This is a genomic window from Bradyrhizobium iriomotense (genome assembly GCF_018130765.1).
Classification (GTDB): Bacteria; Pseudomonadota; Alphaproteobacteria; order Rhizobiales; family Xanthobacteraceae; genus Bradyrhizobium; species Bradyrhizobium iriomotense_A.
In genome coordinates this window covers 56,696-113,602 of the sequence record NZ_JAFCJZ010000028.1, presented here as the reverse complement: position 1 = coordinate 113,602, position 56,907 = coordinate 56,696, and the positions used below count along the sequence as shown (strand labels likewise).

Sequence of the window (56,907 nt, the reverse complement as noted above, 5' to 3'; positions counted from 1 at the left end):
CGTGCGGGTCGAGATCGAGGTCGAGGGCAGGGGAAGCGCGGTCGGAGCCAGCGCCGAGCTGCTGGTGCCAAAGTGGTTCGACAAGCGGCCGGAGCTGTCGCCGGCGCAGACGGTCGACGGACTGCGACGATCGCTGGAGATCGCGCGCGGGCTTTATCTGGCGCGGACCGGATTCCAGACGGCATTCGATCTGCATGCTTCATGCATCGGTGCGCAGGTCGCGACCTGTGCGAAGAAGAATATTCCTGCGCTTGCGGCGGCTTACGGCCCCGCAGAGATCGACAAGGCGATCCTCGATGCGCTGCTGCGCGGCGTGGAGACCAACTTCTTTGACGGCATGGCCGGCAACGTCGCGGGCATCGATGCGCGGTTGTCTCCAGACTTGAGTGACGGCGATATCACGCGATTTCTCGTGCTCGCCAATCAGTATCGATCGGAACGCATTGCGATCCGCCACACTGTCGGCCTCGACGACAAGATCGAGGGAGATGGCGGCGTGGCAGATCCTAAGGAAAATACCGGCGCCCGCTATTTCAAGCTGAAGCTCGGCGGTGATCCCGATGCCGACGCCGCCCGGCTGATCCGTATAGGCAGTGAGCTGGCGACGCTGCCTTATGACTACAAGGTTACGCTTGATGGCAATGAGCAGTATGCGGACCTGGCGGCCCTTGGTGCACTGGTCGACCGGCTGGAGCGCGACGACGCGCTCAAGTCGATCTTTCGCAAGCTAATCTATATCGAGCAGCCGATGCCGCGCGACGTCACGCGTCAAACACCACTCGGTGACACCCTGCGTCGTCGTCATTTCATCATCGACGAGGCGGATGATTCCTATGACGCCTGGCCGACCGCCCATAAGCTCGGTTACGGCGGCATCTCCTCGAAATCCTGCAAGGGCATCTACAAGTCGATCGTGAACTTCACCCGCATCGCGAAACTGGATGAAGATGGAGCCGAGTGTTTCGTCACAGGCGAAGACCTGACCTGCCAGCCCGGTCTCGCCCTGCAACAGGATCTGGCGCTCGGCGCGCTGCTCTGCCTCGAACATGCCGAGCGCAACGGCCATCACTATGTCGACGGCTTTGGCGACACGCCGGCCACGGAGGCTGCGGCCTTCGCCGCCGCACACCCCGATCTCTATGCCGATGCCGGGCAGGGCATTCGCCTCAAGATTCACAACGGCGATCTCCTGACGGGATCGCTTCATGCAACGGGCTTTGCGACGTCGGTCCATCCGGACTGGTCGGCGCTCCGTCCGCTCGAACAGCCAAATTCACTTCAGGAGCAATTGGCATGACTACCCAACGCCTCGGCCTCATCATGAACGGCGTCACCGGCCGCATGGGGCTCAACCAGCATCTGATCCGCTCGATCGTCGCGATCCGCGAGCAGGGCGGCGTCCGCCTGAAGAACGGCGACCGCGTGATGCCCGATCCGATCCTGGTCGGCCGCAGCGCCGAGAAGGTCGAGGCGCTCGCCAAGCGCTACAACATCACGCGCTGGACCACCGATCTCGATGCGGCACTGGCCGACAAGAACGACACCATGTTCTTCGACGCCGCGACCACGCAGGCGCGCCCCGGTCTGCTGACCCAGGCCATCAATGCCGGTAAGCACGTCTATTGCGAGAAGCCGATCGCGACGAATTTCGAGGAAGCCGTCGAGGTCGTGAGGCTCGCCAATGCCAAGGGCGTCAAGCACGGCACGGTGCAGGACAAGCTGTTCCTGCCGGGCCTGAAGAAGATCGCCTTCCTGCGCGACTCCGGCTTCTTCGGCCGCATCCTCTCGGTGCGCGGCGAGTTCGGCTATTGGGTGTTCGAGGGCGGCTGGCAGGAAGCGCAGCGGCCGTCGTGGAATTATCGCGACGAGGACGGCGGCGGCATCATCCTCGACATGGTCTGCCACTGGCGCTACGTGCTCGACAACCTTTTCGGCAATGTCCAGAGCGTGGTCTGCATCGGCAACACCGACATCCCCGAGCGGTTCGACGAGCAGGGCAAGAAGTACAAGGCGACGGCGGACGATTCCGCCTACGCGACCTTCCAGCTCGAGGGCGGCATCATCGCGCACATCAACATGTCCTGGGTCACGCGCGTCTATCGCGACGACCTCGTCACCTTCCAGGTCGACGGCACGCTCGGCTCGGCGGTCGCGGGCCTCACCGACTGCATGATCCAGGCGCGGCAGGCGACACCCCGTCCGGTGTGGAATCCCGACGAGAAGCGGCTGCATGATTTCTACGGCGACTGGCAGAAGCTGCCGGACAATGTCAGCTACGACAACGGCTTTAAGGAGCAATGGGAGATGTTCATCCGCCACGTCTACGAGGATGCTCCTTACAAGTTCACGCTGCTCGAAGGTGCCAAGGGCGTGCAGCTCGCCGAATGCGCGCTGAAGAGCTGGAAGGAGCGGCGCTGGATCGACGTCGCCCCGATCAAGGTCTGAGGAGGGGGCGATGAACAAGCCCGTCCAACCCATGTCGTCATTGTCGCTCAAGCTGCCCAAAGCCGATCGCTCGATCGAGACCTATCGGCTCGCGGCCTCGCGCACGTTCCCCGCAAAGCTCGAGGGACCGCTGAACCGCATCGCCTTCTCGGCCGTGCACACGGTTGCCGATCCCTTGGCGGACAACGACCCCTGGCTTTCGGTCGCCGTCGACTGGGACAAGACCATTGCCTTCCGCGAGCATGTCTGGGACCTCGGCCTCGGCGTTGCCGAAGCCATGGACACCGCGCAGCGCGGCATGGGGCTGGACTGGCCGACTTCGCTGGAGCTGATCACGCGCTCGGTCGGCGCCGCCAAGCGGCGCAACGCGCTGGTGTTCTCTGGGGCGGGTACCGATCACCTTGCGGTCGAGGATGCCAAGAGCCTCGATGACGTGATCCGCGCCTATGAGGAGCAGATCTCGGCGGTCGAGAAAGTCGGCGGCCGCATCATCCTGATGGCGTCGCGCGCGCTGGCAAAGCTCGGCCGCAACGCCGACGACTACGCCAAGGTCTATGACCGCGTGCTGTCGCAGGTCCGTGAGCCCGTGATCATCCACTGGCTCGGCGACATGTTCGATCCGGCGCTGACGGGCTATTGGGGCACCAAGGACCTCGACAAGGCGATGGATACGGCGGTGGCCATCATCAACGGCAACGCCGCCAAGGTCGACGGCGTCAAGGTGTCGCTGCTCGACAAGCAGCGCGAGATCGACATGCGCCGCCGCCTCGACAAGCGCATCAAGATGTACACCGGCGACGACTTCAACTATGCCGAACTGATTGCCGGCGACGAGCAGGGTTTCTCGCACGCGCTGCTCGGCATCTTCGATGCCATTGCGCCGGCGGCGTCCTACGCGCTGTCGCGGTTAGCTGCCGGCGACGAGGCTGGCTTCCACGACGTGCTGGGCCCGACCGTGCCGTTGTCGCGTCACATCTTCAAGGCGCCAACGCGCTTCTACAAGACCGGCGTGGTGTTCATGGCCTATCTCAACGGGCACCAGGATCATTTCACCATGGTCGGCGGTCAGGAGAGCACGCGCTCCACATTGCATCTGGCCGAGTTGTTCCGTCTGGCTGACAAGGCCGGCCTGCTGGCCAACCCCGAACTCGCGACGCGGCGGATGAAGACCGTGCTCGCCACCCACGGTATCGAATCCTGATGCGTGATTTCTCGTCCGACCACCGCTGGCTGTCGCTGAACACGGCGACCGTCCGCAAGCAGGGTGATCTCGTCGAGATCATCGAGGCCTGTGCCAGGCACGGCATCCGCGCCATCGATCCCTGGCGCGACCAGGTCGCGGCCGTCGGCCTCGATCGCGCCGCGCGCGCGGTGCGCGAGGCCGGGCTCGATCTCTCAGGCTATTGCCGCGGCGGGATGTTCACCTCGGATGCCTCGCGTCGCGGCGAGGTGCGTGACGACAACCGGCGCTGCGTGGATGAAGCCAAGGCGCTGGGCGCGCCGTGCATCGTGCTCGTCGTCGGCGGCCTGCCGCAATATTCGCGGCCCGGCAGCGAGGCATCGAAGGACATTCTGGCCGCGCGCGGGCAGGTCGAGGAAGCGCTCGCCGACATGCTCGACTACGCGAGGCAGGCAAACCTGCCGCTGGCCATCGAGCCCTTGCATCCGGCCTATGCCGCCGACCGCGCCTGCGTGAACACGACAAAGCAGGCGCTGGATATCTGCGACCGGCTCGATCCTGATCGTACCGGCATGCTCGGCGTCGCCCTCGACGTCTATCACATCTGGTGGGATCCGGAGCTGATGGGCCAGATCGCACGCGCCGGCAAGGATCGCCTGCTCGCCTTCCACGTCTGCGACTGGCTGGTGCCGACAAAAGACATCCTCAATGACCGCGGCATGATGGGCGACGGGGTCATCGACATCAAATCGGTGCGTCAGGCGGTCGAAGCGCAGGGCTTCGCCGGCTATTCGGAGATCGAAATCTTCTCGAACGAGTGGTGGGGCAAGCCCATGGACGAGGTGCTTCGCACCTGCATCGAACGGCATAGAACGGTGGTTTAGTTAACACGAGCGCGGCACCTCATGGTCTTGCGACCTGTTGCAGCGTGTTGAAGGGCAGCCTTCTGCTCGCTCTCAGCGTCAGAACGGACGTTGGTCGAATTTCCTGCCAGCTCGACCCGGCCGCGAATGACCGGAGGCCGACATGCGCGAAGCGCCACGATTGACAGGGATAGCGAGCGCGTTCCCTCGTTCCCCGAATCGAGAGAACGCTCCGACAAGCACTTTGGACGCGACCGAACCGTGCAGCAGATGTGATCCTCTACGAGTGCAGCGGTCTGATGTTCTGGTTCATGTGGAAGAAGTTCGTCGGATCGTACTTGGCCTTCAAGGCGACGAGGCGGTCGTAATTGTCGCCGTAGGTGGCCCTAAGTCTGCTGTCGTCTCCATCCTCCATCATGAAATTCACATAGCCGCCGTCGGCCGAGTAAGGATGCACGGCCTCCCAATAGCCCTTGGTCCAGCGCGTGATTTCGCCTGCTTTTTGCGGATTGGGATCGATGCCGGCGATGACCATCGACCAGGTCGCGTCGCGCGTGTTCCAGGCGGTGTCGCTCTTGCCGACGCGATGGACGGCGCCATCGATCGGATAGAGATGCATGAGCGACAGCGCGCTCGGTGCTTTCCGGGCTTGCTCGATATGGGCGTCAATTGCTTCGTCGGTCAGTTCTTTCACGAAATCGCCGCGCCAGTACCACTGCAAGCCTTTCGGGAAGAATGGATCGAACATGGACTGGAGCGCCGGATAGGGCATTTCGCCCATCCAGTTGAAGAGCGGCGGGGGCAGCTCACCGAGCAACCCCGCTATGACCGCCTTGCCGTCTTCTGTCGGACCATTGTAGCAGGCAATGATGGCGCAGGCACGTTTGCCCTGATGATCCGGCGGGAAGGGGTCCATCGGCGGAACGGTCTTCAAGCCGACAAAGGCCCCGAGCTCCTCGGGAGCGCTGCGGAGGAAATCCCTGTACTTCTGCATCACGGTCCGGGCATCTTCGAGATCCCAGAAGATCGGACCGGCATAGACCATCTTCACAGGATGAGCCTGGAACAGGAAGCTCGTGACGATGCCGAAATTGCCGCCGCCCCCGCGCAGGCCCCAGTAAAGGTCTGCGTTCTCCGACTTGTTGGCGGTGACGATGCGTCCATCGGCGAGCACGACATCTGCCTCAAGGAGATTGTCGATGGTGAGGCCGTGCTTGCGGGTGAGGTATCCGGTGCCGCCGCCGAGCGTAAGGCCGGCGATCCCTGTGGTCGAGACAATGCCGGCCGGCACGGCAAGCCCGTAGATATGCGTGGCGTGGTCAACATCGCCTTGCGTGCAGCCGGGACCGGCGCGGACGGTACGAGCGCCGGGATCGACCCGCACGCCTTTCATCATCGACATGTCGATCATCAGTCCGTCTTCGACACTACTAAGGCCCGGCCCATTGTGGCCGCCTCCGCGGATCGCGACCTGGACATCATTGTCCCTTGCAAAATTGACCGCGGCGACGACGTCAGCGACGTCGGTGCATCGCGCAATCATCATCGGACTCTTATCGATCATTCCGTTGTAGAGGCTCCGTACGGCGTCATAGTCGGCATCCATTCGCCTGATAACCGGGCCGCGCATATTGCCGATGAAGGTTTCGGTGGCCATGCTCTGCATGATGTCCTCCTATCCCACCCATGATCGGTCATTGGGTCGGAGGTTGCTCGCAGGGCTCCTCGAGCGTTCTCCGCCCGTTTTGAAAACGTAGATCAAGCGCGGCCCGATAGCCATCGCAAATCGACAACGCGTATGCGTCCGGCAACCGAACGACAAGCCGCGTGCCCGCTCAAGGGGCCATGCCACTTTACTGCCGCCCCGTGCGGCTATACCGACGCGAAGTCCTGGCTGTGCCGCTGCGCACACTTGGAAATTCAGCGATCGATAAGTGCTACGGCCTCCTGTTCCGCGGCAGGTGCAGCTTCATTGGTCCGCACAAATACAAAACGGGATACCACGGAGATCTGTGCGTCGGGGCTGCCATCCTGGCCGATGAGAATTAGCCCCGCTCCGCCATTGGCTACATTCAAGATGACAGGGGCACCCTTCCACGTTCTGATTGGCTCCATTCCGATGATGAGAAACTCACCGATCGGCTGGTCAAAATATTGAAGTCTCAGCTGTGGCCCGACTTCTGCCGCCGCAAGTCCGAAACCCAGCTGTTTGGCGCGCGCATAAATGTCCGCCAGCGACGCAGTATCGGTCTGAAAGCCGAGTTCGGCTGCCGACACCGCAAAAAGCTCTACGTTCGTTTTCGCGCCGCGAAGGGTAAAGGTCGGCCGTGCGAGAATTTCGCCAGCCGAGTTTCCGATACCGCAACCTACCGCATCCAATGCGTTACCGAGGGCAAAGAAATTTGCAAACGTCCCGATTGTGATCGTCTTCCACACCGGGACTTCGACGGCGGATTTGATCGGGATTTGCGGCCTGTCGGCTGACGGAGCTTTCTTGAGCCTGAGCTGGTTCTGCAGGACATCTCGAGCCCTGCATTGAGCGCTGGCTTCGCTCACAAATAGGAGAGTGCAAGCGGTACAGAGCAGCGCAACAATGTGAATTCCACAGCGGCGCCATCCTGGCGAATGACACTGTATGGTATCGCAATTGACTCTCTTGCCAGATGTTCGGTCCATAACGGACCTCTTCTGCGCTCATGCAGCGCCAAAAAATTAAACTCTCACTTCACAATGGTCGGGCCGGTACAATGGTCGGGCCGGTACAATGGTCGGGCCGGTTCACGGCAGAAAAGCCGTCGTTCTCGCAAGCTTATAGGGTTTTGTCCCGGAAATCCCGAAAAAGTTCAGCGACGATGACGCCGGATGACGAACGCAAGATAGGTCAGCGTGGGTGCACGTCTTACGAAGCGGCCAGCTGGTGCGGGTCAGCGAGCTAGGAGTACCACCAATGATGAGGTGGACTGCCATCAGCTTTCAGGCAGAATGTCTTTATCCCGATGCCGGAGCCTCGCCACAGTCTGTGCCAGATCGGATGTGGTGATCAGTGGCATCAACGATCAGCAGGTAGGGCGGATGTACCCATTGCCTGTTGATCTTGAATGGCCCCGACGTGCAATCGTCGGGGCCATTGCTGTGATCGGCGTGACCGGGCTGGCGAGCTTTGCCGAAGGCCTCAGCGCGCTTTATTTCGGCGAAAAAGAAGGCACTCTTGAGCGCTCGATCTCTCGACACATCGAGGAAAAGTCAGACGATTGCGCTATCATCGATTCACCGTCAAACACCGGGCTATCACTCGTCAATTCGATCTGCGAAGCTGTGACAACACAAATGCGCTTGCAGAACAAGCAAGCGCGAAGGGAGGTCCGCAGTGGATAAGGTGCGACGCTTGCGTGCGATGAGCTCACTGTGCCGCCAACAGGCCGCGTACAACAGCATGAACAAGTGGAAGCTGCTCGCAGAAGCAGAATACTGGGATCATCTGGCCGAACTTGCGTTGTCTTCTCACTTCCAACAATGCAACGCGATCACAAGCACGAATGATGTTGAGCCGAAGACGATTTCCGCTTGAGGTCGGAAACGAGGCTGTCGCTTGCGTGACGTGCCGCTGCACTCGCACGGAGAGTGCGCGGCAGGGACATGCATGGTCTCGTCGAGCCTTGAAGCAGGACGACTAAGGCCTGGACCCATTCGCGCCGAGCCATGGTCCGATCGTGCAGGCACGGGCGAGGCGTAGGCAATCGTAGGTCCGCTCGGTACCGTAAGGCGGGTCGTTCAGGATCAGCAGAACGTGCACGGGCTTTGGCTTTTCCAACGAAGGGAGATTGAGGAGACGCGCCGAGTTATTCGCCGAGAACGCGTCGCCGGTCCTCGAACTCCGCCTTGTCGATCTCGCCGCGCGCAAAGCGCTCCTTGAGAATATCGAGCGGTGTCCGAGCGGGCGGAGACTGGTGCGGTGGGTATGTCCCCGGCCACGGGCCGCCCAGCCAGCGCGCCAGGACAACCGCGAGGGCAACGAGGACCGCGAGAAACAGGATCATGAACAGCGGGCCGAAGATCATGGCGTATCCTCCTCCGCCCCAACCCATCATGTGCGGACCCCAACCGTCGTAGCGTTCGGTATTCGACGGCGCCTGCGCCCATGCTGCTTCCGGAATGAGCGAAAGAGCTGCGATCACTTGGACCAAGACTTTCTGCATCGGCTTGCTCCATCGTTGAAGAGACCCGACTCTACTCCGCCGGCCGGCTCTCTTTTTGCGGGAGGTCAATCGAATCCGGGGCGCGTTCTCGCATCGACACCGCTACGACGGCGCCGGAAATGAACGTCAGGACGGCGATCGAGATTATGGCCGCCGAAAGTCCGAATCGATCCGCGATGATGCCGGCCGATAGCGCCCCGATCGCGTAGCCGAGATCGCGCCAGAAGCGGTAGACGCTGAGCGAGCGTGCGCGCCAGCTTGGATGCGAGGCATCGGATACGGCGGCGATCAAGCTCGGATACACCATGGCGGTGCCAAGTCCGAGCAGGAGGCTGCCGACGAGCCACCACTCGAAATGACCGGTCGCCCCAGTCAGTAGCAAACCCGCGGCCTGGACCCACATACCGGCTACGATCAGGCCCTTGCGGCCCCAGCGGTCGGACAGAGGACCCGTGGCGACCTGGAGGATGCCCCACGTCGCCGGATAGACGGCCTTCAATATGCCGATCCGATCGACGGCCAGACCGAAGGAGGCGAAAAACAGCGGGAAAATGCCCCAGCTCATGCCGTCGTTGAGGTTGTTCACCAGCCCCGCTTGCGACGCGGCGAACAGATTCCGATCCCCGAACGACGTGAGGACGAAGATCTCCCGGAAGTTGATCGGAGACGCCTGACGCGCATGCGCCGCAGTCTCCAGCCGGACGTGCTCGCGCGTGTCGCGCACCAGCAGGATCGAGAGCGCGGCGCCGAAGATCGCATAGGCCACACCGAGGTAGATCGGCGCCGGCCGCAGCCCGTACTCCGACGCAAGATATCCGGTGAGATAGGCCGTCACGCCGACCGCGAGATAGCCGGCGAACTCGTTCAGGCCTACCGCCAAGCCGCGCGATTTCGGTCCGACGAGATCGATCTTCATGATCACGGTCATCGACCAGGCAAGGCCCTGGTTGATCCCGAGAAGGGCATTGGCGGCAACCACCCATTCCCAGCTTGGCGCCCAGATGATCATGAAAGGCACCGGAAGACCGACGAGCCATCCGAGGATCAGAACGGACTTGCGTCCCCAGGCGTCGGCGAGCTGGCCTGAGATCAGGTTGGCGCACGCCTTCACGACGCCGAAGCTGACGATGAAGGAGACGACAAGAGTTGTGGAGCCGATCTTGAACTCCTCGGCACCGATTAGCGGCACGACGGTTCGTTCGATTCCGACCATCCCGCCCACGAAGGCGTTGATGAGGACGAGGAGAGCGAACTGTGGCCAGTTTTCCGTCAGCCCTAACTTGACCGAAGGCGGGCCTCCCGGGGCAGCTACCGCGTCGCTCATGGCATCAGGCCGCGGCGGCCGTGACGCCTGAATTGGCGGCCCTGATCTTCGCGGCTTCCGGCGGCGCCGGCGGAATCTCGGCGACCATGAACCGAACAAACTCGGCTTCGTCCTCGATCGCGAACGCTTGATTGTGCCGCTTCTCGAAGCCGATGGTCGACCATGGTTTCCCGCTCAGCCGGCGACCGCAGACCGATCCTGCATAGGCGCCGGGTAGTACCTCGACATAGTCCGGCAGGCCCTTCAGCTTGCACACGCTGCGAAACAGTTGTTTTGCGCCTTCTTCGGCGCTGACAGCGAGTTCGGTACGGCCGAGATCCCCGACCATCAGGGTGTGGCCGGTCAGGACGAACCAGGGTTCGTCGGCGCGCGTCCGATCCGTCACAAGAATGCAGATGTGCTCGGGCGTGTGGCCTGGCGTGTGGAGAATGGTCGCTGTGACGTTGCCGAGCGGAAGGACTTCGCCGTCGCTCACACCTTTAAACGGAAACGACACGCTCGTGGCCGACGAGAGCACGTAGGGTGCCCCTGCCGCCTCGGCGAGAGCCCGGCCCGCCGAGAGATGGTCGGCATGAACATGCGTATCGATGACGAAGTGAATTCGCATGCCGGCATTGTCGGCGGCTTGCAGATAGGGCTGGATATCGCCGACAGGATCTACGACCGCGCCGGTTGCCTTGCCGCCGCAGCCGAAGAGGTAGGAGATGCCGACGGGATCGCTATGCAAGAATTGGCGCAGGATCATGGGCTTGCACTCCTCTCTGAGAGCAGCTAGATTTACATTCAATCAATCTGCTGAATGATATATTCAGGAGCCGCCGTGTCAAGTGCCGGACCGAAACACGCGATCTATGAAAATCTCGCCGAGGTGGCGCAGGCGTTGGGCCATGCGCATCGGCTCGAACTGTTGGAGCACCTCGCCCAGGGCGTGCGCAGCGTCGAGGAGCTATCGGCCCGTGCTCATCTGACGTTCGCCAATACGTCCCGCCATCTGCAGATCCTCAGGCGCGCGCGACTCGTCGAGACGGCGCGTCGGGGTAAACACGTTCTCTATCGCTTGGCCGGCGATGCCGAAGTGGTCGCGCTGACCAAGGCGCTGGGTCGCGTCGGCGAGCGGAACATCGCAGAGATCGGCCGCGTCGTGACCGACTACTTCCACGCCCGCGACGCGCTCGAACCGGTCTCGCGAGATGATCTGGTCGCGAGATTGCACGATGATCTGGTTACGGTGCTTGATGTCCGGCCCGAAGACGAGTTCGCTCTTGGCCATCTGCCGGGCGCGCTCAACATTCCGCTTGCCGAACTGGAACGACGCCTTAGCGAACTTCCTAAAAGCCGCGAGGTGATCGCCTACTGCCGTGGCCCTTACTGCGTTCTTTCTTTCGAAGCGGTCGCAGCGCTCCGGACGCGAGGCTATCGCGTCCGCCGGCTCGAGGACGGCTACCCCGAATGGAAAGCCGCCGGCCTGCCGGTCGAATCCGTCACTTGAGACAAGCGGATCTGGCGCATCATGGATGACAAGCCTCACCGCGCAGGAGCCGCGTGGCCGATTGTTGGCCTGAAGGACCACAACGCGCCCTCGGTGTTTCGGCCCGAAGCCCTGTTGAGGGAGGCGCGTCGGCAGAGGCAGTTGCCGCTCTTCGCTGTCCCCGAAATCTGCGTGCTCGATCCGGACGGTGATGTCGTCCGTCACCTCAAGCGGACCGGCGCCGGCCGTATCCATGAAGGTTGGGCCTGCTATCACACCGAGCTTCTTGCCTTCGATCTCGACGGCATCGGCGAGGTCGGCATCGTCGGCTGCGCCGTCGGCGCTCCGTTCGCCGTCCTGGTCGCCGAGCAGCTCTTCGCGTCCGGCTGCCGGCTGCTCGTCAGCGTGACGTCCGCCGGACAAATCACTCCAATCGGACCCACGCCATACTTCGTCCTGATCGACCGCGCCCTGCGCGACGAAGGGACGAGCTATCACTATTTACCTGGCTCCACGTTTGCCGAAGCACCTGACGTACCGCTTCTCGCGCGAGTCGAGCAGGCCGGGCGGGCTCTGCCGGGCATCACGCTGCATCGGGGGGCGACGTGGACGACCGATGCGCCCTACCGCGAAACCGAAGCGTCGATCGCGCGTGCGCGCGATCTGGGGACGTTCGCCGTCGAGATGGAAGCCGCTGCTCTCTATGCCTTCAGCGCGGCGAGCGGCCGTCCCGTCGTCTGCTTCGCGCACGTCACGAATGCGATGGCGCAGACGGAAGGCGACTTCGAGAAGGGCGAGGCCGACGGCGCGAAGGCGACGCTCGCGGTCGTCGCCGCTGCGGCTCGCGGCTGGTCGGCGACTTCAGCAAGCTGAATCAGGAAGGCAACTCGGCCGAAACTTCACTTGCCTCACGGGCGTTGGAATGTCTCGCATTCTGCGTTTAGGACCACGGCGGCTCTTCGCCCGCCGCGACTGCCTCGTGGTTGATCGTGACACCCGCCGAACGCAATCCAGTCAGCAATACAGTTCTTACAGAGGCAGGATCAAATCCAATATCCTTGGCGTTTGGTGGATGGGCCTCGCTCTCCTTCAATCGGAGCGCCAAATGCAATTGCTCGCAAAGGTGCCGAACGACGAGATTGACTTGATCGTCAGTCATCATTGTCTTCTCCTGCTATCCCAACCCTACGCTCATGGTTGCGGGGGCGGCCCGTCTGGCGCACCGGAAATGACCAAGCGGCGATTGGAGCGACGTTTTGGCTTTCGGACATTGAATCCGATCAGCACAATGCGGATGAGCTTGACTAGTGCCGTTCGGCTTCGGCTTCTTGTTCCAACTGCGAGATGCGTACCCGTAGCGCGTCGAACGTCTCTTCGGCTGCCTCGCTAAACAGCGGATCCTCAGGATTGGACATAGCCGAAGCGATCTCCGTCCAATCTTGAGGCTCGAGAGCCTTCACGGCAGCGGGAAAGAAATCGCGATCTTCCATCGTGATGTGGCGTCGCTCGTGCTCGATGAAATCGTGAACGATGGCATGCACGTCTTGCCGAAGGAGTTCGCGGCCCGCAAGAACATTGTCAATCTCACGAGCGACACGGCGCAAAAGTTCGGCCCCTTTCTGGTGTTCGCGAGCGAGATCACCGATCTTCGCAGCCGCACCGGGATCGCGAATTTTTAACTTGGCGAAGACCAGGTCTTCCTGAGGGTGGTGGTAAACCTCGGGGTAAAGTTCGAAATAGCTAATGACCGCGCCAATAACCTCATAATCGGGGCGGTCGCCCAAGTCGAAAACCTGAAGCTCCCGCTCAAGGATGGCGAGCAGTTTCTCGATATTGCGGTGCTCTTGGCTTAAGCGCTCAATGATCATTGCTGTGATCCACAAAGTGACCGATTGAGAAGCTTTGAAAGCTTAGCCCGAAGTCGCCTCAGCTTCTTGCGCTAAATCAAGTCCCGGGCGCATGGTGCGCCATCCTCCTATTCTAATCGCGTATTTTGCTACTGGCGCGTCACGAACGGGAGGTCTGGTTTTGAATGTCCGCTAATGTCCGCTCTTGGGTCGCTGTTGGGAGTTAACCCGACACCAGTCGGCCAGCCGCTTAATGAGTACACGCCCTAGTCACCTCGCTTCGTTCGACCGCTGCGCAAATTGCAACGAGAGAACGCGCTGCGCTCATTGGCCAGCGACCTGCTGCAGCGTGTTGAAGCGCGCCTTCTGCTCGCTGCTCAGCGTGGCATAGAACTCGTCCAGGGCAGGCTCTACCAGCCTGGCGGCCGTCAGCATGGCCTCGAGCCGGTGCTGCATCGCCTCCAGCCGTCCGACCGGCGTCAGCGGTACATCGTTCGGGCAAGCCGCCTGCAGGCCCTCAACGCCCTTGGCTGTCGCTTCGCTGAGGCGGTCGAGCGCCTCCTTCTGCCTGCCTGCGGGGTGGAGCACTGCCTCGATCCTTTGGATCGGCAGCTGGGTCAGGCCGGACTTCGGATCGCCACAGCCCTCGGCACTGGCTTGCTGCTGCGGCGAGCGCTCGCCGACATTGGGACCGAGCGCGTTGAAGCTCGCCTGCTGCTCGTCACTGAGCGAGTTGTAGAAATTCTCTAGTGCCGGCCGCACGATCTTGACGGCTTCCAGCGTCGCGTTGATGCGGTTCATCATCGCGCGCAGGCGGCCAGGCGGGGTCAGTGCATAGGTCTCCGCGCAGGAGTCCTTGAACACACCGGCAGCGTTGGCCGCCGCGGTCTTCAGCTCGTCGAGCAGTGCGCGTTGCTCCGGTGTCGGCCGCACGGCCCGCGCGATGTCGGCAAGCGGCCAGGCGGTCACCCCCTTGTCCGGTGTGCCGCACAATTGCTGGAGCGTCTGCGGGCTCACGCTGGCGCGCTGGCGAACGCGGCCGCCGCCAGCTTGCGGGTAGTCGTACGGGTTGATGCTGGCATAGGCGGAATAGGGGCTGTCGCCGCCCCAGAACACGGTGTCGACGAAGTCGTCATACGCGTACGCCCAATAGCCGGGCTCGTAGGCATAGGACCAGAATGTGTAGTCGAAAATGTCGGAATAGGCATAAGGCCAGAACACCGGCCCAAGCCAGGCCACGAACACCGCGGGATGGCGGTGACGCCAGGCCTGCCGGGGAGCCCAGCCGCTCTGGCGGGTGGTGAGCGCCGCCTGGGCTTGCGCAGGGGCCTGCTCGCGGAAGCGCTCGGCAAACCGCCCGCGCTGGGCGGCCTGCGCGGCGGCTGCGGCAGCGGCTGCAGTCGCTGTCGCCCGCGCGGCCGGAGCTTGTAGTCCAAGCCGCTGCTGGCGCGCCAGGTCGCTCTGCTGAGCGCGCTGCTCACGCTCGAGCAAGCGGTTCTGCGTCTGGAGCGTCCGTTGCTGCTCGCGCAGCGCCCGCGCGCCCTCCGGTTTCTGCGATTGGAGTTGCTGCACGCGCTGCTGCAGGCGATCGATGCGGGTCTGGCGTTCCGTCGTCTGGCGCGACAGCATCTCGCGCTGGCGCTGCTGCACCATCTCCTGGCGCTGCTGGATTTGCTGCTGGTGCTGCTGCGCGCGCTGTTCGATCTGATCCCGCCGCGACAGCCGCTCGCTTGCGGCCGGCGGTCCGCTGGGCCGCGAGGGGGCGACCGAGGGAGCGGCGATGTGCGGCGTCGGCCTGGGTGCCATGGCCGGGCGTTGCGGTGCTGCCGGCGCGCGATGGAATTCAGGCCGCGGCGCCGCCACGTGCGGGGCCGCCCGCGGTGGCGGTGCAGCGAAATGTGGGGCCGGGCGCGGTGGCGGTGCGGCAATATGCGGCGCAGGATGCGGCGCCATGGCCGGTCGCTGCGGCATGGCCGGGGGATGGAAAGCCGGCGCGGCGGGACGTGCCATGGGTGGCGGCGCCGCCGGACGGGCCATGGCCGGTGGTGCTGCTGGCCGTGGTGCCGGCGCTGCGGCAGGCCCCGGTGGCCCGCCTCTTCCATGTCCCTGGCCGGGTCCTTGGGCGAACGCACCGACGCTCGCCGCCAGCATCGAGGCACCAACTAAAACAGCCGTCAGGCAAACGCCACGCGGAAGCATGATTGTCGCTCCCAGCTCGTAATCGCCCACGACTTTCAACGCACAGCTGGCGGAATCGTTCGTTGTTGGCCACGACCGGCATTGCGATCTTCCGACGCAGGCAGTCTCAAGAGAAGTCCTGCGTCAGGGTGGTGGCGAGCCGCTCCAGCGCCCAGTCGACCTGGTCGCTTGTGATCACCAGCGGCGGAGCGATGCGGATCGTTTGCTCGTGGGTATCCTTGGCGAGGATGCCCTTGCCCTGAAGCGCCTCGCAGTAGCGGCGGGCGCGGCCGGCCTCGGGATGCAGCTCGACCGCCAGCATCAGGCCGCGCCCGCGCACCTCGCGGATCGTATTGGCGCGGATGTCTTTCAGGCCTTCCAGAAAGCGCGCGCCCTGCCTGGCCGCGTTCTCGATCATGCCTTCCTCGACCAGCACGCGCATCGCCGCGCGCGCCACCGCGCAGGCAAGCGGGTTGCCGCCGAAGGTCGAACCATGCTGCCCGGGTCGCAAAGTCCCGAGCACGTCGTTGTTCGAGAGCACGGCCGACACCGGATAGAAGCCGCCGGACAGGGCCTTGCCGAGCAGCGTCACGTCCGCCTCGATACCCTCGTGCTGTTCGGCGAGCAGCTTGCCGGTGCGGCCGAGCCCGGTCTGGATCTCGTCGAGCACCAGCATCAAATTGTTGGCGGTGCAGAGCTCCCGGACCTCTGTGAAATAGCCGGCTGGAGGAATGATGACACCGGCTTCGCCCTGGATCGGCTCGACCAGGAAGGCGACCGTGTTTGGGGTGATGGCCTCCTCCAGCGCCGCGGCGTCGCCGAACGGGATGATCTTGAAGCCCGGTGCGAACGGCCCGAAGTGCCCGTGTGTCTCGGGGTCGGTTGAAAAGCCGACGATGCCCAGCGTGCGTCCGTGGAAATTGTTGGCGCAGACGATGATCTCGGCTTGGCCGTCCGGCACGCCCTTCACCTCGTAGCCCCATTTGCGGACCGACTTGATCGCGCTTTCGACCGCCTCGGCGCCGCTGTTCATCGGCAGCACCTTGTGGGAACCGGTGAGCGCGGCGATCTCCTCGTAGAACAGAGCGAGCTGGTCGTTGTGGAAGGCCCTCGAGGTGAGCGTCAATCTGTGCGCCTGTTCGACCATCGCCGCCAGGATCTTGGGGTGGCAGTGGCCCTGGCTGACCGCCGAATAGGCCGAGAGGCAATCGAGATAACGGTTGCCGTCGGTATCCCAGACCCAGACACCTTCGCCGCGCGACAGGACGACCCCGATCGGCGCGTAATTATGGGCCCCAAACCGTGCTTCCGTTGCGATGAAATCAATGACCGACGAGCTCATCTGTGGTCACTCCATTGCTGGGCGCGGGGGCGTCAACCGACTGCTCCGGCGGCCTTCAGCTTGATTTGGGTATCAGTCGGCCGCGTTGAAAGCCTCCATGAGCCGATGGCGTGGCGCGGCCCGATTTGCCCGAAACGTCAGATGGTTCTGCTGAACCACAAGGTGTCCCGTCGACCCGGCCTCTACTGTGCATGGGGTTGTTTTCGACATTTTTTTGTTTGGGCCCTCAGCGAAGCGTGCAGGGCACGCTCAAAAACCCGCGGAACCGCACCCGTCCGCCCCGCACCGGCTGGCCGCTGACGGCATAGTTCGGGAAGCGCGCCAGGAAGCGGGAGATCGCAATCGCCCCTTCCAGCCGCGCCAGCGCCATGCCGGCGCATTGATGCGCGCCGGTGGCGAAGGCGAGGTGCCGGTTCGGGCTCCGCGCGATGTCGAAACGTTCGGGGTCCGGAAACTGCGCGGGGTCGCGGTTGGCCGCCCCGATGCACAGCGTCACCGACGTCCCGGCCTCGAGCATGACGCCGTCGAACTCGACCTTTTCCGTGGTCATGCGGTTGCCGAGCTGGTTCGAGCTCTCGTAGCGCAGCATCTCCTCCACGGCGGTCTTGATCAGGTCCGAATTGTCGATCAGGCGCTGCTTCTGGTCCGGATTGCGGTCGAGCGCGACGAGGCCGTTGCCGATCAGGTTGGTGGTGGTCTCGTGGCCGGCATTGAGCAGGAAGATGCAATTGTGCAGCAACTCCTTCTCGGTCAGCCGCTCGCCATTCTCCTCGCCTTGAATGAGCCGCGTCAGCACGTCGCGCTCGGGATTGCCCGGCTTTGCGCGCCGCCGTGCGACCAGTGTTTCGAGATAGGCGAGGAAATCCGTCACCGCCTTGTTGCCGCGCGCGGCGGCCTCCGTCGACACCACGGGTTCGAGCGCGCCGAGGATTGCCAGCGACCAGTCGCGCAGCGGTCCGCGCTCGTCATGGGGCACGTCGAGCAGATTGCCGATCACCTCGATGGGAATCGAGGCGGCGAAATCCTCGATCAGCTCACACGCGCCCTTGGCGGCGATGGCGTCGAGCAGGCCATCGACCAGCTTGATGAGATCGCCCTCCATGCCCGCGATCGCACGCGGCGACAGCGCGCCCATGATCAGGCGGCGCACGCGGGTATGCGAGGGCGGGTCGTTGAAGACGAGGCTGGTGGTGTGGTGCTCGTAGAGCGGGGTGTCGCCGTATTTCGGTGCGAACTCGCGCTTCTTGTCCGAGCTGAACGACTTCGTGTTCTTGTAGGTGGTGACGAGATCGTCGTAGCGGGTCAGGAACACGGTGCCGTTCGGCAGGCGCTTGACCGGCTCGTTCTCCCGCAGTGCACGATAAGTCGGATAGGGGTTGTCGTAAAATTCAGGCGTCAGCTTCTCGAGGTCGAAGCTTGCCGCCAGTTCCTTCGCATCTGCGTTCATCCCGTTATACTCGCCGGTTAAAGCCGTTATGCCGTTTTTGTTGTTCTGGTCGGCGCGTGCATGCGTCTACAGTCTTTGCACCTTGCTAGCCGACCGGACAGGAAAATGCACGCACGCGCTGACGCTGCCGAAACGGTGCCGAACTGGCCCGACGATATTTTTGCGACCTTGCAACGCTTCGACGTCCGGCAGGTGCCTTACGTGCCCGATGCCGGTCATTCGAAACTGATCCAGCGCGTGCTGGACTCCTCCACCATGCGCGGCATTCCGCTGACGACGGAGGAGGAGGGCGTCGCGCTGCTCGCCGGCGCCTGGGCCGGCGGCCAGCGCGGCGTCTTGCTGATGCAGTCGAGCGGCGTCGGCAATTGCATCAACATGCTGTCGCTGATCCCGATCCTGCGCTTTCCGTTCCTCACGCTCGTGACCATGCGCGGCGAGTGGGGCGAGTTCAATCCGTGGCAGGTGCCGATGGGATCGACCACGCAGGGCGTGTTCGAATTGTCGGGCGTCCAGGTGCTGCGCGCCTCCAGCGCGGCGGAAGTTCCTGCGGTGCTCGAAGCTGCTGCATCGCAAGCCTACAACGCGCTCACGCCCACCGCAGTCCTCCTGTCGCAGCGCCTGATCGGCGCCAAGGTTTTCACCAAATGAGCAAGGCCAATCTCCTCGACCGCCGCCAAGTGGTGTCCACGCTGCTGGCGAACCGCAAGGACGTGGTCGCGATCGGCGGCCTCGGTGCCTCCACCAACGACATGTGCGCGGTCGGCGACCACGCCCGCAACTTCTATCTCTGGGGCGGCATGGGTGGCGCGGCGATGATCGGGCTGGGTCTGGCGCTGGCGCAGCCAAAGCTGCCGGTGCTGGTCATCACCGGCGACGGCGAGATGCTGATGGGCCTGGGCAGCCTTGCCACCATCGGCCTGCAGAAGCCGTCCAACCTCTCGATCGCAGTGCTCGACAACGAGGCCTATGGCGAGACCGGCGGCCAGACCAGTCACACCTCCGCGGCCGCCGACCTCGTCGGCGTCGCGAGGGCCTGCGGCATCAAGGACAGTCAATCGATCTCGACCATGGCCGAAGTCGAGGCCTTCGCCAAAGCCGTCCATGACGTGTCGGCGGGCCCGCGATTTGCCAATGTGAAGATCGACAGCGCCAGTCAGGAGCGAATTCTGCCGACGCGGGACGGGACCTACATCCTCAACCGGATTCGCGGTGACCTCGGCTTTCAGCCGATCTAGCTGACGGGCCTGCCCCATTCCTCCGACGTCCTGCACGCGGGCCGTGCAGGTTGGATCAATTTCCACTGATTTTACGCCGCATGCAGGTTGCGATGCAGCATAGTGCTTGACTTTTGCGTGGGTGAGTGCTTACTCACTACCATGAGCTCATTGCGTATGACGAGCGACCTGAGGCGTCAATTGATCCTCGGTGCCGCGAAACGCTGCTTTGCCCGCCACGGATATAACGGCACCACGACGAAGAGCGTGGCGGCCGCTGCTGCCATTTCCGAGGCGCTGCTGTTCAAGCATTTCCCGTCCAAGGCGGCGCTGTACGCCGAAATCCTCAGCGACGAATGCGAGGCCGACCCGGCGCTCATCGATCTGCTCGAGCGGGAACCGTCGACGGCCACCCTGGTCGAGCTGATCCGCGGCATGGTCCAGCACTTCCTCCACGTCGCCGACGGTCCCGACCAGGAAGAAGCGCAGCGCCTGCGACTGATGGCCACGAGTCATTTGGATGATGGCGAATTCGCCCGTCTGCTATATGCCAAAATCGAGAAGCTGATCGGGGCGGTCTTCGTCGCCTCGCTCGAGCGTGCGGTTGCCGGCGGTGACGCGCGGCCATTCAGCGGCGATCCGCTCAACCTGTTCTGGTTTGCGCATCACACGGTGATGATGGCTGCGCTGACCAGGCTGCCGGCTGCGCCCTGTCTCGCTTATGGCAAGGCAAACGAGCTGGAGCGGCAGCTCTGTGAGTTTCTCCTGAGGGGTATCGGACTTAACGACGCCGCAATTGCTTCGCATTTGGGCCGCGATCAGGCCGCGGATGCGGGCAAGACGGCGATTGCAGAAAGTGCATGACATGAACATCGTAGCCGAACACAAGATTTCGGGCGAACCGATTGACAACAAGGCTCCCAAGCGTCCGGTCAGGCCGGTGCTCTGGTTTGTCATCGTAGGCGCGCTGCTTGCTGTGCTCGTCGGTGGCCTCGTCTGGTTCAATTCTTTCCGCGGCCAGATGATCAAGCAGTTCTTCGCCAACAACAAGCCGCCGCCGACCGCAGTCAGCGCGGCCGAGGCGAAGTCCGAGGTGGTGCCGAACCTGCTCACCGCAGTCGGCGGCCTTGCCGCCGTGCACCAGGTCGACGTCAGCGCCGACGTCAACGGCCGCGTCACCGAGATCAAGTTCGAGCCGGGTACGCATGTCGAGGCCGGCACGCCGCTGGTGCAGTTCTTCGACATGCCGGAGCAGGGCGACCTCGCCAACTACAAGGCTCAGGCGACCGTCGCGCAGCTCTCGCTCGATCGCGCCAAGCAGCTGGCCTCGCGCCAGTTCGGTCCGCAGGCGACCGTCGATACCGCGCAGGCTGCCTACGACCAGGCGCTGGCCGGCATCGCCAAGACCGAGGCGGTGATCTCGCAGAAGCTGGTGCGCGCGCCGTTCTCCGGCGATCTCGGCGTCCGCAAGGTCGAGGTCGGCCAGTATCTGACGGCCGGCACGGCGATCGTCTCATTGACCGACCTGTCGGAGCTGTGGGCCAACTTCACCGTGACGGAAAAGGATTCGGGTAACCTCAAGGTCGGCCAGCCGGTCCGGCTCAAGGTCGACGCCTATCCGGGCCGCACCTTCGACGGCAAGATCACCACCATCGAGCCACAGATTGCGGCCGACACCCGTAACATCCGTGTGCAGGCAACGATCGCCAATCCCGACAAGATCCTGAAGCCGGGCATGTTCGTGACCACCACGGTGGTGCTGCCGAGCAAGCCGGCAGTGATCACCGTGCCGGAGACGGCGGTCGACTACACGCTGTACGGCGACTCCGTGTTCGTGATCACCGAGAAGAAGGAAGAGGACGGCAAGACCAGCCTCTCCGCGGTGCGCACCTTCGTGCAGACCGGCAGCCGGGTCGATGGTCGCGTCGAGATCATCAAGGGCGTGAAGGCGGGCGACAAGGTCGTCGCCGTCGGCCAGCTCAAGCTGCAATCGGGCGCGGCGGTGTCGATCTCGACCGACCCGGCGCCGCAGATTCCGGCGCAGCCGCCGCGCTACTGATCCAATACATCCAAGTGATCCGGCCTCGCCGGATCACTTTTCTAAAGACATCAAAATCGAGATCGCCGCGATGGCCTTTACCGATATTTTCATCAAGCGCCCGGTTCTATCGGTCGTCGTCAGTCTGCTGATCCTGCTGATCGGCCTGCGCGCGGCGATGGTGCTGCCGATCCGGCAATATCCGAAGCTGTCGAACACGGTCATCAACATCACGACCGTCTATCCCGGCGCGTCCGCAGACCTGATCCAGGGCTTCATCACCACGCCGATCGAGCAGGCGGTCGCTTCCGCCGAAGGCGTGGACTACATGACCTCGTCCTCGGTGCTCGGCACCTCGACGATCCAGGTCTACATCAAGCTGAACTTCGATCCGAACCAGGCGCTCACCGAGGTGCTGGCGAAGACGAATTCGGTCAAATACCTGATCCCGAAGGAGTCGAACGACCCGATCGTCACCAAGACCACGGGCCAGACCACGGCCGTGATGTATCTCGGCTTCTCCTCAGAGGAGCTGTCGGGTTCGGCCATCTCGGATTATCTGACGCGCGTGGTGCAGCCGGTGCTGTCGACCGTCGACGGCGTCGCCTCCGCCGATATTCTCGGCGGCCAGACTTTTGCGATGCGGCTGTGGCTTGATCCCATGAAAATGGCCGGCCGCAACGTGTCGCCGGCGGACGTCGCCGCTGCCATCCAGGCCAACAACTTCCAGTCGGCGGCGGGGCAGACCAAGGGCTACCTGATCGTTTCCAACATCTCGACCAACACCAGCCTTACCGACGTCAACCAGTTCAGGAAGATGATCGTCAAGGCCAAGGATGGCGGCTTCGTCCGGATGGAGGACATCGCGACAGTCGAGCTTGCCGCGCAAAGTACCGACGCGAGCGTCGCCTTCAACGGCGAGCATGCGATCTTCATCGGCGTGAACGCAACGCCGCAAGGCAATCCGTTGACGCTGGTCAAGGGCGTGCGGGCGCTGTTCCCGGAGCTTGAGCGCAATCTGCCGCCCTCGATGAAGATGAAGGTGGCCTACGACTCGACCAAGTTCATCCAATCCTCGATCGACGAGGTGGAGAAGACGCTGGGCGAAGCCGTGATCATCGTGATCGTGGTGATCTTCCTGTTCCTGGCCTCGCTGCGCTCGGTCATCATCCCGGTCGTCACCATTCCGTTGTCGATGATCGGCGTCTGTACCTTGATGCTGGCGCTGGGCTTCAGCTTCAACCTGCTGACCTTGCTCGCGATGGTGCTTGCGATCGGTCTCGTGGTCGACGACGCCATCGTGGTGGTGGAGAACATCCACCGCCATCTGGAAGAAGGAAAGACGCCGGTACAGTCGGCGATGGAAGGCGCGCGCGAGATCGTCGGCCCCGTCATCTCGATGACGATCACGCTCGCCGCGGTGTACGCGCCGATCGGCTTCCTCGGTGGCCTCACTGGTTCGCTGTTCCGCGAATTCGCCTTCACGCTTGCCGGTTCGGTGATCGTATCAGGCGTGATCGCGCTGACGCTGTCGCCGATGATGTGCTCGGTGCTGCTGAAGAACACCGAAGAAGGCCGCTTCGCCAAGCTGGTCAACCGGGTGTTTGGCGCGATGACGCGCTGGTATGGCCGCAGGCTCGACCGCTCGCTCGACTACAAGGCGATCACCGGCCTGTTCGCGGTGACGATCCTCGGCCTCGTCGGCTTCCTCTATATGCACACCTCGAAGGAGCTGGCGCCGGAAGAAGATCAGGGCATCGTCTTCGCGGTGACCAAGGCGCCGAAATACGCCAACATCGACTATGTCGATTATTACGGCGATAAGCTCGACAAGGAGTTCCAAAAGTTCCCCGAGACCGATCTGCGCTTCGTGCTGAACGGCATCAACGGCCCGCAGGGCGGCATCGCCGGCATGCTCTTGAAGTCATGGGACGAGCGCAAGCGCTCGTCGATCCAGCTGAAGCCGCTGGTGCAGGCCGAGCTTTCCAAGATCGAGGGCGTGCAGGCCTTTGCGTTCAACCTGCCGCCGTTGCCGGGTGGTCCCGGCGGTCTGCCGGTGCAGATGGTCATCAACTCGACCGCGGGCTACCAGACCGTCTTTGAGCAGATGGAGAAGCTGAAGGACGCTGCGCGCAAGAGCGGCATGTTCATCGTCTCCGACAGCGACCTCGCCTTTAACCAGCCGAGCGTTCAGGTCACGATCGACCGCAGCAAGGCACAGGATCTCGGTGTCAACATGCAGAACCTCGGCTCTACGCTCGCGGTTCTGCTCGGCGGCAACTACATCAACCGCTTCAATCTCGAAGGCCGGTCCTACCAGGTGATCCCGCAGGTGCCGCGCGCCAACAGACTGTCACCGGAGTCGCTCGGCGGTTACTATGTAACCACCAACACCGGCCAGCAGCTCCCGCTGTCGACCGTGGTCTCGATCAAGACCAGGACCGACCCGAATTCGCTGACGCACTACAATCAGCTCAATTCGGCGACCTTCTCGGCCGTGCCGATGCCCGGCGTGACCGTTGGCGCGGCGGTGGACTTCCTCGAGGGCGAGGCCAAGAAGCTGCCGGCCGGCTTCAGCCACGACTATCTGGCGGACTCCCGGCAATACGTCCAGGAAGGCAATCAGCTCGCGATCACCTTCGGTTTCGCGCTGATCATCATCTTCCTGGTGCTGGCGGCGCAGTTCGAGAGCCTGCGTGACCCGTTCGTGATCATGATCTCGGTGCCGATGGCGATCGTCGGCGCGCTGATCCCGCTGTTCTTCGGCGTGGCGACCATGAACATCTACACCCAGGTCGGTCTGCTCACCCTGGTTGGCCTGATCACCAAGCACGGCATCCTGATGGTGGAGTTCGCCAACGAGCTCCAGGTCAAGGAGCGGCTCGACCGCCGTTCGGCCATCGAGATGTCGGCCCGCATCCGCCTGCGGCCGATCCTGATGACCACGGCCGCGATGGTGACCGGCCTGATCCCGCTGCTGACCGCGACCGGTGCGGGCGCGGCCAGCCGCTTCTCGATCGGCCTGGTCGTCGTCGCCGGCATGTCGATCGGCACGCTGTTCACGCTGTTCGTGCTGCCCGCGGTCTATGTGGTGCTGGCGACCGACCATCGTGCGGCGGCCGATTCAGAGCGGAACAAGCAGGTCAACGAGCTCGACCTGGGCGCCAAGGCGCTGCGGCCGACCTGAGGCCGCAGGCAAGCCAATCGGAGGGCGGCAGCGGCGGGTCCGCTGCCGCCCTTTTTCGTTGGTGGCCTGGCGCCGGCCCCGATCCAGCGGGTCCGCAGCCGGGCAGGCGAGAGACAAGGTCGGGTCTTCTTGCTAGGTTCCGCGGGATGAGCCTCTCCCTCCATCCAGACACACCGCAAGCCAGGACGTCGCCGAGCACGGCCTCGAATGGCGTCGTGTCGGGCGAAGCGCCCGGACGGGGGATCAGGACCCGGCTGTTCGCCAAATACGTCGCGCTGTTCGTGGCCGTCGTCGCCGTCGCGCTGCTCGCCAACGGGCTGTTCGAGGTCTTCTTCTATTATCGCGAGCACAAGGCCTCGCTGATCCGGGTCCAGCATGAGCAGGCCGAGGCGGCTGCGGCCAAGATCGGCCAGTTCGTCAAGGAGATCGAGAGCCAGCTCGGCTGGACCACGCAGCTGCCCTGGTCGGCGGGCTCGATCGAGCAGCGCCGGTTCGACGCGCTGCGGCTGCTGCGTCAGGTGCCGGCGATCACCGAGCTCGCCCAGGTGGATTCGACCGGCAAGGAGCGGTTGCGGGTCTCGCGGCTGGCAATGGACGCGATCGACAGCGGGATCGACCTGTCGGCCGATCCAAAATTCACCGAGGCGGTCGCCCGCAAGGTCTATTACGGGCCGGTCTATTTCCGCCGTGACTCCGAGCCCTACATGACGCTGGCGCTAGCCGGCGCCCGCAAGGATGCCGGCGTCAGCATCGCCGAGGTCAATCTCAAGCTGATCTGGGACGTCGTCTCCCAGATCAAGGTCGGCGAGCACGGTCATGCCTATGTGGTCGGCCCGGAAGGGCGTCTGATCGCCCATCCCGACATCAGCCTCGTCCTGCGCAACACCGACATGTCTGGCCTCGCACAGGTGCGCGCCGCGCAGGCTGGAAACGGCACCATGTCCGACGCGCTTCCTGAAGCGCGCAGCATCCAGGGCCAGAAGGTGCTGACCGCGTCGGCTCCGATCGCGCCGCTGCACTGGACCATGTTCGTCGAGCTGCCGGTCGAGGAGGCCTATGCCGCGCTGTACGCCTCGCTGCAGCGGCTCGCGATCGTGCTGCTGGCAGCGTCGATCTTCGCTGTGCTCGCCGGGATATTTCTCGCGCGCCGCATGGTCGGGCCGATCCAGGCGCTGCGCAGCGGCGCCGAGCGGATCGGCGGCGGCGATTTTGCGCAACGCATCTCGATCAAGACCGGCGACGAGCTCGAGGGGCTCGCGGACCAGTTCAACGACATGGGCGCGCGCCTGCAGGAATCCTATGCTGACCTCGAAAACAAGGTCGATCAGCGGACCGCCGAATTGCGCGAGTCGCTCGAGCAACAAACGGCGACATCGGAGGTGCTCGAAGTCATCAGCTCCTCTCCGGGCGAGTTGGAGCCGGTGTTCCAGAAGATGTTGGAGAATGCGACCCGCGTCTGCGGAGCGAATTTCGGCACGATGAATCTGTGGGACGGCGAGAAATTCAATATCGTCACCGACTACAACATCCCGTCCGAATTCTCCGCGTTCCGCAAGCGGACTCCGATCTTTCCGCATCCAGGAACGACGCTGGCTGCAATCATCGCGACGCATCAGCCGGCGCAGATCAGTGATTTGAGAGAAAGTCCCGGTTACAAGGCCGGTGTTCCCTTTGTCGTCGGAATGGCCGACGTTGCCGGCGCCCGAACGCTTCTCTCCGTACCTATGCTGAAAAAGGATGATCTGATCGGCGCGATCACGATTTTTCGACAGGAGATTCGCGGCTTCACGGACAAACAGGTCGCGCTGGTTGAGAACTTTACCAAGCAAGCCGTCATCGCGATCGAGAATACGCGCCTGTTGAAGCAATTGCGCGAGCGTACGACCGAGCTGTCGCAATCGCTCGACAACCTGCGCGCCGCGCAGGATCGCCTGGTCCAGACGGAGAAGCTCGCCTCCCTCGGCCAGCTGACGGCCGGCATTGCCCATGAGATCAAGAATCCGCTCAATTTCATCAACAATTTCTCCGCGGTCTCGACCGAGCTGATCGACGAGCTCAACGAGGTCCTGCAATCGGCCTCGCTCGACGACAAGACCAGGGAAGAGGTCGTCGAGCTGACTGCGATGCTCAGGGGTAATCTCGAGAAGGTGGTGCAGCACGGCAAGCGCGCCGATTCCATCGTCAGGAACATGCTGCTGCATTCGCGCCAGGGATCCGGCGAACATCGCCCCGTCGATATCAACGCGGTGGTGGAGGAAAGCCTCAATCTCGCCTATCACGGCGCGCGCGCCGAAAGGCCCGCCTTCAACGTCACGCTCGAGCGCGCGTTCGACCCCTCCGCCGGCATGGTGGATATCTATCCGCAGGAGATCACGCGTGTTCTCCTCAACCTGATCTCGAATGGCTTCTACGCCGCGGCCAAGCGCAAGGAGAGTGCGGCGGAAGGTTTTGAGTCCACCCTGAGCGCGGCAACGAGAAACCTCGGTGACAAGGTCGAGATCCGGATCCGCGACAACGGCACCGGAATTCCGCCCGAGGTGAAGGAGAAGCTGTTCAACCCGTTCTTCACGACAAAGCCGGCCGGCGAAGGCACCGGGCTGGGCCTGTCCATGAGCCACGACATCGTGGTGAAGCAGCACGGCGGCACCATCGACGTGAAGACCGACGCCGGTGTATTCACCGAATTCATCATCACGCTGCCGCGGACGATGGCAGCGGGCGACACACCCGGAGGCAAGACTTGAACGTTTATATCCTGGTCGTCGATGACGAGCCCGACATCGAGCCGCTGTTCAGGCAGCAGTTCCGGCGCGACCTGCGCACCGGCCGTTTCCAGATGGAGTTTGCGCCCTCTGCGGCCGATGCGCTGAGGCGTGCCGCCGAGGTTCGGGATCCTTCGCTGATCCTGATCCTGTCAGACGTCAACATGCCCGGCATGAGTGGGCTCGACATGCTGCCGAAGGTGCGCGCCGACTATCCGCATGTTCCCGTCATCATGATCACCGCCTATGGCGACGCCGAGACGCGCCGGAAGGCGATCGAGCGGGGCGCCCACGGGCTCCTGACCAAGCCGATCGACTTTGCGTTGCTGCGCCAGGAGATCGATACGAGGCTCGAGCAAGCCGCATGACCGCGACCATCCTCTTCGTCGACGATGAGCCGGACCTGGAAGCGCTGATCCTGCAGAAGTTCCGCAGGCAGATTCGCGATGGGCAGCTCGCCCTGATGTTCGCCCGCGACGGCATCGAGGCGCTGGAGTCGCTGGAGCAGAACCCGCATGTCGACATGGTGGTCTCCGACATCAACATGCCGCGGATGGACGGGTTGTCGCTGCTGGCGAAGCTCCAGGAGGCCGAGGACAAGAAGTCGACCATCATCGTCTCTGCCTATGGCGACATGAGCAACATCCGCACCGCCATGAACCGCGGCGCGTTCGACTTCCTGACCAAGCCGATCGATTTCGCCGATTTGGAGACCACGATCCAGAAGACCATCCGCCATGTGGAGATGCTGCGCGACGTGCGGCGGCGCCAGATGGAAGCCGAGCGCGCCCATGCCTCGCTGTCGCGATTCTTCTCGCCGGAGATCGCAAGACGCCTGGCGGCGGATGTCGAGGGCGACGGCATGGAGGTGCAGTGGCGCGATGTCGCCACCCTCTTCACCGACATCACCGGCTTCACCTCGCTGGTCGAGACCGCGCCTCCGCAGACGCTCGGCCAGCTCCTCAACGAATATGTCGGCGGCATGACGGAGATCGTGTTCGCGCATGAGGGAACGGTCGCCAAGATCATCGGTGATGCGATCCAGGTGCTGTTCAATGCCCCCGGCGACCAGCCGGACTATGCGACGCGTGCGGTTGCCTGCGCGCATGCTCTCGACGCCTGGGCGCAGGATTTTTCGGCGCGCTGGAAAGCGAAAGGGGTGAATTTCGGGACGACCCGCATCGGTGCCCATGCAGGTCCTGCGCTGGTCGGCAATTTCGGCGGCAACCGCTTCTTCGACTACACGGCCTATGGTGACACCATCAATATTGCGGCCCGGCTCGAGGCGGCGAACAAGCATCTGGGAACGCGCATCTGTGTTAGCGCCAGCGTGGCGAAGGGAGCGGAAAATTTCCATGGCCGCCCTGTGGGGGAGCTGATGCTGCGCGGACGCAGCGAGCCGCTGCGTGCGTTCGAACCGCTGCCGCAGGACAGGTTCGAAGCGCCGGCGACGGCGCAATATTCCGAAGCCTTTGCCAAGATGGAGGCCGGCGATGCCGCGGCCATGCCGGCTTTTGCGGCGCTGGTAGGCGTCTACGCCGACGATCCGCTGGCCGGGTTTCACCTGAAGCGTCTGCTCAACGGCGCCAAGGGCATTCGCATGCAACTGGAATAGGAGTTCGTCATGACGCGTGAATTCTCCGCCGGCAACTATCGTTTCATCCCGTCCGTGTTCCAGTATTCGGCCGGCGCTGCCGCGGATGAGGGCTACGAGATCGAGCGCGTCCGCTTCGACCGCCTGGTGCCGCTGGCCGAGGGATTTGCGCTGGCCGCAAAATTCATCCGGGAGGCGGGGCGTCCGCTGACGGCGTTCTGTGCCTGCGAGCTGCGCTCGCCGGCCGCCTTCAGCGAGGAAGGCTTCCGCGCGTTCAACCTGCATTACGTGAAGACGCTGTCCGAATGGGGCATCTTTGACGGCACCACCAATCCGGTGGCGCGCAGCAATGTCTGTCCTGAGATCGATCCGCCGTCCGAGCCGTCGTTCTACGCCTTCTCCTTCACGCGCCCGACGCGATCGAACGCACCCAGCTTCGTCATCGCCGGTGGCGCCGAGGCACGCGAGGGCAGCGGCACTTATGTCGAGCGCACGGTGCGCTACCGCGACCTCAGCCCGGAAGGGCTGCGCGAGAAGGTGCGCTTCACCACGACGTCGCAGATGGAAAACCGGATGGTGGCCTTTGGCTTCGGCTGGAAGGACACGACCGGCGTGCAGGCCTATTCCGTGCACGACTTCCACCACGCGCTGGTCGACGAGCTGGTCCGCCGTGGCGCGCTGCGCTCCGGCTTGACCTGGCACTTCGCCCGGCCGCCAGTGGTCGATCTCGAATACGAGATGGATTGCCGCCGCGTGATGCGGGAGGTCGTGATTTGAGATCCTCGAGGGCGACGCTCTCTCCGTTCCCTCCCCCCTTGCGGGGGAGGGGCAGGGAGGGGGGTGCCACACGGGGATTCTCTCCATCGCACACCGGCGCTCGGCGCTGCTTCAACAACTGATACTTTTTGCTGGGCTACCCCTCTCCCTAGCCCTCCCCCGCAAGGCAGGGCTATCGCATATGGCTGAGGGCAGCCATGAGGAAGGTGTTGTCCCAGCCTGCGCGCTTAATTTTGCGCCGCAAGGATGCTGTATCCGGGTGAGTTCGCAGGATGTTGAGGGCAAGCCTGCGCAGAATGGCAAGGTTCTCGGGCGCATGGTCGCAGCGCGAGCGGTTGCTGTCCTCGGCAAAATGGACGTCGAGCACCCAATGGAGCTGGTTCTCGATGCCCCAATGACTGCGGGTGACGTGAAGCAGCCGCTTGGGAGCAATGTATTTGGACAGGAGATAGTGGCGCACGACAGGCGCATCGGCCGGCTTGCCGCGCAGGCGCCTGCGCGAGGTAATGCGCCCTATCGCGGCGGCACCTGGGAAGCCGTAGAGGCCTGCCAAGCTGGTATTGCGCATGATTGTGGCACGTCGCACTTCGCGTCGATCATGGCTGGAAGGGTCGATCTGCTCAGCTGTGCTGCGCTTGCCCGATCGCGCAAATTGTTGGGTCACCGCGGTGAACAGGCGCCCGCGGTTAGCCTTGATCGCCAGAACATAGTCGCCGCCGCGCTCGCGCACCGTCGCCGCAAACGCGCGGTTACAATGCAGCGCATCGGCGGTAACGATGCAGCCTTCCAGCGATAGAAGGTCCAGCACCTCTAAAGCGCCGGCCGTCTCGTTGCGACCAGATGCCTTCTGCTGAGCCAGGGCCATGCGGGCATCCACCGCGAAGACGTTGACCATGTGCAGCGGGGTAGCCTTGCCGCCGCGTTCGTAGGCCCCGCGCAGGGCCTTGCCGTCAACCGCTACCACCCCGGTCAGCTCGATACGATTGGCCTTGGCAAAAGCCGCCATGAAGCGACGAAATGCGCGCTCAAAGGCTTGCGGTTTGAGCAGGCGGAACACCCGACTGAATGTGTCGTGGCTCGGGATGCCGTGATCCAGTCGAAGAAAGAGCCGCAACAGCTCCTCCTTCGACTGCCCGAAATCCGCCATGTCCGAACACGACTCCGCCCCGCACAGCATCGCCGCAAGTGCGATGAACAGCACCTCCAACAGATCGTGCCTAGCATTGTCCGCGCGCGGGTCCGGTAGCCGCCGAAAGGCCCTCTTGAACTCCTTCATTCGACCCCCTCCATAACCCGGGAGTCGCCTTCAGAATCTGTCTGGCCTCACAATGCAATAGCCAGCGAAAAGCCATATGCGATTCCCCTGCCCCGCAAGGGGGGAGGGAACGTACCTGTGTCGGGGCACTAGGCGAGGCTCATTCCTTCAGGCGCTAGCGCTGCCTTGGGTCGAGCGCGTCACGCAGGCCGTCGCCGAGCAGGTTCAGCGACAGCACCACGAGGAAAATCGCAAGCCCCGGCCAGATCGCCATCCACGGCGCCTGGGTCAGGAAGCGCTGAGCCGCGTAGAGCATGCTGCCCCAGGACGGCGCCGGCGGTTGCTGGCCAAGGCCCAGGAATGATAGCGCGGCCTCGGCGATGATGGCCGCTGCGATCGACAGCGTCGCCTGCACCAGCAGCGCCGGCAGGATATTCGGCAGGATATGCGAGAATGCGATCCGCCACGGCGGATTGCCGAGCGCACGCGCGGCCTCGACATAGTCCTCGGCCTTGACGACCAGCACCTGGCCTCGAGTCAGGCGGATGAAGATCGGGGTTGCCGAGATGCCGATCGCGATCATGGCATTGCCGAGGCTCGGGCCGAGAAACGCGGCCAGCGCGATCGCCAGGATCAGGAAGGGGCAGGCCAGCATCGCATCGGTGATGCGGCTGATCAGTGCGTCGGTGAAGCCGCCGCGATAGCCGGCGAGGAGGCCGAGCGGCACGCCGATGCCGAGCGCGATCGCGACCGAGATGAGGCCTGCGAGCAAGGAGGCGCGCGCGCCGTAGACGACGCGGCTCAGGATGTCGCGGCCGAGCTCGTCGGTACCGAACCAGTGCGCAGCGGTGGCTGGCTTGCGCACCAGGCTCCAACTGGTCGCCATGGGATCGTAGGGCACGACGATGGGCGCAAGGACTGCCAACGCGATGAACATCGTGATGACGACAAGCCCGAACACGGCGGCCTTGCGCTTGAACAGCCGCCGCCGCGCGCGGCGCGCCGGGCTGTCGAGCTCATAGGCTTGCGTGGCTGAGGGGGCGGCGGGCAGCGCGGCGTCGGTCATGGCGCTAGCCCCGCAGCCGCGGATTGACGAGAATATAGGCGACGTCGGCAACGAGGTTCAGCGTGATGTAGACGGTGGCCGTCACCAGCACGACGCCTTGCACGACCGCATAGTCGCGGTTGAAGACCGCGTCCACGATCAGCTTGCCGAAGCCGGGAATGGAGAAGATCTGCTCGGTCAGCACGGCGCCCGACAGCAGCGTGCCGAGCTCGAGCGCGCCGAGCGTGATGACGGGTGTCAGCGCGTTACGCATCGCATGCTTGAGGATGACCGAGCGCTCCGACAGTCCCTTGGCGCGCGCCGTGCGGACATAGTCGCTTTCCAGCACCTGGAGCATCGCGCTGCGCGTATGCCGCATCAGGATCGCGGAGATCGCGTTGCCGAGCACGAAGGCCGGCATGATGGTGGCAGCAAGGCTCGCACGCCAGTTCTCGGTGAGCGGAACGTAGCCCGAGGGCGGCAGCCAGCCGAGCTCGATCGAGAACAGGAAGATCAGCATGATCCCGAGCCAGAAGTTTGGTGTCGAGATGCCCCACAGCGCAAACAGATTGGCACCGTAGTCCCAAGCCGTGCCCTTCTTCACCGCTGAGACGATACCGGCGGGAATGCCGATGAAGAACGCGATCAGGATCGCCATCGAGCCGAGCTGGAGCGTCACCGGCAGCTTCTGCGCGATCAGCTCGCGCACCGGCATCTTGTTGCGTAGGGACTCGCCGAAATTGCCCGTCAGGACGCCCTTGAGCCAATAGACGTATTGCACCGGGATCGGCTGATCGAGCTTGTATTGCTGGCGGATCTGCTCGATCACGGCGGGATCGCGCTCCTCGCCGGCCATCACCAGCGCGGGGTCGCCCGGCAGCAATTGTTGCAGCGAGAAGATCAGCACCGACACGAAGAACAGCGTGGGCACGATCTGCGCGATCCGGCGGGCGAGGAAGTTCAGCATGATGCCGGTCGCTTCGTGGGCGCTGTCGTGTTCACTTGAACTTCAACCCGACCACGCGCACCAGCCCGTCGGGCATCTGCCGATAGCCCTCGAGCTTCTTCGTGTGGGCGATCAGCAACGTGCGGTGATAGATGTAGATGATCGGCAGGTCGTCGAGCAGGATCTTGGTCAGCTTCCCGTAGATCGCCTTGCGTTCCTCGACGTTGGATGTCGCCCGCCCCTCTTCCAGCAGCTTGTCGGCCTCGGGGTTCGAATAGCCTCCGTCGTTCTGCGGCGCCTTGCTGCGCATGAAGATGTAGGAATTGCCGTCGGGATCGATACGGCCGCTCCAGTTGATCTGGAACACCTGGAATTCGCCGGCCTGGGATTGCTTGAAGGTGGTCGCGAATTCGACGGCGCGGATCTTGATGTCGAAGCCGGCTTCCGCGGCCATGGACTGCACGACCTGCGCGACGGCCTCGTACTCGGTGCCCTTGGGGACCATGTAGTCGACGGTGACGGGGAGGCTGACGCCGGCTTCCTTCAACAGCGCCTTGGCCTTGGCGATGTCGCGGCCCGGAATCGGAAAGGCCTTCTGGTAATAGGGATGCGTCGGGCTGACCCACTGATTGCCCGGGGTGAACTCGCCGTTGAACACGACCTGGTTGATGGCCTCGCGGTCGATCGACAGGCTGAGCGCCTGGCGCACCTTCGCCGACTGGCTGAGCGGCCCCTTGGCCTTGTCGTTGCCGATGTTGATGGTGAGGCCTTGATAGCCGAGCTCGGGGGCCGTCGACAGCACCAGCTTGGGATCGGCGCGGACGTCCTTGATGTCGGTCGCGAGCACGCGCTCGATCAGGTCGAGCGCACCGGATTTCAGGTTTGCAAGCCGCACGGTCGAGTCGATGATCGGCTGGAACACGACGCGGTCGATGTGAACGTTGTCCTTGTTCCAGTAGTCGGCGAACTTCTCGAACACCATCCGGTCCTGCTGGACGCGCTCGACGAATTTGTAGGGGCCGGCGCAGACCGGATGCAGGCCGAACTTGTCGCCGGCTTCCTTCGCCGCCTTCGGCGACACCATCATGCCGGATCGGTCGGTGAGCTGGGCGATGAGCGGCGAGTAGGGCGTCTTCAGCACCAGCTTGATGGTGAGGGGATCGACCACCTCGACGTGGTCGACGCTGGCAAGCTCGGATTTCCGGAACGAAGTCGGCAGCGTCATGTGACGCTCGAGCGAGAATTTTGCAGCCTCCGCATCCAGCGGCTCGCCGTCGTGGAATTTGACGCCCGGGCGGAGCTTGATCGTCATCTCCTTGCCGTCGGCCGACGTTTCGTGGGACAGCGCCAGCTGCGGCACGATGTTGAGCTTCTCGTCGATGTCGAACAACTTGTCGCAGAAGGCGGAGAACACGATGCGGCCGACATAGGTGCGGCCGATGCTGGGATCGAGAATGTCGGGGTCTTCGGCGATCCCGATGCGAAGCGTGGTCTGAGCCTGGGCCGTGCCCACGAGCGACGTCAGCAAGGCTGACGCCAGGATTGTCAAACGCATGAAACTCATCGCTCTCAACCTCTGTTCTACCTCAATGCGGGAGGCGCCCCAACTGAACTAACCCCGCCGCCGCGCGCTGCTTCCGGCCCGCCGCTGAAGGCTGCGACCAATTTTTCAAGAACCGGCGAGAAGCCGCCGTCCATCGGGACGATCGCCGCCGAGGACGGCAGTTCCGACGTTCGGTGGCAAGCCGTTGCATGTCCGGTGCCATCCGCCACAAGCCGCGGCATTTCGCTGCGGCAACGGTCGACCACATAGGGGCAGCGGGTGTGGAAGCGGCATCCCGGCGGCGGATTGAGCGCGCTGGGGATCTCTCCCTGCAGCACAATCCGGCTGCTCTTTGCCCGCGGTTTGGGCACGGGGATCGCGGACAACAGTGCGCGGCTATAGGGATGGCGCGGCGCTGCGAACAACGCGTCGGCCTCCGCGGTCTCGACGATCTGGCCGAGATTCATCACCGCGACGTGGTCGGCGACGTGCTTGACCACGGCGAGGTCGTGCGAGACGAAGATGTAGGCGAGGCCGAGCCGGTCCTGGAGTTCGCGCAGCAGGTTCAGGATCTGCGAGCGGATCGAGACGTCGAGCGCCGAAACCGGCTCGTCGCAGATGATCAGCTTCGGTTCGACCGCGAGCGCGCGGGCGATGGCGATGCGCTGGCGCTGACCGCCGGAGAACTCGTGCGGATAGCGCCGGGCGAGGCGCGGCTCCAGCCCGACCAGCCGCAAGATCTCCGCGACGCGTTCGGGCCGCCGCGCCGGCGGCACGAGATCGTGCAGCGCCAGCGGCTCGGTCAGGATCTGGCCGACCGTCATGCGCGGATTGAGCGAAGCGTAGGGGTCCTGGAAGATGATCTGCGCCTCGCGGCGAAAGGCGCGCAATCCGCTGGCGTCGAGCGAAAGCAGGTCGCGTCCATCAAAGCGCACCGTGCCGGCATCGGGCTCGATCAGCCGCAGCACCAGGCGGCTGACGGTGGACTTGCCGCAACCGGATTCGCCGACGAGCGCCAGCGTCTTGCCGGCCTCCAGCGAGAAGGACACGCCATCAACGGCTTTGACATGCGCGAGCGCCCGGCCGAACAGCGAGCGCTCGGCGACGAAATGCTTGACCAGACCGTCGACCTCGAGCAGCGCCATCACGACACCAGCAGTTCGAGCGGCGCGCGGATGCAGCGCGAGAGGTGGCCCGGGCTGACCTCCACCAGCGGCGGCGGCGCCTTGGTGCAGGCGTCCAGCGCGAAGGGACAACGCGCGGCGAAGCGGCAACCGGCCGGTGGTTGCGCCATATTCGGGACCATGCCTTCGATCGTCGCAAGCTGCTCGGCGCGGTGATCGAGCCGCGGGATCGAGCCAAGCAGGCCGACGGTGTAGGGATGCTGCGGCGCGGAGAACAGCTCATCCACCGGCGCGCGCTCGACGATCTCGCCGGCATACATCACCGCGACCTCGTCGCAGACCTCGGCGACGACGCCGAGATCGTGGGTGATCAGGATGATCGCGGCGCCGCTTGCCGCCTTCAGCTCGCGCATCAGCTCCAGGATCTGCGCCTGCAGGGTGACGTCGAGCGCGGTGGTCGGCTCGTCCGCGATCAGGAGCCGCGGATCGCAGGCCAGCGCCATCGCGATCATCACGCGCTGGCGCATGCCGCCGGAGAGCTTGTGCGGATATTCGTCGATGCGCCGCTCGGGCGAAGGGATGTGGACGCGGCGCAGGAGTTCGATCGCGCGCTCGCGCGCGCTCTTCCGCGAGCCGCCGCGGTGACGCAGGATCGTCTCGATGATCTGGTCGCCGATCGTAAAGCTCGGGTTGAGCGAGGTCATCGGCTCCTGGAAGATCATCGCGAGCCGGTTGCCGCGCAGATCGCGCAACGTCTGGTCCGGGGTCTTCAGCAGGTCAAAACCGTCGAAGCGGATCGCGCCCGAAATCTCCGCGCTCTGCTTCGGCAAGAGCCCCATGATCGCCAGCGACGTCACGCTCTTGCCGCAGCCGGATTCGCCGACGAGGCCGAGCGTGGCGCCACTGGCGACGCTGAGATCGACGCTGTCGACGGCGTGGGTCACGCGGCCATCGTCGCCATGAAAGCGGATACGGAGATCGCTGATCTCGATGAGGGGGCTGGCGCTCATGATTGCCTTGCGCGCGCTGCGGCAATGCTGGCGTCGATAACGCTGCGATCGGTGTTGCCGGCCGGATTCTGCCGCGTCGGCATGGACGGGCGGAAGTGAACCCAGAGCTCGTGGCTGACGCGTTCGAGCCGTTCGAGCTCGCCGAGCGGATCGGGATGATCGTCGGCGCGAATGTCCAGCGCCGGCCACTCCTCTTCGCCGTGGATCAGCAGCGCAGCCGATTGCTTGCCGCGCTTGTCGCCGCCGGCGGCTTCGCCGGCGCGCATCGCCGCGAGCAAGCGGCGGGGGAAGGGCAGGCTGTCATTGGCGATGTAGGTCTTCGCGGTCTCGTCGAGCACGTCGGCGCCGGCCAGCATGTTGCCGGCGATGGAGAAGCCGCTACCCGCGATGTGGCCGTACCAGTCGACGCAGTCACGCCCTGTATGTGCTGCGATCTCGCCGCTCGCGTCCATGATGTGGACCTGGCGGCTCTCGCGGCCCTCATCGGTCGCGAGCAGGGTAGCGAGCACGTCGTGGACGTTCAAACCTTCGCGCAGCAGCTTCACGCCGTCGATGCCGTAATAGGGATTGACGAAGGCCTGGGTCGCGATCGCGCCGAGGCCGGCGGCGATATAGGGCACGCGCGCGCCAACGGCGAAGAAGCGGGTCGCTACCGCGATGCCGAACTGGCCGGTAGCAGGATCGCGCGCGATGATCGACCAGGTCATGTGTTGCCTTCAGCGTCCCGCGGCGTAGCCTTGCATGCCGCGCGGATTGGCGGCGGCGCGGCGGCGGACCCCGACGCGCGAGGCTGCGGTGAGGCGGCCTTCCGACCAGTCGGGGCCGACCTCGACGATATGCCCGCGCTCGCGCAGATTCTCGATCGTCGCCTTGGGCACGCGGTTCTCAACCACGAGCACGCCGGGCCGCGCGGTGCGCGGCCAGAACGAGATCGGGAAATGCTCGGAATGCCAGGCCGGTGCGTCGATCGCTTCCTGGAGATTGAGGTTGCAATGGACGTGGCGCAGGAAGAACTGCGTGATCCACTGGTCCTGCTGGTCGCCGCCGGGCGAGCCCCAGGCGAGATAGGGCTCGCCGTCGCGCAGCGCCATGGTCGGCGACAGCGTCGTGCGCGGCCGCTTGCCGGGCGCGAGCGCGGCGGGATGGCCTTCCTCCAGCCAGAACATCTGGGCGCGGCTGCCCAGGCAAAAGCCGAGCTCGGGAATGATCGGCGAGGATTGCAGCCAGCCGCCTGACGGCGTCGAGGACACCATGTTGCCGTCCCTGTCGATGATGTCGAAATGGACGGTATCACCACGCACTTCGCCGAAGCGTCCGACCGTCGGCTCGCCGGCGCCGAGCGCGCCGACGGCCTCGCGCTGGCCCTCGGCACGGCGCAACTTGACCACGCCGCCAAAACCTTCGACGGAGCCGGGGATGAAATCGAGCGAGGCCTTGTCGGTGACTAGCTTGCGGCGCTCGTCGTTATAGGCATCCGACAGCAGCGTTCCGATCGGGATCTCGGTGAACTTGGGATCACCGTAGAATTTTTCGCGATCGGCGAAGGCGAGTTTTGCGCATTCGATCTGGAGATGAATGAACTCCGGCCCGGTCGGGTCGAGTCCGTCGAGCGCAAAGCCCTTGAGCAGCGCAAGCTGCTGCAGCGTCACCGGGCCCTGGCTCCAGACGCCTGCCTTGCAGACGGTGTAACGGCCATAGTCGTAGGTGAGGGGTTCTTCGATCGTCGGCTGCCAACGCGCCATGTCGTCGGCGGAGAGCACGCCGCGATGCGGCGAGCCGCTGACGTCCATCACCTCCTGGGTGCGGCAGAACTTGTCGATGGCTTCGGCGACGAAACCTTGCGACCAGGCTTTTCGCGCGCGCTCGATTTCGGCATCACGGCCACCGCCGCCGCTTTCGGCTTCGCTCAGGATGCGAGCGTAGGTCGCAGCCAGCGTCTTGTTGGTGAAGAGCGTGCCGGGCTTCGGCACCTCGCCGTTCGGAAGATAGACAGCCGCCGATGTCGGCCAGTGCTTGCGGAACAGTTGCTCGACGGTCTGGATCGTCGCGCAGGCGCGCTCGACCAGCGGATAACCGTCGCGCGCATAGGAGATCGCCGGTTCCAGCACGTCGCGCACGCGCATCGTGCCGTAATCGCGCAGCAGCATCATCCAGGATTCGAAGGTGCCTGGGACGCAGGCGGCGAGCAGGCCGGTGCCCGGCACCATGTCGAGGCCTTCGCTCTTGTAATGCGCGATGGTGGCGCGCGCCGGCGCCGGGCCCTGGCCGCAGATCACCTCGGTGCGGCCGCGTTTGACGTCGTGCACGATAACAGGGACATCGCCGCCGGGGCCGTTCAGATGCGGCTCGACCACCTGAAGCGTGAAGGCAGTGGCGACGCCGGCATCGAAGGCGTTGCCACCTTTTTCCAAAATGCCCATGCCGATCGCGGTCGCGATCCAGTGCGTGGTGGCGACGACCCCGAACGTGCCCTCGATCTCGGGCCTAGTCGTGAACGGATCGGGATTGATATTGCTGCCCATGGGACTTCACCACCTTATTGCCGGCGCGCGCAATTGATCACAGCCGATACCGCGCCGCCAATGCGTAGGCTGCATGGCACGCGCGCGTCACGCCGGGACCGGCGCGGTGTTGACTGCATGGCAGGCGACGCCGTCGATCAGTTCCGGCGTTTCCTTGCGGCAGAGGTCGAACGCCAGCGGGCAGCGCGGATTGAAGGCGCAGCCGGGCGGCGGATTGATCGGGTTCGGGATCTCGCCCTTCACCGGAATGCGCTGGCGGCCGCTCATCGCGAGATCCGGTACCGCGCCAAGCAGCATCTTGGTGTAGGGCATGCGCGGGCGGGAAAACAGCTCGCGTCCCTCCGCGATCTCGACGATGCGGCCGAGATACATCACGCCGACGCGGCTCGCCATGTGGCGGACCACGGCGAGGTTGTGGCTGATGAACATGTAGGTCAGGCCGAACTTGTCCTGGAGGTCGCGCATCAGGTTGAGGATCTGCGCCTGCACGGAGACGTCGAGCGCGGAGGTCGGCTCGTCGCAGACGATGAATTCGGCGTCGGATGCGAGCGCGCGCGCGATCGCGATGCGCTGGCGCTGGCCGCCGGAGAATTCGTGCGGGAACTTCAGCCGGTCATCGGGATGCAGGCCGACGAGGCTGAGCAGTTCGCCGACACGGGCCTGGATGTCGCGCTCGCCCTGGATCAGGTCAAACGCGCGGATCGGCTCGGAGATGATGGCATCGACGCGGAAGCGCGGGTTCAGGCTCGCATAAGGATCCTGGAAGATCATCTGGATGCGGCGGCGCAGCTTTCGCCGTGCGAGGGCCTGCCGCGGATCAGCCATCGAGACGCCGTCGATCAGTACGTCGCCGGAGCTTGGTGGCAGCAGGCCGACCACCATCCGCGCCACCGTGGTCTTGCCCGAGCCGGACTCGCCGACCAGCGCAAAGGTCTCGCCCTTCCTGATGTCGAAGGTGACGCCATCGACGGCCTTGAGGTATTCGAGATGGCCGCCTTCGAGCACGCGGTTGAGCCAGGGTTTTGAGACGTCGAAGACGCGGCGCAGATTGGTGGCCTTGACGAAGGGCGTGCTCATGCCGCGCTCTCCGCCGGCACGGTGTCGTAGAGATGGCACGCAACGGACTGCGCGCCGCGCGGCAGCGGCTCCGGCCGCTCGACACGGCAACGATCGAAAGCGAAGGCGCAGCGCGGATTGAACGAGCAGCCGCGCGGGATCGCCGACAGGCGCGGCATCGAGCCCGGGATCTGCACCAGGCGCTTGTCCTCGCCGGCAAGCGTCGGGATCGCGCCCATCAGGCCCTTGGCATAGGGATGCAACGGGTTCTTCACGACGTCCTGCACCGGGCCGATCTCGGCGACGCGGCCGGCATACATCACCGCGACGCGGTCCGAGGTCTCGGCGATCACGCCCATGTCGTGGGTCACCAGCATCACGGCGGTGCCGTGGTCGCGGCCGAGCCGCTTGATCAGCGAGATGATCTGGGCCTGCACGGAGACGTCGAGCGCGGTGGTCGGCTCGTCCGCAATGATCAGCTCCGGCTCGGCGCAGATCGCGAGCGCGATCACCACGCGCTGGCGCATGCCGCCGGAGAATTCGTGGGGATAGCCGTCGATACGCTTTTCCGGCGCGGGAATGCCGACCTCGGCGAGCAGGTCGATGGCGCGGCGGCGGGCGGCGGATTCGGAGAGATTGAGGTGGGTCCGGATCGTCTCGACGATCTGGTCGCCGACCTTGTACAGCGGATTGAGCGAGGTGAGGGGATCCTGGAAGATCATGCCGATGCGCTTGCCCCTGATACGGCGCATCTCCTCCGGTGGCAGATTGTCGATACGCAGGCCTGCAAGATGAATCTCGCCGCCGGCGATGCGGCCGGGCGGATCGATCAAGCCGATGACCGCCAGGCCGGTGACGGATTTGCCTGCGCCGGATTCGCCGACCACCCCGAGCACCTCGCCCTTGGCGATGTCGAAGGAGACGTCGTCGATGGCGCGCAGCGTGCCGCGGCGGGAGGCGAATTCCACCTGGAGGTTACGCACGGAGAGAACGGGTTCGGTCATGGGCGAGGCGTACTCATCGAAGCTTCGGGTTGAGCGCGTCGCGCAGCCAGTCGCCGAGCAGGTTGATCGACAGGATCAGCGCGGCCAGTGCGAGCCCGGGGAAGGCGACGATCCACCATTCGCCGGCGAACAGATAATTGTTGCCGATCCGGATCAGCGTGCCGAGCGACGGCATGGTGTCGGGCAGGCCGACGCCGAGGAAGGATAGCGTCGCCTCGGTGATGATGGCGAGCGCGAGGTTGATCGTGGCGATGACCAGGATCGGGCCCATCGTGTTCGGCAGCACGTGCCGCAGCATGATCTTCGGCGCGGGCAGGCCGATCAGCTGCGCGGCGGCGACGTAGTCCTTGTTCTTCTCGACCATCACCGAGCCGCGCACGGTCCGCGCGTATCCGACCCAGAAGCTCAGGCCGATCGAGATCACCAGCACGAACAGCATGCTGGTGGCGTCCAGTCGGTTGCCGAGGATCGATTTCGCGATGCCGTTGACCAGCAGCGCGATCAGGATGGCGGGGAAGGTGAGCTGCACGTCGGCGATCCGCATGATCACGCCGTCGACGGCGCCGCCGAAATAGCCGGCGATCAGGCCCAGCGCGATGCCGAGGGCGCCGGCGAAGATCACGCCGGCGACGCCGACGGCGAGCGAGATGCGCATGCCGTAAAGGATGGCGGAGAACACGTCGCGCCCTTGCTCGTCGGTGCCGAGCAGGAACGGGCTCTGGCCGTCGGCGGTCCACAGCGGCGAGATCCGCGAATTGATCAATTGCAGCTGCGCCGGGTCGAACGGGTTCTGCACCGCAAGCACGGATGCAAAGATCGCAAGCAGGAAGAACAGCACCGTGATGGCGGCCGCGACCATGGTGAGCTTGGAGCGGCGGAACGAATAGAAGACGTCGCTGTCGAGCGCGCGGCTGAGCCAGCTGCGGGCCGTGTGCGCCGGCTGCGTGCTCTGCCCATTGGAACTGGAAACGACTGCGTCGGACATGCAGGTGCCTTAGGTGGCGCGGCCGACCGTCGCGCGCAGGCGCGGATCGACCACGGTATAGAGGATGTCGACCACCAGGTTGATGGTGACGAAGATCAGCGAAACCATCAGCAGGTAAGCGGCCATGATCGGGATATCGACGTTTTGCACGGCCTGCACGAACAGAAGTCCCATGCCCGGCCACTGGAACACGGTTTCAGTGATGATCGAAAATGCAATAACCGAGCCAAACTGCAGTCCGGCCACGGTGATCACGGGAATGAGGGTATTCTTCAGCGCGTGGCCGAAGTGGATCGCGCGCGTGGTCAGCCCCCGCGCGCGGGCGAAGCGGATATAGTCGGTCCGCAGCACTTCCAACATTTCCGCGCGCACCAGCCGCATGATCAGGGTCATCTGGAACAGCCCGAGCGTGATCGAGGGCATGATCAGCGCCTTCAGGCCCGACAGCGTCAGAAGGCCGGTCGTCCACCAGCCGAGCTTCACCACCTCGCCGCGGCCGAACGAGGGCAGCCAGCCCAAAGTCACCGCGAACAGATAGATCAAGAGGATGCCGATCAGGAAGGTCGGCAGCGAGATGCCGATCAGTGAGACCGCCTGGAATAATTTGGCGAGCACGGTGTCGCGCTTGAGCGCCGAATAGACGCCCATCAGGATGCCGAACACCATCGCAAACACGGTCGCACAGATCGCCAGTTCCAGCGTCGCGGGCATGCGCTCGCTGAGCAGCGCCGAGACCGGCTGACGGAACTGGTAGGAGACGCCGAATTTGAACTGCGCGGCATCGGCGAAATAGCGCACGAACTGCACCGGCACGGGATCGTCGAGGCCGAGCGACTTGCGCACGACCTCGCGTTCGGCCGCCGACGTGTCGATCGAGACGATCTGGTTGACGGGGTCGCCGGCGAAACGGAACATCGAGAACGCGATGATGCCGACGGCGAACATGACGCCGATGGCCTGAACGGCGCGGCGAAGCGTGAAAGCGAGCATGCCTTCCACTTTCCTTGGGTGTGCGTACGGCCAACGTCCTTGTCAGCCGGAAAAGGAAAGGTCCCGGAAGCCTGACGCTGCCGGGACCTGATGTTCAACTAACGCTATTCCTTCTTGGTCGCCCAGTGGAACATGACGAGATTGTCGGCGCGCTGCGGCAGGTTGACCTTCTTCGATACGCCCCAGGCCAGCGCCTGCTGGTGCAGCGGGATATAGGACCAGTCCTTGATGCCGATCTCGTAGGCCTCCTTGATCAGTTGGTTGCGCTTCTCGGTGTCGGTTTCGACCAGCACCTTGTCGGTGATGGCGTCGAACTCCTTGTTGCAGTAGCCGCCGAGATTGGCCTCGCCCCGCGAGGATTTCGCATCGTCGCGGCAGCCCATGATGTCGTAGAGCACGTTGTGGGAGTCCATCGTGCTCGGGGTCCAGCCCAGCAGGTAGAACGAGGTCTGGTAGCCGCCCTGCTTGAGCACCTTGGCGAAGTACTGCGCCTTCGGCTGCGCCAGGAGATTGATCTTGACGCCGATGCGGGCAAGCATGCCGACCACAGCCTGACAGATCGCGGCGTCGTTGACGTAGCGGTCGTTCGGGCAGTCCATGGTGACCTCGAAGCCGTCGGGGTAGCCGGCTTCGGTCAGCAGCTTCTTGGCGCCGTCAGGATCGAATTTCGGCCGCGTGAAGCTCTTGGACAGCGCGAACAGCTCCGGCGCGATCATCAGCGCCGACGGCGTCGACAGCCCGCGCATCACGCGCGTCTTGATCAGCTCAATGTCGATTGCCTTGTAGAAGGCCTCGCGGACACGGGCGTCCTTGAACGGGTTCTTGCCCTTGATGTTGGAGTAGAGCAGCTCATCGCGCGTCTGGTCGAAGCCGATGAAGATGGTGCGCAGCTCCGGCCCCTTCAGCACCTGGGCATTCGGGCTGGAATCGACGCGGGAGATGTCCTGGATCGGAACCGGCTCGATGACGTCGACCTCGCCCGAGAGGAGGGCCGCGACGCGGGTGGCGTCGGAGGCGATCGGCGTGAAGATGATCTCCTTCAGATTGCCTTCGACCTTGCCCCAGTAATTGGGGTTGGCCTTGAACACGGTCTTCACGCCGGGCTGATGGCTCTCGATGATGAAGGGACCGGTGCCGTTCTCATGGAGCGAGGCGTAGCTCGGCGTGGTCGCCGCCACCGGCGTCGGATCGACGACGTTGTTCTCCTCGGCCCATTTCTTGTCCATGATGTACCAGACATCCCACGAGTTATGCAGGATGGGATTGGGCGAGGGCAGGACGAAATCGACGGTGTAGTCGTCGACCTTGACCACCTTGACGTCGGGCGCAAGGCGGGTCTGCATATTCGACCCCTTCTTGCGGACGCGATCGGCCGAGAACACCACGTCGTCGGCGGTGAAGGGGTCGCCGTTGTGGAATTTCACGCCCTTGCGCAAATGGAAGCGCCAGCGGGCCGGTTCCGGGGTTTCCCAGCTTTCCGCCAGTGCCGGGATGATCTTGAGATCCTTGTCGCGCGCGGTGAGGCCCTGATAGACGTGGCCGAGATGGGCGTGGGTGGTGCTCTCGTTGAGCGTATAGGGATCCAGCGACTTCAGGTCACCCTGGTTGGCATAACGTAGCGTCTGGCTCGACGCCGGCGAGACCGCCAACGCAAGCGTACCGGCGAGCGTCGCCGCAAACAGACTTCGACCGACTGACATTCTTGACCCTCTCCACACTGCCACGCCGGTGATTTTTGATTGTTCGGCGAGGCTGACTGATCCATGTTGCCCAGAGTTCTTGACCCGTGCAAGCGCCATTCCAGCAAGGAACGCGCCAAGTTGCACCGCTGTGCAGCAATGCTGCCCGGCAATCTAGGGGAGGCCGGCGCGCGAACGACATTCGACTTTCGACCTGTGTACTCTTCGGAGGAAGGGAGATTGGCCTGCCGGCCCCTGGCGTTTCAGCCATCCGCTACGCGGTCTCTGCCGGGTGATTTGATTGACCATACCCGTCGATTGCGGAAGCCGGCCCCGGCAGCTTCCCTTCAGGTCGCTTGCGTTGCACACCGTGTCGCGGTGATACTCCGGCAAGCCGCTCGAATCTCATCCGGAGGGGACATGAAAGTTAACATCGAAATCGACTGCACCCCCCTCGAGGCCCGCCAGTTCTTCGGATTGCCCGACGTGGCGCCGATGCAGACGGCGGTGATGGACAAGCTGCAGCAGCAGATCCTCAGCAATATCGAGAAGGTCTCGCCGGAATCGCTGATCCAGAGCTGGTTCACCTTCGATCCGAAGATCGCCGAGCGGTTTCAGGACATGTTCGTGACGATGGCTGGTCTCGGCAGCCCGCGCAGCAGCGACAAGAAGAAGTAGTGCAGTCCGGGCGGGACGGGGCGCAGGATCCAGGCCGGCTTCGTCCGCCGGCTCTCGGTCTGCTGCTGGCCGAAGCCCGTGGACTGTTCGAGTTCAATGCGAGTCTGTTGCTCTCGCCGCTCCTGATGCGTGCGCCCAAAGGCGACGGCCATCCGGTGCTGGCGCTGCCGGGCTTTCTCGCCAGCGATCTTTCGATGGTGCCGCTGCGGCGCTATCTCAGCGAGCTCGGCTATGAGGCCCATGCCTGGCGGATGGGCCGCAATCTCGGCGGGCTGGAGCGGATGCGGGAGGCATTGCGCACGCGTCTCGCCGAAATCCATGCGGCGAGCGGGCGCAAGGTCAGCCTGGTCGGATGGAGCCTCGGCGGCGTCTATGCCCGCGATCTCGCGCTCCAGGCCCCTGATATGGTCCGTTACGTCGTCACGCTCGGAAGCCCTTTTGCCAATGACGTTCGCGCGACCAACGCCACGCGGCTCTACGAGGCGCTATCCGGCGAGCGGGTCGATGATTTCGCGGAAGCGCGCGAAGCGATCGCCGGCGAGCTGCCGGTGCCGGCGACGTCGATCTATTCGCGTGCCGACGGTGTCGTGAACTGGCGGACCTGTCTGCTCCATCCCTCCGACCGTGCCGAGAACATCGAGGTGTACCTGGCGAGCCATATCGGGCTCGGCGTGAACCCCGCGGTGCTGTGGGCCGTGGCGGACCGCCTGGCGCAACCGGAGGGAGAGTTTTGGCCATTTGACCGGGCGGGGCCCTTTGCCATTGCATATGCCCCGCCGGAGCGGGCAGTATCGGCCTGACGAGAAGCGCCGCCAAGGCGCCCGTCGAATACTCGGGAGGGAACTATGGCTGACGGTAAGAAGCTGTCGTCGCTGGACGCGTCGTTTCTCTATCTGGAAACGCCTGAGATGCCGATGCACGTCGGCAGCATGGCAATCTTCCGCCTGCCCGACGACTACAAGGGCGACTTCTTCGAAGACTTCAAGGCGATGATCGTCTCGCGCCTGCACATCGCGCCGATCCTGAAGGCGCGGCTGGAGAAGGCGCCGCTCGACATCGACCATCCCTCCTGGGTCGAGGACGACCAGTTCGACATCGACCGCCACATCTTCCGCGCCAGCCTGCCGCAGCCGCGCGACCGCGCCACGCTCGAAAGGATCGTCGGCTGGATGCACGCCAAGCTCCTGAACCGCGCCCGCCCGCTCTGGGAGTTCTACGTGTTCGAGGGCATGAAGGACAACGAGGTCGGGCTCTATTCCAAGATGCACCATGCCGCGATCGATGGCGGCGCCGGTGCGGCGCTGACCAACATGATCTACGACATCTCGCCGGTCCCGCGGAAGGTCGAGCCGCCGACGGGTGGAGCCAAGCCCGGACAGGAGCCGCGCGACATCGCTGCGAACCTGCTCGATTCCTATCAGCAGCTGTTCAGCCAGCCGCTCGATGCTTCGCAAGCGGCGAAGAACCTGCAGCTGCCGCGCACCGGCAAGAGCGACATCGGCTCGATCCTGTTCGACAACGCCATGTACCAGATCGAGAGCGCAGTGCGCTTTGCCGGCAACATCCCGACCGTGCTCAAGAGCGTGTCCGACGTGCTCGGCAAGGTCGCAGACCCAAAATCGCGCGAGAGTTTGGCCAGCATGGTGTCGCCGCCGACCATGCTGAACAAGACGATCTCGTCGGAACGGAGCTTTGCCGGCGTGTCGATTTCGCTGTCGCGGGCCAAAGCGCTGGCCAAGCAGGCCGGCGGCAAGCTCAACGACGTCGTGCTGGCGCTCGCCTCCGGCGTGGTCCGCCGCTACCTCCTGCAATATGGCACGCTGCCGGCGAAGTCCCTGACCGCCGCCGTGCCGATCTCGCTGCGTGAGGAGGGCAACACCGAGGCCAACAACCAGGTGTTCGGCATGATCTGCGCGATCGCCACCAACATCGAGGATCCCAAGGCGCGGCTGGAGGCGATCATCGCGCAATCGACCAAGTCCAAGGAGATGTCGCATCCCTTGCGCGCCTTGATGCCGCAGGTCTCCAACATCTCGATGCTGGGCGCACCGATCATGGTGCAGATCCTGGCGCTGCTCTACAGCCGCTCGAATCTCTCCGACGTGCTGCCGCCGGCCGCCAACATCACGGTGTCCAATGTGCCCGGGCCGCGGCAGACGCTCTATGCCGCCGGCGCCGAGCTGCTGCACATCTTCCCGGTGTCGATCTCGACGCACGGGCAGGCGCTCAACATCACCGTGCAGAGCTATCGCGACCAGCTCGATTTCGGCTTCATCGTCGGCGCCAACATCATTCCGCACGTGCAGGTGATGTGCGACATGCTGCCGGAGGAGTTCGCCGCGCTGGAGGCCGCCTATGCGCCGCCGGCGGCCGACGTCAAGGGCGCTGCTGAGTAGGAAGTTCGCCATGATTGACATGCCGCCGCTCAAGTTCGCGACGACGAACGGAATCCGCATGGGCTATTACGAGGCGGGCCCGGCCGATGACAAGCCGCCGGTCGTGCTGTGCCATGGCTGGCCGGAGCTCGCCTTCTCCTGGCGCCACCAGATCAAGGCGCTGAGCGAGGCCGGCATCCGCGTGATCGCGCCGGACCAGCGCGGCTATGGCGCGACTGACCGGCCCGAGCCGGTCGAGGCCTATGACATGGAGCATCTGACTGGCGATCTCGTCGGGCTGCTCGACCATCTCAACATCGACAAGGCAATCTTCGTCGGCCACGACTGGGGCGGCTTCGTCGTCTGGCAGATGCCGCTGCGGCACCCTTCGCGCGTCGCCGGCGTGGTCGGGGTCAACACGCCGCACTGGGACCGCGCGCCGATCGACCCGATCGCGCTGTTCCGCCAGCGCTTCGGCGACCAGATGTACATCGTCCAGTTCCAGGATCCCGCGCGCGAGCCCGACAGGATTTTCGGCACCCGCGTCGAAGAGACCTTCGATGCCTTCATGCGCAAGCCGGCCGCGCGCCCTCCGGGTGCGCCCGAGGAACAGCCGATTGCCGGCATTGGTGCTTCGCCCCGCATCAACCTGGCGTTCCCACAGATGATTGCGAATTACGACGCCAAACATGATCCGCGCACCCCGATCCTGTCGGCGGAGGAGAAGAAGGTGTTCGTCGACACCTTCACGAAAACCGGATTCACCGGCGGCATCAACTGGTATCGCAACTTCACCCGCAATTGGGAACGCTCGAAGGGGCTCGATCACCACATCCACGTGCCGTCATTGATGATCATGGCCGAGAACGACGCGGTGCTGCCGCCGTCTGCGGCCGACGGCATGGAAAAGCTGATCGCCGACCTCGAGAAGTACCTGGTGAAGGACAGCGGCCATTGGACGCAGCAGGAGAAGCCGGAAGAGGTCAGCGCCAAGCTGATCGAATGGCGTAGAAGGCGGTTTGGCTAGCTCGTCGTTGCGAGCGAGGCGAAGCAATGCGGGAATGTGTCCGCGGAGACGCTCTGGATTGCTTCGTCGCAAGGGCTCCTCGTAATGACGAGGTGACTGATCGATGCAGGGGGAAGCGCATTTAATGTCGTCATCCAAGAATCGTCTGGACCCGATCCCGCACCCGCCGACGAAGCCGGTGGTCGGCAACATGCTGTCGCTGGACCCGGCCGCGCCCGTGCAGCACCTGACGCGGCTCGCCAAGGAGCTCGGTCCGATCTTCTGGCTCGACATGATGGGCTCGCCGATCGTCATCGTCTCCGGCCACGATCTCGTGGACGAGCTCTCCGACGAGAAGCGCTTCGACAAGACGGTGCGCGGCGCGCTGCGGCGCGTGCGTGCGGTCGGCGGCGACGGCCTGTTCACCGCCGACACGAGGGAGCCGAACTGGAGCAAGGCGCACAACATCCTGCTCCAGCCGTTCGGCAACCGCGCCATGCAGTCCTACCATCCGAGCATGGTCGACATCGCAGAGCAGCTCGTCCAGAAATGGGAGCGGCTCAACGCCGACGACGAGATCGACGTCGTCCATGACATGACTGCGCTGACGCTGGATACGATCGGCCTGTGCGGCTTCGACTATCGCTTCAACTCGTTCTATCGGCGCGACTACCATCCCTTCGTCGAGTCGCTGGTGCGCTCGCTCGAAACCATCATGATGACGCGCGGCCTGCCGTTCGAGCAGCTCTGGATGCAGAAGCGCCGCAAGACGCTCGCGGAAGACGTCGCCTTCATGAACAAGATGGTCGACGAGATCATCGCCGAGCGCCGCAAGAGCGCGGAGGGAATCGACGACAAGAAGGACATGCTCGCCGCGATGATGACCGGCGTCGACCGCTCGACCGGCGAGCAGCTCGACGACGTCAACATCCGCTACCAGATCAACACGTTCCTGATCGCGGGCCACGAGACCACCAGCGGCCTGTTGTCCTACACGCTCTACGCGCTGCTCAAGCACCCCGAGATTCTCAAGAAGGCCTATGACGAGGTCGACCGCGTCTTCGGCCCCGACGTCAATGCGAAGCCGACCTACCAGCAGGTGACGCAGCTCACCTACATCACGCAGATCCTGAAAGAGGCGCTGCGGCTGTGGCCGCCGGCACCGGCCTATGGCATCTCGCCGCTCCAGGATGAGACCATCGGCGGCGGCAAGTACAAGCTCCGGAAGGGCACGTTCATCACCATCCTGGTGACGGCGCTGCATCGTGATCCCAGCGTCTGGGGTCCCAACCCGGGTGCCTTCGATCCCGAGAATTTCAGCCGCGAGGCGGAAGCTAAGCGGCCGATCAATGCCTGGAAGCCGTTCGGCAACGGTCAGCGCGCCTGCATCGGCCGCGGCTTTGCGATGCACGAGGCGGCGCTCGCGCTCGGCATGATCCTGCAGCGCTTCAAGCTGATCGACCACCAGCGCTACCAGATGCACCTGAAGGAAACCCTGACGATGAAGCCGGAGGGCTTCAAGATCAAGGTGCGTCCGCGCGCCGATCGCGAGCGCGGCGCCTATGGCGGGGCCGTCGCGGTTGCGTCGTCGGCGCCGAAGGCGCAGCGCCAGCCCACCACGCGGCCCGGCCACAACACGCCGATGCTGGTGCTCTACGGCTCCAATCTCGGCACCGCCGAGGAGCTCGCGACGCGCATGGCGGACCTTGCGGAGATCAACGGCTTCGCCGTGCATCTCGGCCCGCTCGACGATTACGTCGGCAAGCTGCCGCAGGAGGGCGGCGTGCTCATCATCTGCGCCTCCTATAACGGCGCGCCGCCCGACAATGCGACGCAGTTCGTCAAATGGCTCGGCGACGACCTTCCGAAGGACGCCTTCGCCGGCGTGCGCTACGCCGTGTTCGGCTGCGGCAACAGCGACTGGGCTGCGACCTATCAATCGGTGCCGCGCCTCATCGACGAGCAATTGTCGAAGCACGGTGCGCGCGCGGTCTATCCGCGCGGCGAGGGCGATGCGCGCAGCGATCTCGATGGCCAGTTCCAGAAATGGTTCCCGGCGGCGGCTCAGGTCGCGACCAAGGAATTCGGCATCGACTGGAATTTCACTCGCACGGCGGAGGACGATCCGCTCTATGCGATCGAGCCGGTCGCGGTGACTGCCGTCAACACCATCGTCGCCCAGGGCGGCGCCGTGGCGATGAAGGTGCAGGTCAATGACGAGCTCCAGAACAAGAGCGGGTCGAATCCGTCGGAGCGTTCGACGCGCCACATCGAGGTGCAGCTGCCGTCCAACATCACCTACCGCGTCGGCGACCATTTGAGCGTCGTCCCGCGCAATGATCCGACGCTGGTGGATTCGGTGGCTCGCCGCTTCGGTTTCCTGCCGGCCGACCAGATCAGGCTTCAGGTCGCCGAGGGTCGCCGCGCGCAATTGCCGGTCGGCGAGGCGGTGTCGGTCGGACGCCTGCTCAGTGAGTTCGTCGAGCTGCAGCAGGTGGCGACCCGCAAGCAGATCCAGATCATGGCCGATCACACCCGCTGCCCGGTCACCAAGCCGAAGCTGCTGGGCTTCGTCGGCGAGGCGCCTGAAACGCTCGAACGCTACCGCACCGAGATCCTGGCGAGGCGCAAGTCGGTGTTCGACCTGCTGCTCGAATATCCCGCCTGCGAATTGCCATTCCACGCTTACCTGGAAATGCTCTCGCTGCTGGCGCCGCGATATTACTCGATCTCGTCCTCGCCGTCGGTCGACCCGGCGCGATGCAGCGTCACGGTCGGCGTGGTCGAGGGGCCGGCTGCCTCCGGCCGCGGCACCTACAAGGGCATCTGCTCGAACTATCTCGCCAATCGCCGCGCGGGCGATACGGTCTATGCCACGGTGCGCGAGACCAAGGCGGGCTTCCGACTGCCGGACGATCCATCCGCGCCGATCATCATGATCGGCCCCGGCACGGGCCTCGCGCCGTTCCGCGGCTTCCTCCAGGAGCGCGCGGCGCGCAAGGCGAAGGGGGCCACGCTCGGCCCGGCCATGCTGTTCTTCGGCTGTCGCCATCCCGATCAGGATTTTCTCTACGCGGACGAGCTGAAAGCACTGGCGGGCGCCGGCATCACCGAGCTGTTCACGGCGTTCTCGCGCGCGGACGGACCGAAGACCTATGTGCAGCACGTGCTTGCCGCGCAGAAGGACAGGGTGTGGCCGCTGATCGAGCAGGGGGCCATCATCTATGTCTGCGGCGATGGTGGAAAAATGGAGCCTGACGTGAAGGCGGCGCTCGTCGCGATCCATGGCGAGAAGACCGGCAGCGACGCCGCAGCCGGTGCCCGGTGGATCGAGGAGATGGGGACGAAGAACCGCTATGTGCTCGATGTCTGGGCGGGTGGGTGATTGTTCGTCCGATCGTGCTAAAGCTCTCCCATGATTCCCTGGGAAAAGATCGACACCGCCAAAATCCCCGGCTCCGACGAAGAGCTTCGCCTGATGCGGCGGGGCAAGGAGTTTTCGATCAAGCTTGGCACTAACGAGCTGATGAACAGCCGCCTGTCGGGCTCGGAAGCCGCGCTCGCAACCCTTGCGGCCAAGCAGATCGAGAAGGTCAAGAAGCCAGTCGTCCTGATCGGCGGATTGGGTATGGGCTTTACGCTGCGGGCGGCGCTTGCCGTGCTCGGAGCTAAGGCGGAGATTATGGTCTCCGAGCTCGTCCCATCGGTCGTTGCCTGGGCACGAGGCCCGATGGCGGAGGTCTTCGGCGACAGCCTCGACGATGCCAGGGTGAGCATCCGGGAGACCGACGTCGGCGAAATCATCCGGGCGCAGCGGTCGGCCTTTGACGCCATTCTGCTCGACGTGGACAACGGGCCGGAGGGGCTGACCCGCAAGGGCAATGATGCGCTCTATGACGCAAGCGGGTTGGCGGCCGCCAAGGCGGCGCTGCGGCCGGGAGGCGTGCTCGCTGTCTGGTCGTCAGGACCGAACCCGGCATTCACCAAGCGTCTCGGCCGCGCCGGGTTCGACGTCAACGAGGTCAATGTGCGCGCCACCGGCAGAGGTGGCGGCTCGCGCCATGTGATCTGGATCGCGCGGAAGAGCTAGGTGGCTACGTCTCCGGGCTAGAACATCGTGTTGCTGTTCGCCGGATTTTCAGGAATCTCCTGAACGACATCCCAGTGCTCGACGATCTTGCCGTTCTCCAGCTTGAAGATATCGACGATAGCGCGGCCCCTGGTGTCGGGCTCGCGAACGGAGTGGACGTGGAGGATGACGTAGTCGCCATCTACGAAGCTGCGCTTGATCTCGCTGTGCGAGTTCGGAAACTTTTCACGGAGGAAGCCGATGAACTTGCGAAAGCCGTCCGGACCATCTGCCGCATTTGGATTGTGCTGCACATAGCGGTTGCCGATATAGGCGATGGCCGCATCGGCGTCCTTCTGGTTGAGGCCCTTCTCGTAGAAGGCAAGCACGGCCGTGCGGTTGGCTTCTTCCTGCGCGCTGCCGGCGATCGCCGCGCCGTTGCCGAGGGACAGCATGAGAATGGAAGCCGCAATCATTGCGACCAGGCGGACGATGAAATGCATGTGAGCTCCGAGAGGCCGCGGCCTCTTTTGTGATCGAGGGAGGCCTCTATAGCTTTCGTGCCGGCTTCCGTTAAGACAGTCACCGGCAGCTCACATGGTCACTGCGAAGAGACCGCCTGCGCCGATCTATACGGCCCGCACTGCTGCGCCATGCGCGTGCTTGTTGATGGCGCCGATGATCTCGGGCCAGAAGCATATCGGCAGCGCGTGGCCCATGCCTGGGATCATCAACAGCTTTGCGTTCGGAATGGACGCCGCGGTGTCCTTGCCGCCTTCGGGGTGGACCAGCGGATCGACGGTGCCGTGAATGACGAGCGTCGGCGTCGTCACGGCGTGCAGCCGCTCCTTGCGGCTTCCGGAGGCAAGCACGGCGCGGAGCTGCCGGCCGACGCCGGCCGGATTGAGCCCGCGCGCGAACACGCGCTCGGCGCGGTCAGGGTCGAGCGCTTCCTCTTCCGGAAACGATCCGGCGCGCAGCACCTTCCAGGTCTCGCCGAAGCGGACCATGAACTCCTCCTTGCTGCGCGGCGGCGGCGCCATCAGCATCGCCGCAGCCTCGCGTGTCGGCGGCGGTATGCGCGGGTTGCCCGTGGTCGACATGATCGAGGTCAGCGAGCGCACACGCTGTGGAAACGACAGCGTCATCTCCTGCGCGATCATGCCGCCCATGGAGGCGCCGACCAGATGCGCCGACTTGATGCCGAGCGTGTCCATCAGGCCGACCGTGTCCTTGGCCATGTCGATCAGCTTGTAGGACGCGGCCACGGGAATCCGGAGGAAGCGCAGCTTCAGCAGCTCGAGCGGCGTCAGGCGCTTGCCGCCGGTGAGATGGCTCGACTTGCCGATGTCGCGATTGTCGAAGCGGATCACCCGGAAGCCGTGCGTGGCGAGCTGCTCGCAGAACGCGTCGTCCCAATGGATCATCTGCGCGCCGAGCCCCATGATCAGCAGCAGAGGCTCGGCATTGTCGTTGCCAAAAATCTCGTAGCAGATGTCGATGCCGTTGGCGCGGACGGTCTGGGGCGGCTGATGGGCGGTCACGGGTCCCTCCTGCTGATCGATGCTGTATCGCACGGTTTGCTGTCGCAAAGAAGCGCATGCGCGACGATGCGCCCGCCGCTTGCCGGTTGACCGGCCCCGCGCAACGGTGTGGTATGGCGAAAAAGAAGGGCATCGCAGCTCTCGATACCAGGAGGACGCCGATGACCGACAAGACCAATGATCCGGTCGCCATGTGGCAGAAGATGATGGGTGAGATGGAGAAGGGGTTCAACTCCTTCGCCAACCAGGCCATGTCGTCGCCGGAGTTTTCTCAAGCGCTGAACCGGGCTGGCGGCGTTGCTGCAGGTGCTCAGAAGCAGCTCGGCGAGCTCATGGAGAAATATCTCGTCGCGATGAATCTGCCGAGCCGCGAGCAGGTGATAGGGCTTGCGGAACGGTTGCAGTCCATCGAGGCCCAGGTCAGTGAGATGAAGTCGATGCTGAGCCAGATTGCGGCAGGTTCCGGAATCTCGCAAAGCCTCGATGCTGCGCCGCGGCCGCCACGCACCAAGCGTCCGCCCTCCGAAAACGGAGGACAGACATGAACGCACCTGCGGGACTTGATTTCGCGTCCATCCCGGAACGCATCCAGTCCGAGGTGCAGCGCGCCATCCAGCGCAGCATCAAGGGCGTCGAATATTTTTCGACCTCGGGCCCTTCGCTCGGCTCGACGCCGAAGGACGTGCTGCATTCGCGCGGCACGATGAGCCTGTATCACTACCGGCCGATGTCGGACGAGATCTACCGCGTGCCGGTGCTGATCGTGATGGCGACCACCAACCGCGGCTACATCCTCGACCTCGTGCCCGGCCAGAGCTTCATCGAGTTCCTGCTGAAGCGCGGTTATGACGTGTACATGCTCGACTGGAGCGCGCCGCGGCCGGAAGAGAAGAGCCTGCGGATGGAGGACTATGTCCTCGACTTCATCCCGGATTGCGTCCGTCGCGTGCAGCAGGATTCGGGCGAGCAGGACGTCTCCGTCATCGGCTATTGCTTCGGCGGCGTGCTGTCGCTGCTCTACGGCTCGATCCACAAGGACGGGCCGATGAAGAACCTGATCTGCTTCACCACACCGATCGATTTCCGCGAGATGAAGCTGTTCTCGAATTTCTCCGACCGCCGCTATTTCGACGTCGACCGGCTCGTCGACAGCGTCGGCAACGTGCCGCCGGAGATGATCCTGTCCTCGTTCGAGATGCTGCGGCCGGCCTCGCGCACGGTGAGCCAGATCCAGCTCTGGGAAAACATCTGGAACGACGAGTTCGTGAAGTCGTACCGGATGTTCGACCGCTGGGCGACCGACACGCTGCCGCTGGCCGGCGAGTACTTCCGCACCATCACCAAGGACCTGATGTGGGACAACAAGCTGTTCAACGACACCATGTCGGTCGGTGGCCGCGAGGCGAAGCTCGAGAACATCAAGGTGCCGATCCTGCATGCGGTCGCCGAGCACGACCACATCGTGCCCTATGACGCCGCAAAGCACCTGATCGCCAAGATCGGGTCGGAAGACAAGGAAGAGGTGATGCTGAAGGGCGGTCACGTCTCGCTGGTCGCTGGCGCCAACGCCGTGAAACGGCTGTGGCCGAAACTGGATTCCTGGCTGGGAAAGAGATCGACATGAGCGAGCAGCGTTCCTATCCGCGTCACGTCAAGACCGACGCCGGCGATATCGAGATCCGCCTGATGTCGCCCGCGGACGAGGCCGCGGTGCTCGCCTTCGGCAAGGGCCTGCCGACCCACGATTTGTTGTTCCTGCCTCGCAACATCAGCGAGCCGAAGGTGCTCTCCGCCTGGGTCAAGGAGATCGAACGGGGGGCGATCACGAGCCTGCTCGCGGTCAGGGACGGCAAGGTCGTCGGCTGTGGCACGCTGGTGCGCGATCCGCACTCCTGGTCGCCTCATGTCGGCGAGATCCGCATGGTGGTGTCGCCCGACGTCCGCGGCCAGGGCGTGGGCAAGGCGCTGTCGCAGGAAACCTTCGCCCTTGCGCTCGGCGCGGGCCTGGAAAAGCTCTCGGTTCAGATGACCGTCGACCAGCAGGCGGCGATCGCCCTGTTCGAGAGCCTCGGCTTCAAGGCCGAAGCCCTGCTGCGGGACCATGTCCGGGACGTCGACGGCAAGACCCACGACATCGTCGTGCTCGGCCACAACATCGCGCAGGTCCAGGCCCAGATGGAGGCCTATGGGCTGCCGGGCGCCGTCCAGCACTAG

51 protein-coding genes (1 of these 51 running past the window's edge) are annotated in these 56,907 nt (G+C 64.1%); 26 read left to right on the top strand and 25 right to left on the bottom strand.

What is annotated here, in order from left to right; all coding sequences use genetic code 11:
- The 4 genes in view from JQ635_RS34355 to JQ635_RS34340 are tightly spaced (at most 10 nt apart) and all read left to right on the top strand, a layout consistent with a single transcriptional unit that may run on beyond the window.
- A protein-coding gene (locus tag JQ635_RS34355) for a hypothetical protein (protein WP_211414199.1) crosses the window boundary here: on the top strand, positions 1-1,297 show its 3' portion. Its footprint begins 110 nt before the window's first position; the window shows 1,297 of its 1,407 coding nt (coding positions 111-1,407); the start codon falls outside the window, past its left edge; it ends in the stop codon at positions 1,295-1,297.
- The gene (locus JQ635_RS34350) at positions 1,294-2,445 is read left to right on the top strand and encodes a Gfo/Idh/MocA family protein (protein WP_211414198.1); all 1,152 of its coding nucleotides are present in this window, start codon (positions 1,294-1,296) and stop codon (positions 2,443-2,445) included. The genes JQ635_RS34355 and JQ635_RS34350 overlap by 4 nt, the downstream gene beginning before the upstream one ends.
- Positions 2,446-2,455: 10 nt before the next feature.
- Entirely contained in the window at positions 2,456-3,646 is a 1,191-nt protein-coding gene (locus JQ635_RS34345) for a dihydrodipicolinate synthase family protein (protein ID WP_211414197.1), read from the top strand.
- Positions 3,646-4,509 (top strand): sugar phosphate isomerase/epimerase family protein, encoded by an 864-nt coding sequence (locus JQ635_RS34340; RefSeq protein WP_211414196.1) that lies wholly within the window; start codon positions 3,646-3,648, stop codon positions 4,507-4,509. Before JQ635_RS34345 ends, JQ635_RS34340 begins: the two co-directional genes overlap by 1 nt.
- Before the next feature lie 259 nt (positions 4,510-4,768).
- Here the strand turns inward: JQ635_RS34340 and JQ635_RS34335 are convergent, their stop codons facing one another.
- Both JQ635_RS34335 and JQ635_RS34330 read right to left on the bottom strand, forming a co-directional pair.
- Positions 4,769-6,154: an FAD-binding oxidoreductase gene (locus JQ635_RS34335; RefSeq protein WP_211414195.1), complete on the bottom strand. Its 1,386-nt coding sequence runs from the start codon at positions 6,152-6,154 to the stop codon at positions 4,769-4,771.
- Positions 6,155-6,408: 254 nt separating this feature from the next.
- A complete protein-coding gene (locus tag JQ635_RS34330; protein WP_211414194.1) occupies positions 6,409-7,164 on the bottom strand; it encodes a hypothetical protein in 756 nt (251 codons plus the stop codon).
- Between the two features lie 360 nt (positions 7,165-7,524).
- On the opposite strand from JQ635_RS34330, the gene JQ635_RS34325 reads away from it, so the two are divergent.
- Together JQ635_RS34325 and JQ635_RS34320 are read left to right on the top strand one after the other, a co-directional pair.
- Complete coding sequence (locus tag JQ635_RS34325) at positions 7,525-7,863, top strand: hypothetical protein (protein ID WP_211414193.1); 339 nt, start codon at positions 7,525-7,527, stop codon at positions 7,861-7,863.
- Positions 7,856-8,056: a hypothetical protein gene (locus tag JQ635_RS34320; RefSeq protein ID WP_211401755.1), complete on the top strand. Its 201-nt coding sequence runs from the start codon at positions 7,856-7,858 to the stop codon at positions 8,054-8,056. The genes JQ635_RS34325 and JQ635_RS34320 overlap by 8 nt, the downstream gene beginning before the upstream one ends.
- A gap of 271 nt (positions 8,057-8,327) precedes the next feature.
- Here JQ635_RS34320 and JQ635_RS34315 read toward each other — a convergent pair whose 3' ends face one another.
- From JQ635_RS34315 to JQ635_RS34305, 3 genes are read right to left on the bottom strand one after another with little or no spacing between them, the layout of a single operon-like run.
- Positions 8,328-8,684: an SHOCT domain-containing protein gene (locus JQ635_RS34315; protein WP_246583942.1), complete on the bottom strand. Its 357-nt coding sequence runs from the start codon at positions 8,682-8,684 to the stop codon at positions 8,328-8,330.
- A 31-nt stretch (positions 8,685-8,715) separates the two neighbouring features.
- On the bottom strand, positions 8,716-10,008 hold the full coding sequence (locus JQ635_RS34310) for an MFS transporter (protein WP_211414192.1): 1,293 nt from the start codon (positions 10,006-10,008) through the stop codon (positions 8,716-8,718).
- Positions 10,009-10,012: 4 nt separating this feature from the next.
- The gene (locus JQ635_RS34305; protein WP_211414191.1) at positions 10,013-10,753 is read right to left on the bottom strand and encodes an MBL fold metallo-hydrolase; all 741 of its coding nucleotides are present in this window, start codon (positions 10,751-10,753) and stop codon (positions 10,013-10,015) included.
- Positions 10,754-10,828: 75 nt separating this feature from the next.
- Between JQ635_RS34305 and JQ635_RS34300 the strand changes: the two genes are divergently transcribed.
- Together JQ635_RS34300 and JQ635_RS34295 are read left to right on the top strand one after the other, a co-directional pair.
- Positions 10,829-11,497 (top strand): ArsR/SmtB family transcription factor, encoded by a 669-nt coding sequence (locus tag JQ635_RS34300; RefSeq protein WP_211414190.1) that lies wholly within the window; start codon positions 10,829-10,831, stop codon positions 11,495-11,497.
- Positions 11,498-11,518: 21 nt separating this feature from the next.
- Positions 11,519-12,349, top strand: coding sequence for a nucleoside phosphorylase (locus tag JQ635_RS34295; protein ID WP_211414189.1), 831 nt, complete (start codon positions 11,519-11,521; stop codon positions 12,347-12,349).
- A 67-nt stretch (positions 12,350-12,416) separates the two neighbouring features.
- On the opposite strand, the gene JQ635_RS34290 is transcribed toward JQ635_RS34295, so the two are convergent.
- The 5 genes from JQ635_RS34290 to JQ635_RS34270 form a co-directional block, all read right to left on the bottom strand.
- Positions 12,417-12,638: a hypothetical protein gene (locus JQ635_RS34290; protein ID WP_211414188.1), complete on the bottom strand. Its 222-nt coding sequence runs from the start codon at positions 12,636-12,638 to the stop codon at positions 12,417-12,419.
- A 142-nt stretch (positions 12,639-12,780) separates the two neighbouring features.
- Positions 12,781-13,344 carry a hemerythrin domain-containing protein gene (locus JQ635_RS34285; protein WP_211414187.1) on the bottom strand — a complete coding sequence of 188 codons (564 nt, stop codon included), beginning with the start codon at positions 13,342-13,344 and terminating at the stop codon, positions 12,781-12,783.
- Positions 13,345-13,647: 303 nt separating this feature from the next.
- On the bottom strand, positions 13,648-15,129 hold the full coding sequence (locus tag JQ635_RS34280) for a Spy/CpxP family protein refolding chaperone (RefSeq protein WP_246583940.1): 1,482 nt from the start codon (positions 15,127-15,129) through the stop codon (positions 13,648-13,650).
- A 499-nt stretch (positions 15,130-15,628) separates the two neighbouring features.
- On the bottom strand, positions 15,629-16,843 hold the full coding sequence (gene rocD, locus JQ635_RS34275) for an ornithine--oxo-acid transaminase (RefSeq protein ID WP_211414186.1): 1,215 nt from the start codon (positions 16,841-16,843) through the stop codon (positions 15,629-15,631).
- Between the two features lie 226 nt (positions 16,844-17,069).
- A complete protein-coding gene (locus tag JQ635_RS34270; protein ID WP_211414185.1) occupies positions 17,070-18,290 on the bottom strand; it encodes a cytochrome P450 in 1,221 nt (406 codons plus the stop codon).
- Positions 18,291-18,395: 105 nt separating this feature from the next.
- On the opposite strand from JQ635_RS34270, the gene JQ635_RS34265 reads away from it, so the two are divergent.
- The 9 genes from JQ635_RS34265 (at position 18,396) to cnbZ (ending at position 29,862) form a co-directional block, all read left to right on the top strand.
- A complete protein-coding gene (locus tag JQ635_RS34265) occupies positions 18,396-18,938 on the top strand; it encodes a phosphonopyruvate decarboxylase (RefSeq protein WP_211414184.1) in 543 nt (180 codons plus the stop codon).
- Positions 18,935-19,525 (top strand): thiamine pyrophosphate-dependent enzyme, encoded by a 591-nt coding sequence (locus JQ635_RS34260; RefSeq protein ID WP_211414183.1) that lies wholly within the window; start codon positions 18,935-18,937, stop codon positions 19,523-19,525. The genes JQ635_RS34265 and JQ635_RS34260 overlap by 4 nt, the downstream gene beginning before the upstream one ends.
- Before the next feature lie 141 nt (positions 19,526-19,666).
- Positions 19,667-20,368, top strand: coding sequence for a TetR/AcrR family transcriptional regulator (locus JQ635_RS34255; RefSeq protein ID WP_211414206.1), 702 nt, complete (start codon positions 19,667-19,669; stop codon positions 20,366-20,368).
- Between the two features lies 1 nt (position 20,369).
- Positions 20,370-21,563, top strand: a complete 1,194-nt coding sequence (locus JQ635_RS34250; RefSeq protein WP_211414182.1) for an efflux RND transporter periplasmic adaptor subunit — start codon at positions 20,370-20,372, stop codon at positions 21,561-21,563.
- Between the two features lie 70 nt (positions 21,564-21,633).
- The gene (locus JQ635_RS34245) at positions 21,634-24,729 is read left to right on the top strand and encodes a MexW/MexI family multidrug efflux RND transporter permease subunit (protein ID WP_211414181.1); all 3,096 of its coding nucleotides are present in this window, start codon (positions 21,634-21,636) and stop codon (positions 24,727-24,729) included.
- Positions 24,730-24,875: 146 nt separating this feature from the next.
- Complete coding sequence (locus tag JQ635_RS34240; protein WP_211414180.1) at positions 24,876-27,473, top strand: ATP-binding protein; 2,598 nt, start codon at positions 24,876-24,878, stop codon at positions 27,471-27,473.
- Positions 27,470-27,859, top strand: a complete 390-nt coding sequence (locus tag JQ635_RS34235; RefSeq protein ID WP_211414179.1) for a response regulator — start codon at positions 27,470-27,472, stop codon at positions 27,857-27,859. The genes JQ635_RS34240 and JQ635_RS34235 overlap by 4 nt, the downstream gene beginning before the upstream one ends.
- Positions 27,856-29,106 carry an adenylate/guanylate cyclase domain-containing protein gene (locus JQ635_RS34230; RefSeq protein WP_211414178.1) on the top strand — a complete coding sequence of 417 codons (1,251 nt, stop codon included), beginning with the start codon at positions 27,856-27,858 and terminating at the stop codon, positions 29,104-29,106. Before JQ635_RS34235 ends, JQ635_RS34230 begins: the two co-directional genes overlap by 4 nt.
- Positions 29,107-29,115: 9 nt before the next feature.
- Positions 29,116-29,862, top strand: a complete 747-nt coding sequence (cnbZ, locus tag JQ635_RS34225) for a 2-amino-5-chloromuconate deaminase CnbZ (protein WP_211414177.1) — start codon at positions 29,116-29,118, stop codon at positions 29,860-29,862.
- A gap of 172 nt (positions 29,863-30,034) precedes the next feature.
- Here cnbZ and JQ635_RS34220 read toward each other — a convergent pair whose 3' ends face one another.
- From JQ635_RS34220 to JQ635_RS34160, 13 genes are all read right to left on the bottom strand, one after another.
- Positions 30,035-31,138, bottom strand: coding sequence for an ISAs1 family transposase (locus JQ635_RS34220; protein ID WP_211414176.1), 1,104 nt, complete (start codon positions 31,136-31,138; stop codon positions 30,035-30,037).
- Between the two features lie 154 nt (positions 31,139-31,292).
- The gene (locus JQ635_RS34215) at positions 31,293-32,183 is read right to left on the bottom strand and encodes an ABC transporter permease (protein ID WP_211414175.1); all 891 of its coding nucleotides are present in this window, start codon (positions 32,181-32,183) and stop codon (positions 31,293-31,295) included.
- 4 nt (positions 32,184-32,187) lie between these two features.
- Entirely contained in the window at positions 32,188-33,129 is a 942-nt protein-coding gene (locus tag JQ635_RS34210) for an ABC transporter permease (protein ID WP_211414174.1), read from the bottom strand.
- A 31-nt stretch (positions 33,130-33,160) separates the two neighbouring features.
- The gene (locus JQ635_RS34205) at positions 33,161-34,672 is read right to left on the bottom strand and encodes an ABC transporter substrate-binding protein (protein ID WP_211414173.1); all 1,512 of its coding nucleotides are present in this window, start codon (positions 34,670-34,672) and stop codon (positions 33,161-33,163) included.
- Positions 34,673-34,689: 17 nt separating this feature from the next.
- Positions 34,690-35,796 (bottom strand): ABC transporter ATP-binding protein, encoded by a 1,107-nt coding sequence (locus JQ635_RS34200; protein WP_211414172.1) that lies wholly within the window; start codon positions 35,794-35,796, stop codon positions 34,690-34,692.
- Positions 35,796-36,785, bottom strand: coding sequence for an ABC transporter ATP-binding protein (locus JQ635_RS34195; RefSeq protein ID WP_211414171.1), 990 nt, complete (start codon positions 36,783-36,785; stop codon positions 35,796-35,798). Before JQ635_RS34195 ends, JQ635_RS34200 begins: the two co-directional genes overlap by 1 nt.
- Positions 36,782-37,492 (bottom strand): DUF1028 domain-containing protein, encoded by a 711-nt coding sequence (locus JQ635_RS34190; protein WP_211414170.1) that lies wholly within the window; start codon positions 37,490-37,492, stop codon positions 36,782-36,784. The genes JQ635_RS34195 and JQ635_RS34190 overlap by 4 nt, the downstream gene beginning before the upstream one ends.
- Positions 37,493-37,501: 9 nt before the next feature.
- Positions 37,502-39,307 (bottom strand): gamma-glutamyltransferase family protein, encoded by a 1,806-nt coding sequence (locus tag JQ635_RS34185; protein WP_211414169.1) that lies wholly within the window; start codon positions 39,305-39,307, stop codon positions 37,502-37,504.
- Between the two features lie 87 nt (positions 39,308-39,394).
- A complete protein-coding gene (locus JQ635_RS34180) occupies positions 39,395-40,384 on the bottom strand; it encodes an ABC transporter ATP-binding protein (RefSeq protein ID WP_211414168.1) in 990 nt (329 codons plus the stop codon).
- On the bottom strand, positions 40,381-41,367 hold the full coding sequence (locus JQ635_RS34175) for an ABC transporter ATP-binding protein (protein WP_211414167.1): 987 nt from the start codon (positions 41,365-41,367) through the stop codon (positions 40,381-40,383). The genes JQ635_RS34180 and JQ635_RS34175 overlap by 4 nt, the downstream gene beginning before the upstream one ends.
- Before the next feature lie 13 nt (positions 41,368-41,380).
- Complete coding sequence (locus tag JQ635_RS34170; protein ID WP_211414166.1) at positions 41,381-42,352, bottom strand: ABC transporter permease; 972 nt, start codon at positions 42,350-42,352, stop codon at positions 41,381-41,383.
- 9 nt (positions 42,353-42,361) lie between these two features.
- Positions 42,362-43,342, bottom strand: coding sequence for an ABC transporter permease (locus JQ635_RS34165; RefSeq protein ID WP_211414165.1), 981 nt, complete (start codon positions 43,340-43,342; stop codon positions 42,362-42,364).
- A gap of 104 nt (positions 43,343-43,446) precedes the next feature.
- Positions 43,447-45,042, bottom strand: a complete 1,596-nt coding sequence (locus JQ635_RS34160) for an ABC transporter substrate-binding protein (RefSeq protein WP_211414164.1) — start codon at positions 45,040-45,042, stop codon at positions 43,447-43,449.
- A gap of 399 nt (positions 45,043-45,441) precedes the next feature.
- Between JQ635_RS34160 and JQ635_RS34155 the strand changes: the two genes are divergently transcribed.
- The 6 genes from JQ635_RS34155 to JQ635_RS34130 all read left to right on the top strand — a co-directional run bounded on the left by JQ635_RS34155 (position 45,442) and on the right by JQ635_RS34130 (position 53,170).
- Positions 45,442-45,699: a DUF6489 family protein gene (locus JQ635_RS34155; RefSeq protein WP_183245584.1), complete on the top strand. Its 258-nt coding sequence runs from the start codon at positions 45,442-45,444 to the stop codon at positions 45,697-45,699.
- Positions 45,699-46,499: an esterase/lipase family protein gene (locus JQ635_RS34150; protein ID WP_211414163.1), complete on the top strand. Its 801-nt coding sequence runs from the start codon at positions 45,699-45,701 to the stop codon at positions 46,497-46,499. The genes JQ635_RS34155 and JQ635_RS34150 overlap by 1 nt, the downstream gene beginning before the upstream one ends.
- A 45-nt stretch (positions 46,500-46,544) precedes the next feature.
- Positions 46,545-48,095: a WS/DGAT/MGAT family O-acyltransferase gene (locus JQ635_RS34145; protein ID WP_211414162.1), complete on the top strand. Its 1,551-nt coding sequence runs from the start codon at positions 46,545-46,547 to the stop codon at positions 48,093-48,095.
- Between the two features lie 10 nt (positions 48,096-48,105).
- A complete protein-coding gene (locus JQ635_RS34140) occupies positions 48,106-49,101 on the top strand; it encodes an alpha/beta fold hydrolase (RefSeq protein ID WP_211414161.1) in 996 nt (331 codons plus the stop codon).
- Between the two features lie 124 nt (positions 49,102-49,225).
- Positions 49,226-52,465, top strand: coding sequence for a bifunctional cytochrome P450/NADPH--P450 reductase (locus tag JQ635_RS34135; RefSeq protein WP_211414160.1), 3,240 nt, complete (start codon positions 49,226-49,228; stop codon positions 52,463-52,465).
- A 30-nt stretch (positions 52,466-52,495) separates the two neighbouring features.
- Entirely contained in the window at positions 52,496-53,170 is a 675-nt protein-coding gene (locus tag JQ635_RS34130; RefSeq protein ID WP_211414159.1) for a spermidine synthase, read from the top strand.
- Positions 53,171-53,187: 17 nt separating this feature from the next.
- On the opposite strand, the gene JQ635_RS34125 is transcribed toward JQ635_RS34130, so the two are convergent.
- Complete coding sequence (locus JQ635_RS34125) at positions 53,188-53,652, bottom strand: nuclear transport factor 2 family protein (protein WP_211414158.1); 465 nt, start codon at positions 53,650-53,652, stop codon at positions 53,188-53,190.
- Between the two features lie 126 nt (positions 53,653-53,778).
- A complete protein-coding gene (locus tag JQ635_RS34120; RefSeq protein ID WP_211414157.1) occupies positions 53,779-54,693 on the bottom strand; it encodes an alpha/beta fold hydrolase in 915 nt (304 codons plus the stop codon).
- 161 nt (positions 54,694-54,854) lie between these two features.
- On the opposite strand from JQ635_RS34120, the gene JQ635_RS34115 reads away from it, so the two are divergent.
- From JQ635_RS34115 to JQ635_RS34105, 3 genes are read left to right on the top strand one after another with little or no spacing between them, the layout of a single operon-like run.
- Positions 54,855-55,238 carry a hypothetical protein gene (locus JQ635_RS34115; RefSeq protein WP_211414205.1) on the top strand — a complete coding sequence of 128 codons (384 nt, stop codon included), beginning with the start codon at positions 54,855-54,857 and terminating at the stop codon, positions 55,236-55,238.
- On the top strand, positions 55,235-56,317 hold the full coding sequence (locus tag JQ635_RS34110; protein WP_211414156.1) for a PHA/PHB synthase family protein: 1,083 nt from the start codon (positions 55,235-55,237) through the stop codon (positions 56,315-56,317). The genes JQ635_RS34115 and JQ635_RS34110 overlap by 4 nt, the downstream gene beginning before the upstream one ends.
- Positions 56,314-56,907, top strand: coding sequence for a GNAT family N-acetyltransferase (locus JQ635_RS34105; RefSeq protein WP_211414155.1), 594 nt, complete (start codon positions 56,314-56,316; stop codon positions 56,905-56,907). Before JQ635_RS34110 ends, JQ635_RS34105 begins: the two co-directional genes overlap by 4 nt.

What these genes read in the sequence shown, in the direction of transcription:
- JQ635_RS34350 (WP_211414198.1), top strand. Translation starts at nt 1,294, where the DNA reads ATGACTACCCAACGCCTCGGCCTCATCATGAACGGCGTCACCGGCCGC.
- JQ635_RS34345 (WP_211414197.1), top strand. Translation starts at nt 2,456, where the DNA reads ATGAACAAGCCCGTCCAACCCATGTCGTCATTGTCGCTCAAGCTGCCC.
- JQ635_RS34340 (WP_211414196.1), top strand. Translation starts at nt 3,646, where the DNA reads ATGCGTGATTTCTCGTCCGACCACCGCTGGCTGTCGCTGAACACGGCG.
- JQ635_RS34335 (WP_211414195.1), bottom strand. Translation starts at nt 6,154, where the DNA reads ATGCAGAGCATGGCCACCGAAACCTTCATCGGCAATATGCGCGGCCCG.
- JQ635_RS34330 (WP_211414194.1), bottom strand. Translation starts at nt 7,164, where the DNA reads ATGGACCGAACATCTGGCAAGAGAGTCAATTGCGATACCATACAGTGT.
- JQ635_RS34315 (WP_246583942.1), bottom strand. Translation starts at nt 8,684, where the DNA reads ATGCAGAAAGTCTTGGTCCAAGTGATCGCAGCTCTTTCGCTCATTCCG.
- JQ635_RS34310 (WP_211414192.1), bottom strand. Translation starts at nt 10,008, where the DNA reads ATGAGCGACGCGGTAGCTGCCCCGGGAGGCCCGCCTTCGGTCAAGTTA.
- JQ635_RS34305 (WP_211414191.1), bottom strand. Translation starts at nt 10,753, where the DNA reads ATGATCCTGCGCCAATTCTTGCATAGCGATCCCGTCGGCATCTCCTAC.
- JQ635_RS34295 (WP_211414189.1), top strand. Translation starts at nt 11,519, where the DNA reads ATGGATGACAAGCCTCACCGCGCAGGAGCCGCGTGGCCGATTGTTGGC.
- JQ635_RS34290 (WP_211414188.1), bottom strand. Translation starts at nt 12,638, where the DNA reads ATGATGACTGACGATCAAGTCAATCTCGTCGTTCGGCACCTTTGCGAG.
- JQ635_RS34285 (WP_211414187.1), bottom strand. Translation starts at nt 13,344, where the DNA reads ATGATCATTGAGCGCTTAAGCCAAGAGCACCGCAATATCGAGAAACTG.
- JQ635_RS34280 (WP_246583940.1), bottom strand. Translation starts at nt 15,129, where the DNA reads ATGGCACCCAGGCCGACGCCGCACATCGCCGCTCCCTCGGTCGCCCCC.
- rocD (WP_211414186.1), bottom strand. Translation starts at nt 16,843, where the DNA reads ATGAGCTCGTCGGTCATTGATTTCATCGCAACGGAAGCACGGTTTGGG.
- JQ635_RS34270 (WP_211414185.1), bottom strand. Translation starts at nt 18,290, where the DNA reads ATGAACGCAGATGCGAAGGAACTGGCGGCAAGCTTCGACCTCGAGAAG.
- JQ635_RS34265 (WP_211414184.1), top strand. Translation starts at nt 18,396, where the DNA reads ATGCACGCACGCGCTGACGCTGCCGAAACGGTGCCGAACTGGCCCGAC.
- JQ635_RS34260 (WP_211414183.1), top strand. Translation starts at nt 18,935, where the DNA reads ATGAGCAAGGCCAATCTCCTCGACCGCCGCCAAGTGGTGTCCACGCTG.
- JQ635_RS34255 (WP_211414206.1), top strand. Translation starts at nt 19,667, where the DNA reads ATGAGCTCATTGCGTATGACGAGCGACCTGAGGCGTCAATTGATCCTC.
- JQ635_RS34250 (WP_211414182.1), top strand. Translation starts at nt 20,370, where the DNA reads ATGAACATCGTAGCCGAACACAAGATTTCGGGCGAACCGATTGACAAC.
- JQ635_RS34245 (WP_211414181.1), top strand. Translation starts at nt 21,634, where the DNA reads ATGGCCTTTACCGATATTTTCATCAAGCGCCCGGTTCTATCGGTCGTC.
- JQ635_RS34240 (WP_211414180.1), top strand. Translation starts at nt 24,876, where the DNA reads ATGAGCCTCTCCCTCCATCCAGACACACCGCAAGCCAGGACGTCGCCG.
- JQ635_RS34230 (WP_211414178.1), top strand. Translation starts at nt 27,856, where the DNA reads ATGACCGCGACCATCCTCTTCGTCGACGATGAGCCGGACCTGGAAGCG.
- cnbZ (WP_211414177.1), top strand. Translation starts at nt 29,116, where the DNA reads ATGACGCGTGAATTCTCCGCCGGCAACTATCGTTTCATCCCGTCCGTG.
- JQ635_RS34220 (WP_211414176.1), bottom strand. Translation starts at nt 31,138, where the DNA reads ATGAAGGAGTTCAAGAGGGCCTTTCGGCGGCTACCGGACCCGCGCGCG.
- JQ635_RS34215 (WP_211414175.1), bottom strand. Translation starts at nt 32,183, where the DNA reads ATGACCGACGCCGCGCTGCCCGCCGCCCCCTCAGCCACGCAAGCCTAT.
- JQ635_RS34210 (WP_211414174.1), bottom strand. Translation starts at nt 33,129, where the DNA reads ATGCTGAACTTCCTCGCCCGCCGGATCGCGCAGATCGTGCCCACGCTG.
- JQ635_RS34205 (WP_211414173.1), bottom strand. Translation starts at nt 34,672, where the DNA reads ATGAGTTTCATGCGTTTGACAATCCTGGCGTCAGCCTTGCTGACGTCG.
- JQ635_RS34200 (WP_211414172.1), bottom strand. Translation starts at nt 35,796, where the DNA reads ATGGCGCTGCTCGAGGTCGACGGTCTGGTCAAGCATTTCGTCGCCGAG.
- JQ635_RS34195 (WP_211414171.1), bottom strand. Translation starts at nt 36,785, where the DNA reads ATGAGCGCCAGCCCCCTCATCGAGATCAGCGATCTCCGTATCCGCTTT.
- JQ635_RS34190 (WP_211414170.1), bottom strand. Translation starts at nt 37,492, where the DNA reads ATGACCTGGTCGATCATCGCGCGCGATCCTGCTACCGGCCAGTTCGGC.
- JQ635_RS34185 (WP_211414169.1), bottom strand. Translation starts at nt 39,307, where the DNA reads ATGGGCAGCAATATCAATCCCGATCCGTTCACGACTAGGCCCGAGATC.
- JQ635_RS34180 (WP_211414168.1), bottom strand. Translation starts at nt 40,384, where the DNA reads ATGAGCACGCCCTTCGTCAAGGCCACCAATCTGCGCCGCGTCTTCGAC.
- JQ635_RS34175 (WP_211414167.1), bottom strand. Translation starts at nt 41,367, where the DNA reads ATGACCGAACCCGTTCTCTCCGTGCGTAACCTCCAGGTGGAATTCGCC.
- JQ635_RS34170 (WP_211414166.1), bottom strand. Translation starts at nt 42,352, where the DNA reads ATGTCCGACGCAGTCGTTTCCAGTTCCAATGGGCAGAGCACGCAGCCG.
- JQ635_RS34165 (WP_211414165.1), bottom strand. Translation starts at nt 43,342, where the DNA reads ATGCTCGCTTTCACGCTTCGCCGCGCCGTTCAGGCCATCGGCGTCATG.
- JQ635_RS34160 (WP_211414164.1), bottom strand. Translation starts at nt 45,042, where the DNA reads ATGTCAGTCGGTCGAAGTCTGTTTGCGGCGACGCTCGCCGGTACGCTT.
- JQ635_RS34155 (WP_183245584.1), top strand. Translation starts at nt 45,442, where the DNA reads ATGAAAGTTAACATCGAAATCGACTGCACCCCCCTCGAGGCCCGCCAG.
- JQ635_RS34145 (WP_211414162.1), top strand. Translation starts at nt 46,545, where the DNA reads ATGGCTGACGGTAAGAAGCTGTCGTCGCTGGACGCGTCGTTTCTCTAT.
- JQ635_RS34140 (WP_211414161.1), top strand. Translation starts at nt 48,106, where the DNA reads ATGATTGACATGCCGCCGCTCAAGTTCGCGACGACGAACGGAATCCGC.
- JQ635_RS34135 (WP_211414160.1), top strand. Translation starts at nt 49,226, where the DNA reads ATGTCGTCATCCAAGAATCGTCTGGACCCGATCCCGCACCCGCCGACG.
- JQ635_RS34130 (WP_211414159.1), top strand. Translation starts at nt 52,496, where the DNA reads ATGATTCCCTGGGAAAAGATCGACACCGCCAAAATCCCCGGCTCCGAC.
- JQ635_RS34125 (WP_211414158.1), bottom strand. Translation starts at nt 53,652, where the DNA reads ATGCATTTCATCGTCCGCCTGGTCGCAATGATTGCGGCTTCCATTCTC.
- JQ635_RS34115 (WP_211414205.1), top strand. Translation starts at nt 54,855, where the DNA reads ATGACCGACAAGACCAATGATCCGGTCGCCATGTGGCAGAAGATGATG.
- JQ635_RS34110 (WP_211414156.1), top strand. Translation starts at nt 55,235, where the DNA reads ATGAACGCACCTGCGGGACTTGATTTCGCGTCCATCCCGGAACGCATC.
- JQ635_RS34105 (WP_211414155.1), top strand. Translation starts at nt 56,314, where the DNA reads ATGAGCGAGCAGCGTTCCTATCCGCGTCACGTCAAGACCGACGCCGGC.